The sequence below is a fragment of the Enterobacter sp. PL1 genome (genome assembly GCF_945957325.1).
In the GTDB taxonomy this organism is placed as follows: domain Bacteria; phylum Pseudomonadota; class Gammaproteobacteria; order Enterobacterales; family Enterobacteriaceae; genus Enterobacter; species Enterobacter roggenkampii.
The window spans coordinates 1-56,510 of record NZ_CAMFKT010000008.1 but is presented as its reverse complement, the minus strand read 5'-3'; the positions used below and the strand labels follow the sequence as shown (position 1 = coordinate 56,510).

The following is a 56,510-nucleotide window of genomic DNA, read 5'->3' as shown; positions in this document are numbered from 1 at the left end:
CCCGCGAAATAATGGATAACCGCCTGGCCACGCTGTTAACGCGCGGGGCGTCATTGACCCGCGCGGAGTATCGCGTCCTCGCCCACCTCACGGAGCATCCGCTGCTGGTGGGCAACATCACGGTTCGCGAGCTGGCAAAGGCGACATTCGTTTCTACCGCCACCATCATGCGGCTGTGCCAGAAGCTGGGGTTCAGCGGCTTCAGCGAGTTTATCTGGCACTGCAAGCAGCTGCTCTCCGACACGCCGCATATTGCCGCTCAGGCGCAGTCGCGCCCTGAACTCCCGGTGTTGTTTAACCAGTTTATCGCCAACTATCAGCACACCTTTCAGTGGGTTACCCAGGACAAACGCCAGCAGTTTTCCGACCTGCTGCGCCAGAAAGAGAGCTTCTTTCTCTACGGGGCCGGGTTTTCTTATCTGTTTGCGGAGTACCTGACCAAGAAGCTACAGGTAATGGGCAAAACGGCGTTTATCTCCGGACCGGGCGACAGCCGGAACATTTTTCTCAGCAATGCCGCCCGCTATCAGGTGTTTATTGCCGTCTCGCGCAGCGGCGAAACGGAGCAGGTGCTGGATAAAGCGCGGATAGCCAAAAACGTCGGCATGACGATCGTCGCGTTTACCCGCGCCTCGGCCAACACGCTGGCGGAGATGGCCGACGTGCACTTTGCGCTCTATGACGAAGCGGTGCACTTTGCCGCCGAAGCCGCAGGGGTGACGTCGTTTGAGTCGAATCTGGTGCTGCTGATGGATTTACTGCTGCTGGAAGCAACGGGGTGATATTCACCCCGCTGTCATCAGATAATGCGGTTGGTCTTGAGATCGCGCAGGAAGCCGCCCCAGCGACGCTCGTAGAACGGCGTAATGTGCTCGGTAATAAAGTGGCTGATGCCCTTCTCACCGTTTTTCACCTGGCAGATATCAATTGGTTCATCGCCCGGTAGCGTGTCGGTCGCCACGCTTCCCGCTGCCTGAACGATCTCGTCGAAATCGCCATCGGCTTCAATACCGATCAACAGCACCGGCTTTTCGTCCGCGCGCTCTTTAATGGTGCAGAGAAACGCGCGCCTGACGGGCTTGAGCGTTTTGAACAGCGTCGTCAGGGAATCAATCATCTGCGCGGGCGGCTCGGCCACTTCAGAGAGCAGCAGCGTTTCGCCCCCTTCCAGCACTTCCTGCGTGCTGAGCGGGTTGCCCTCTTCGCCAATCAGGTGGCTGATTTCACGTGGCGTAAACTCTTTCCCGGTCGGCAGCTTCGCGTTCAGGAACAGCGTCTGGCCGAGCGTCATTTCAAACAGGGTACGCACCGGCATCACCACGAACGCCTGTTCATCTTCTACCGCTTTCTGCAACGCTTCCAGCGAGGTGAAGAACGGGATCACCGACGTGCCGTCGTCTTTCTCCCAGTGCAGCAGATCCAGCGCGCTGTCTTCTACGACCTGTTCACCTTCAGCCGCAGTGCCCGGCACCCAGACGGTGGATTCCAGCAGCGTGCGGAAAAAGGCCGGACGGTGGGCGGGCTCGGTCGCCGCCTGCTCCAGCAGGGTTTCTAATTCGTTTTTGGTTTCTGACATAGTTTGGCTACTTCACACTTGCCCGGCGGCGCTACGCTTGCACGGGCCTACGGGTTTTGTAGGCCGGGTAAGCGTAGCGCCACCCGGCAAAAAAGATTACTCAGCCGTCAGCAGGTTCGCCACGGTACGCACGCCCAGACCAGTCGCGCCTGCGGACCACTGCTCAACCGCCGCTTTACGGTACGTCGCGGAGCAGTCGATGTGCAGCCAGCCCTCGTGGTAGTTCTCAACGAAGTGAGACAGGAAGCCTGCCGCCGTGCTTGCACCCGCCGGGTACGCCGCGCTGGCAGTGTTGTTCAGCTCGGCAAAGTTAGACGGCAGCTGGCTGCGGTGGAACTCGGCCAGCGGCAGGCGCCAGAACGGCTCGTTCTCTGCGGCAGCGCTGGCCAGCAGGCGTGCGGCCAGCTTGTCGTCAAAGCTGAACAGCGCGTGGTAGTCGTTACCCAGCGCGGTTTTCGCCGCACCGGTCAGAGTCGCCATGTCGATGATCAGCTCAGGCTTCTGGGCTGATGCGTCGATCAGGCCATCGGCCAGCACCAGACGGCCTTCGGCGTCAGTGTTCATCACCTCAACGTTTTTGCCGTTACGGTAGCGAATGATGTCGCCCAGCTTGAAGGCGTTACCGCTGACCATGTTGTCCGCGCAGCACAGGTACAGCTTCACGCGCTTTTTCAGACCGCGGGTGATGGCAAACGCCAGCGCACCGGTGATGGTGGCCGCGCCGCCCATGTCGGACTTCATGGAGTCCATGAACGCGCTCTGCTTCAGGCTGTAGCCGCCGGTGTCGAAGGTGATGCCTTTACCTACCAGGCAGGCAAAGACAGGGGCGTCTTTATCGCCGGTTGGGTTGTAGTCCAGCGCCAGCAGCACCGGAGGACGCTCGGAGCCGCGGCCCACGGTGTGGATACCCATGTAGTTCTGCTCGCGCAGGTCTTCTCCCTTGGTGATGCGGTAGGACATCTTGTCGCCCGCCACGCCGCACAGGAGATCAACGGCGCGCTGCGCCAGCTGCTCAGGGCCTAACTCTTCCGCCGGGGCGTTGATGGTGTCGCGCACCCAGTCGATAATTTTCAGGCGGCTTTCCAGCTCTTTCTGACCGGCTTCGTCGAGGTTCGCCCACTCAATTTTGCGGGTGCCTTTCGGCCCTTTATAGCCCGCCCAGAACGCCCAGCTGCGGTCGGTGTCCCACCCTTCGCCTTCCAGCGAGACATGCTTAATGCCCAGACCGTCAATTTTACGCGCGGCGCGCTGGATCAGGCCCAAATCATCATTGCCCGTCAGGTGCAGGGTAATACCGTCGTTATTAATGCTGTAGGTGGCTTTCTCGCCCCAGCGCGCGTCGGCAGGCTGATTCGAGAGCGTAATCTTCATCGCTTCGGTCATTTTATTTTTCCTTATTAGCAACTAGCAAACGGGCCGCCTGAAGGCAGCCCGTTTTGTTATTTATTCTGCTTCATCTAACCAGACTAACAGAATCGCCTCCAGAATTTTTTCATTGGATGCGTTTGGATCGTCGTCGAAATCCTCTAAATCGCAGATCCACTGGTGCATGTCGGTGAATCGTACGGTCTTCGGATCGAGATCCGGGTTCGCGTCGTAGAGCGCTTCGCCGATTTCACGGCTGTCTGTCCACTTCAGTCCCATATTAATGCTCGCGTGCGTGGTTGATGGTGTAGCGTGGGAACTCCACGACCAGATCTTCATCGGTCACCGCGGCCTGGCAGCTTAAGCGGCTGTCCGGCTCCAGACCCCATGCTTTATCCAGCATGTCGTCTTCGTCTTCGGTGCTCTCGGCAAGAGAGTCAAAACCTTCACGCACGATGCAGTGGCAGGTGGTGCAGGCACAGGATTTTTCACAGGCGTGTTCCACTTCGATACCTGCACGCAGGGCTACATCGAGAATGGTTTCGCCGGTCTTCGCTTCCAGAACAGCGCCATCCGGACAGAGGTCCGCATGAGGCAAAATTACAATCTTTGGCATATTAAACCTCGTCCACGGACTGGCCTTTCAGCGCGACGCGGACAGATTTGTCCATGCGGCGAGCAGCAAAGTCCTGGGTTTGTTTATCAACGTTTTTAATGGCTTCTTCTATTGCGTCAGCGTCATCGCCTACTGCGACAGCGCTTAAGCGCGCGGCAGCGTCGTCAATCACCTGGCGCTCAGCGGCGCTTAACAGCGCGGCATCGGCAGCGAGCGCGCCGTTCAGGCTCTCCAGCACGCGGGCGGCTTCAACTTTTTGTTCAGCCAGCATACGCGCCTTCACATCCTGCTCGGCGTAGCTCATTGAGTCCTGAATCATGGAGGCGATTTCGCCATCGGTCAGGCCGTAGGACGGCTTCACCTGAATAGACGACTCGACACCGGTCGATTTTTCCATCGCCGTGACGCTCAGCAGGCCGTCGGCATCCACCTGGAAGGTGACGCGAATATGCGCCCCGCCCGCCGGCAGCGCCGGGATTCCGCGCAGCGCAAAGCGCGCCAGAGAACGGCAGTCCTGCACCAGCTCGCGTTCGCCCTGCATCACGTGGATGGACATCGCGGTCTGGCCGTCTTTAAAGGTGGTGAACTCCTGCGCGCGCGCCACCGGAATGGTGGTGTTACGCGGGATCACTTTCTCCACCAGGCCGCCCATGGTTTCTAAACCCAGCGACAGCGGGATGACGTCCAGCAGCAGCATTTCGCTGTCCGGCTTGTTGCCAACCAGAATATCGGCCTGGATCGCGGCGCCCACGGCAACCACTTTGTCCGGGTCGATGGAGGTCAGCGGCGTGCGGCCAAAGAATTCACCCACGCGCTCGCGCACCAGCGGCACGCGGGTCGAACCGCCCACCATGACCACTTCCAGCACTTCGTTGGCCTCAACGCCGGCATCTTTCAATGCGCGACGGCAGGCCAGTAAGGTGCGTTTCACCAGCGGGGCAATCAGTTCGTTAAACTGGTCGCGGGTGATGTCACCCTGCCAGCCCGCAACATTGACGGTGACGCTCTGCGCATCGCTCAGGGCGATTTTAGCGTCGATGGCCGCATCCAGCAGTTCACGCTGTATGCGGGCATCGCTGCGATCGCTGATGCCCGCCTGCTCGCGGATGTAGTCCGCCAGCAGATGGTCGAAGTCATCGCCGCCCAGCGCGGAATCCCCGCCGGTCGCCAGCACTTCAAATACCCCGCGGCTCAGGCGCAGGATAGAGATATCAAATGTCCCGCCGCCGAGATCGTAAACCGCGATCACCCCTTCCTGACCGGAATCGAGGCCGTAGGCAATCGCCGCCGCCGTCGGTTCGTTCAGCAGACGCAGCACGTGCAGGCCCGCCAGACGCGCGGCGTCTTTGGTGCCCTGACGCTGTGCATCATCAAAGTAGGCAGGAACGGTGATCACCACGCCGTCCAGATCGCCGCCGAGCGTGACCGTAGCACGCTCCGCCAGCGCTTTGAGGATGTCAGCAGAAACACGAATCGGGTTCAGCAGACCGGCCGCGGTCGCAATCATCGGCAGGCCGTTTTCACTGGCCTGCAGCTGATACGGCAGATGCGGGTAGCGGGTCTGAATATCGGCCAGCGAGCGGCCCATCATGCGCTTGACGGAGCTGATGGTGTTTGCCGGATCGCGCGCGGCGTTAGCGCGGGCGTCATAGCCGACCGCGTGACCCTGCTGCTGGTAGTGGACCACGGAAGGCAGCAGATGGCGGCCCTGCTCGTCAGCCAGCGTTTCCGCCTGGCCGCTGCGCACGGTCGCCACGAGGGAATTGGTGGTACCCAGATCAATACCCACCGCCAGACGACGCTGGTGCGGTGCGGCACTTAAGCCAGGCTCACTAATTTGTAATAAGGCCATAATTGCTTCCGAAATTAAAAATCGAGCAGCTTTTCTTCGAGTTGTTCAGCACTGCTTCGCAGTTTATCGAGAAAACGGAGTTTGCGCACAGTATCTGCCGCCACGTCCCAGGTCTCGTTGTTCAGTTGCTCCACCATCTGCTGATGGCGGGTATCGAACATGCCCTTCACGCGCGTGATGAAGCTTTCCAGACGCGCTTCGTCTTTGGCCTGTTCAATCTCATCCAGCTCTTCGCGCAGCTCCAGCTGCTCCATCAGAAACGCCGTGTCGCGCACGGTGTGCTGTTCGCTCGCCAGATCAAAACCGTGGAGCGAGAGCAGATACTCAGCGCGCGCCAGCGGATGGCGCAACGTCTGCCAGGCCTGGTTGATCGTCGCGGATTGCGACACCGCAGCCAGCTGCTCTGCCTGAGTACCGCTCGCGAATTTGTCCGGATGGTACTGACGCTGCAGATCCTGAAAACGGATCGTCAGCGCCTGGAGATCGATCGGGTATTGCGCGGGTAGTCCGAAGAGAGTGAAGTAATCCATAACAATCTCAGGGGTAGCCTGTTAGAACAAACCCCACGCGTAGCGGGTAACGCCACGGTGGGGTTTCGGATGACGCGCGGTTAAACGTGGAAGCTTTCGCCGCAACCACACTCGTCTTTGACGTTCGGGTTCGTAAATTTGAACCCTTCGTTCAGGCCTTCTTTGACGAAGTCCAGCTGAGTGCCGTTGAGGAATTGCAGGCTTTTGCCATCGACCACCACCTTCACGCCCTTGTCTTCAAACACGATGTCGTCAGACGCCGGCTCGTCAACAAACTCCAGTACGTAAGCCATACCAGAACAGCCGGAGGTACGTACGCCCAGTCGCAGGCCAAAGCCTTTACCACGGTTCGCCAGAAAAGAGCTTACTCGCGCGGCAGCGCTGTCGCTAAGGGTAATCGACATACTCAAACCTCAATTATTTTGCTTCACGTTTGCTTTTGTAATCCGCAATGGCGGCTTTGATCGCGTCTTCTGCCAGAATTGAGCAGTGAATTTTCACCGGTGGCAGTTCGAGTTCTTCAGCAATATCCGTGTTCTTGATTGCCTGTGCTTCGTCCAGAGACTTGCCCTTCACCCATTCGGTGACGAGGGAGCTGGACGCGATAGCAGAACCGCAGCCGTAGGTCTTGAAGCGCGCGTCTTCAATGATACCTTCATTGTTGACTTTAATCTGCAACTTCATCACGTCGCCACACGCTGGCGCACCGACCATGCCGCTACCAACAGATTCGTCGCTGTTGTCAAAAGAGCCAACGTTGCGCGGGTTTTCGTAATGATCGATGACTTTTTCGCTGTATGCCATGATTGAATTCTCCTTATGTACCGATTAGTGATGTGACCATTCAATGCTGTTCAGATCCACGCCCTGTTTGAACATTTCCCACAGTGGAGAAAGGTCGCGCAGACGGCCAATGGAGTTGCGAACCAGCTTGATGGTGTAGTCAATCTCTTCTTCGGTAGTGAAACGACCTAAAGAGAAACGGATAGAGCTGTGTGCCAGCTCGTCAGTCATACCCAGCGCGCGCAGCACGTAGGATGGCTCAAGGCTTGCAGACGTACAGGCAGAACCGGAAGAAACCGCCAGGTCTTTCAGCGCCATTATCAACGACTCGCCTTCAACATAGTTGAAGCTGACGTTGAGGATGTTCGGTGCGCCCTGCTCGAGATCGCCGTTCAGATACACTTCTTCCATATCTTTCACGCCGTCCCACAGACGGTTACGCAGCGTGCGCAGGCGTGCCATCTCGGTTTCCATCTCTTCTTTTGCAATGCGGTAGGCTTCGCCCATGCCCACGATCTGGTGAACAGGCAGCGTACCGGAACGCATGCCGCGCTCGTGACCACCGCCGTGCATCTGTGCTTCGATGCGGATACGCGGTTTACGACGAACGTACAGCGCGCCGATGCCTTTCGGGCCATAGATTTTGTGGCCGGAGAAGGACATCAGGTCAACTTTCAGCTGGCTCAGGTCGATAGGCAGTTTGCCCACGCTCTGGGTCGCGTCCACGTGGTAGATGATACCGCGCGCGCGGCACATTTCGCCGATGGTCGCGATGTCTTGTACCACGCCGATTTCGTTGTTGACGTGCATGATGGAGACCAGAATGGTGTCATCACGCATGGCCGCTTCGAGCTCTTTCAGATCGATGATGCCGTTGCTCTGTGGCGCCAGATAGGTGACTTCGTACCCTTCACGCTCCAGCTGGCGGCAGGTGTCCAGCACGGCTTTGTGTTCGGTTTTGCTGGTGATGATGTGCTTGCCTTTTTTCTGATAAAAGTTGGCTGCACCTTTAATCGCCAGGTTGTCGGATTCGGTCGCACCGGAGGTGAAAACAATCTCACGCGGGTCGGCACCCACCAGGTCAGCAATCTGATTACGGGCGATATCAACCGCCTCTTCAGCATGCCAGCCAAAACGGTGTGAACGGGAAGCTGGGTTACCAAAGTTTCCGTCCAGGGTCAGACACTGCATCATTTTCTCGGCAACACGCGGGTCCACCGGCGTGGTTGCGGAGTAATCGAGATAAATCGGTAATTTCATTGCTCTTTAAACTCCGTACATCGCTTCAATGCAAGGAATCAGGCAACCGGCTGGATGTACGACCGAGTACACGGGGCGAGTCTACGCCCCGGCCTGATTCTGAAATACTTATCGTTTTATTACGCGCGTAATTTGACGTCGATAGCGTCCTGCGCGCGGGTGCTGCGTTGGGAATCATGGCTGTGCTGACGCCCCGAAACATCCAGAACTTCCTGGTTATTCACCAGCTCACCGAGGGTGATGTTGTTCAGGAAGCCGGTCAGACGGTCGCTCAGATCGCGCCACAGCGCGTGGGTCAGGCATTTATCGCCGCCCTGGCAGCCGCCTTTACCCTGGCAACGGGTCGCGTCAACGGATTCGTCAACGGCGCTGATCACTTCGCCAACTGCAATACTGCCCGCGTCTTTACCCAGCAGATAACCGCCGCCTGGGCCACGAACGCTGGAAACCAGTCCATTTTTACGCAGTCTGGAGAACAGCTGTTCCAGATAAGAGAGGGAGATCCCTTGTCGTTCAGAAATATCAGCCAACGGAACCGGGCCCGCTTCGGAGTTGAGCGCAACGTCCAGCATCGCGGTCACGGCATAACGCCCTTTAGATGTCAGTCTCATGTCTTACTTAACCTCAAACTCGCCCCTGCCCGGGGTTTTTTATTGTAAAATGGGGTATTGCATAGCAGGGCCAAGTCTGACATTCCTGACTAAAATGGTCAACTATTTACTTGACTGTTTTAGTCAGGTATTTAACCTTCTGTGCCGTTTTTTGTCGGGTGGCGCTTCGCGTACCCGACCTGCGGTTTTGTAGGCCGGATAAGCGAAGCGCCACCCGGCGAACAGACGACACTACTCTTTATTTTTCTGCTCAATCGACGCCAGGATCCCGCGCAGGATGTTCAGCTCCTGGCTTTCCGGACGCGCGCGGGTGAACAGACGGCGCAGCTTGTTCATCACCTGACCCGGGTGGCCTTCGCGGATAAAGCCGGTCGAGAGCAGCGTCTGCTCCAGGTGACCGTAGAAACGCTCAAGGTCGTCCACCAGCGGGTAAGCCGTCTCTTCTTTAGGCTCAACCTCTTTTTCCTGCGTTGCCAGCCACGCCATACGCACTTCATAGGCGATAACCTGCACCGCCATCGCCAGGTTCAGCGAGCTGTACTCCGGGTTTGCCGCAATCGCCACGTGATAATGACACTTCTGCAACTCGTCGTTGGTCAGGCCAACGCGCTCGCGGCCGAACACCAGCGCAACCGGTGCTTGTTCAGCCTCAGAGACACTTTTCAGGCCGCATTCACGCGGATCGAGCATTGGCCACGGCAGCGTGCGCGAACGCGCGCTGGTACCGACAACGAGGCTGCAGCCAGCCAGCGCTTCGTCAAGGGTATCGACGATCTGGGCGTTGCCGATCACGTCGCTGGCTCCGGCCGCCAGGGCGATGGCCTGCGAGTCTGGCTTCACCAGCGGGTTAACCAGCCACAGGTTCGTTAAGCCCATGGTTTTCATAGCGCGGGCAACGGAGCCCATGTTGCCGGTGTGCGATGTTTCGACCAGCACGATTCGAATGTTTTGCAGCATAATTTTTAATGTCTGGATTCAGTGTCTGAAGAATATTCGGGCATATTATCATAAACGGGAGACATAATCCGATCCCGCTGCTATACTCTGCGCCGATTTTCCTGTTCTTTAACATCCAGTGAGAGAGACCGATGCATCCGATGCTGACCATCGCCGTGCGCGCAGCGCGCAAGGCGGGTAATGTAATTGCCAAACACTACGAAACGCCAGACTCCGTAGAAACCAGCCAGAAAGGCAGCAATGATTTCGTGACGAACGTCGATAAAGCCGCAGAAGCGATTATTATCGAAACGATCCGCAAATCTTACCCACAGCACACCATCATCACCGAAGAAAGCGGTGAACATGAAGGTACCGATCAGGATGTTCAATGGGTTATCGATCCACTGGATGGCACCACCAACTTCGTCAAACGCCTGCCACACTTCTCTGTGTCTATCGCAGTACGCATTAAAGGCCGTACTGAAGTCGCCGTTGTGTACGATCCAATGCGTAACGAACTGTTCACCGCGACCCGCGGTCAGGGCGCGCAGCTGAACGGCTACCGTCTGCGCTGCAGCAACGCACGCGATCTGGACGGCACCATCCTGGCGACCGGTTTCCCGTTCAAGGCGAAACAGCACGCGACCACCTATATGAATATCCTCGGCAAACTGTTCACCGAATGCGCGGACTTCCGTCGCACCGGTTCTGCTGCGCTGGATCTGGCCTACGTTGCCACCGGCCGCGTTGACGGTTACTTCGAACTCTCACTGAAGCCATGGGATTTTGCAGCGGGCGAGCTGATCGCGCGTGAAGCAGGCGCCATTGTGTGTGACTTCACCGGCGGCCATAACTATATGTCTACCGGCAACATTGTTGCGGGTAACCCACGCGTTGTTAAAGCCATGCTGGCCAACATGCGTGATGAACTGAGCGATGCGCTGAAGCGTTAATCCAGTTTGTTAAGCCCGGTGGCGCTACGCTTACCGGGCCTACAAAATCCCTCAGTACGCTAGAAAGGCCGCAATCCCCTTCCCACCGGCACCGCGCTCATCCACATCGTCACCGCCGCCACCAGCAGAATCACTCCCCCCGCCAGCGCAAGCGTTGTCCACCCTATCTGTCGCCACAGCACCGGCGTTTTACTGCCGCTGAGTTTGACCGCCAGCTGACGGAAGCTGTGAACCAGCAGCGCTAAAGACGAAATGGTGAGAGAGGTTCCTGCCGCCATCGCCAGCGCCGAGAGCATTCCCCAGCCAAAGACACCTATTATCTTACTGAACAGCAGCACCATAATGGCACCCGAGCACGGGCGCATCCCCATCGAGAGAATAATCATCAGCCGGGCGCGCCAGTCGTCGCCGTTCTGTAATTGTTCCTGCGTGGGCAGATGCTGATGACCGCAGCCGCAGTATTCATCATGAACGTGGTGCGGCGTAAAGGATTTGAACGTGGGCTTTTTCAGCAGCGCGCGCAGTTTTTTCAGCGCCCGCCAGCAGAGGATCAGCCCCAGCACGCCCACCAGCGCATAGCTGCCCTTCTCCAGCCAGAAGCTGCTCATGTGCAGCTTGCGCGCCGGAAGCTGTAACAGCGAAAGCACCACCACGACCAGCGCAATCGCCACGCCGCCCTGAAGCAGCGAAGAGGCCAGCGTCAGGCCGATGCTCGATTTCAGCTTAGACGGATGGGTGGCAAGCCAGGTGGTGATGACGATTTTGCCGTGCCCCGGCCCCAGCGCGTGCAGAACGCCATAGACAAAACTGAACGCCAGCAGCGAGCCGCCCGCTTTGGCCGGGTTCTCGGCCACCGCCTTCAGCAGTCCGCTCATCTGCTGGTTGACCTCACGCTGCCAGATAATGCTTTTCATCATCACCTGCGGCCAGGCCTGCCACAGCCACAGCGCCCCGCAAACCGCGAACAGCAAAAAGAGCGCCAGCGGCCAGAGGTGTAGCCAGCGGCGAGACTTCCGAACTGGAGAGGAGATCACTGACATTGTAACGTCACCTCCTGCGCGAACTGTTTACCCAGCTCCATGTCCTCAGGCGGGGCATCTTCTTTATCCAGCGAGATCGCAAAGTTCAGCGTCTCTTCGCTGGGTTTCGGGGTGTGTACGCCAATTTTGCAGCTTTTTTGCAGCGCGTCCGGCAGCCGTACGTCGCTGTCTTTGTCATAGCGCATGTCGACATAGTAGGTAGGGTCAAAAGTGGAAAAGCGGTACGTTTGCCCCGCCAGCGGCTGAGGATGCGCCAGCGGAAGCACGAACGTCAGCACCGCCTGATGCCCGTCACGCGTCATCCCGTATTCCGTTGGACGGTTCTGAAATTTGACCTTTTGTCCGTTATGCCAGAATTCGGTGAAGTAGTGCTGGCCGAGCACGTTGGCCATTACTTCCGCCGCCAGTTTTTTCCAGATGTCGTCGCCGGGCTTCGCGTTTCCCGCATCATAGAGCAGGTCAGCCGAGGTGATTTCATCCATCGTCCAGCGCATTTTCAGGCCGCTCAGCTGCGTGCCGTCGGTGACCAGCTCGGTCTGGAGGCCAATAAAACTGTGAGGGTGGGCGCTGGCGGTGAAGGTGATAACCGCCAAAAATAACGCCATCGCACTTTGTTTAACTGTTTGCATCAATTCCTCACGTCAAAAATTCTGTGATGTTCCCCTGCAATCCTGAGTGAAAGGCCTGCCGGCGCGCTTTTCAGCGCTCATCCTTTAGCTATTCTTATCAAACATTCACACTGGATACCCGACAGATGATGACGACGCTTGAAATTCCATCTGTGCTTTCCAGTTCGCAGCGCCGCTGCCAGGTGCTTTTGATGCTTTACCTGCCCGATGCTGCCGTCACCGCACAGAGCATAATCGCTGCCAACGGCGTGGACGACGCGATGGCACGGCAAGATATAGCCGAGACGCGCGATGAAATCCAGCGCTATCACCGGCTGGATATCGTCACGCACCACGACGGCTGCTACCGGATTGAAGGCACAGCCCTGAATCAGCGTTTATGCCTGCTGCACTGGCTGCGTCGGGCGCTGCGGCTTTGTCCGCAGTTTGTCTCGCACCAGTTTACCCCCGCATTAAAAACCGCGCTTAAACAACTCGGCATCGCGCGCCCGCTTTACGACGATGCGAACCTGCGGGCGCTGATCGGCTTCTGCTCTCGCAAGCTGCAGCGCCAGTTTGAATGCCGCGATGTGCAGTTTTTACAGCTCTATCTGCAATATTGTCTTATTCAGCACCAGCTCGGGAATACGCCGCAGTTTTCGCATGCCCAGCGCAGCTGGACTCAGTCGCGGGGAGAGTATTTTACGGCGCAGGAGATTGTCCGCCACTGGAAGCGGCGCGTGCCGCAGGGCGCGCACGTGGATGAACAGCTGTTTCTGGCGCTGCTGTTTATGATGCTCCGCACGCCCGATCCGGTGCTCGATAAGCACCAGCAGGATCAGCGTCTACGCCGGGCCATCGTGCGCATGGTGGCCCGTTTTCGCTCGCAGACCGGAATGAACTTCAGCGATGAGCAGGGGCTGACCGATCAGCTGTATATCCATCTGGCTCAGGCGCTGGACCGTTCGCTGTTTGAGATCGGCATCGACAACAGCCTGCCGGAGGAGATCCATCGCCTTTATCCCCGGCTGTTACGTACCACGAAAGAGGCGCTGTTTGAGCTGGAGGCGGAATTCGGGCTGCGTTTTTCCGACGAAGAGATGAGCCTGGTGGCGGTAATTTTCGGTGCCTGGCTGATGCAGGAGACCGATCTGCATGAAAAACAGGTGATCCTGCTGACGGGAGACGATAAAGCCAGTGAGGAAAAGATCGAACAGCAGCTTCGCGAGCTGACGCTGCTGCCGCTCAACATTCGCTACCTGACGCTGCAGGCTTTTCAGAAAGAGGGAGCGCCGCGCGAAGCCGCGCTGGTAATCACCCCCTACCCTACGGCCCTGCCGCTGTTCTCGCCGCCGCTGATCCATGCCGTTGAGACACTGAACGCGCAGCAGCAAGAACATATTCGCGCCATGCTGGAATCATAGCGACGCGCGGGCGGCCACTTTAGGTCGAACAACAATGGCGGGCAAGGCGACGAGCGCCATCACCCAGAAGACGCCGTGCCCCAGGTGCTGGTAAAGGAACCCCGCAAACACCGTCATGATCGCAATACTGCCCCCCATTGCCACTGCCGAATAGACGGCCTGCAGGCGAATCACGTCCCCGCCCTCGCGCGCTGCAATATAGCGCATGGCCGCCAGATGGCACACGGTAAAGGTGCCGCAGTGAAGAATTTGCGCCACAATCAGCCACGGCAGATCGGTCGTCCAGCCCATAATCCCCCAGCGCGCCACGCCGCACACGGCGGAAAGCAGCAGCAGGTCACGCGCGCCAAAGCGACGGAACAGTTTTTTGCTCAGGGCAAAGATAATGACTTCGGCCACCACGCCCAGCGACCACAGATAGCCCACGGCGGAAGCGGAATATCCTGCGCCTTGCCAGTAGATGGCGCTGAAACCATAGTACGCCGCATGTGCCCCCTGAAGGAGGCATACGCACGCCAGAAAACGCCAGCTCTGTGCGACCAGGCTCCGCCAGGCGGGCCAGCCTGCGCTCTCCTGATGGCGGCTTTCCCCCTGCGGCATCACCGACGGTCGCAGCAACATACCCAGCAGCATCGAGGCAATACCGATGCTCAGCAGGGCAAGAATGGCGCGGTAATCGTAAAGGCTGACCAGTTTGCCCACCAGCGCCGAGCCAATCACAAAGGCGATAGAGCCCCACAGGCGCACGCGACCGTAGTCCATGGTGATCTGTTTCTGCCAGGTGTTCGCCAGGGCATCCGTCAGCGGCACCAGCGGTGAGAAGAACAGGTTAAAGCCGACCATCACCACCATCAGCCAGGCAAACTGGTGGCTGACCCAGAAGCAGGCCACAAAGACCAGGGTCAGCAGAGCCAGAATGCGTACGGCCTTGATCAGTAAGGAGGGATCGCTGACGCGCGGGGCGATCAGCAGGCTGCCGAGGAAACGCGCCACCAGCCCGGCCCCCAGCAGGACGCCGATGGTCTCAGGCGTCAGGCCGATACCCTTAAGCCAGACGCTCCAGAAAGGCAGAAAAATGCCGTAGCTAAAGAAATAGGTGAAATAACTGAGCGCCAGCCAGCGCGTGGAATGCAAGACCATGAATCCCTCCCGAAATCGAGGCCATAGTCTGGCGAGAATATAAAAATTAAGCAAGTAGATAGCCTGCTATAAATTAACGAAAAATTAACATCTTGTGCAGTCGTCTGGCTTATGGCAGGGAATGAAAATGTGTATTACGTTTAAATTACTCCACTTGCAGAGGTATTTCTGCCATGAACTCACTACGTTATCTCGATTTTGGTCAGTCGCGTCATCTGCTGCTGCTCATTGGCCGCATCGCGCTTGTCGTGCTGTTTATTATCTTTGGTTACCCGAAACTGACGGGGTTTAGCGGTACCGTACAGTATATGACCTCGCTGGGTACGCCGATGCCCATGCTGGCGGCCATTATTGCGGTGGTGATGGAAGTGCCTGCTGCGATCCTGATCGTACTGGGCTTTTTCACCCGCCCTCTCGCGGTACTGTTTGTGTTCTACACCCTCGGAACGGCGGTGATTGGGCATCACTACTGGGATATGACCGGTGATGCAGTCGTACCGAATATGATTAACTTCTACAAAAACGTCAGTATTGCTGGCGCCTTTATTTTGCTGGCGATTGTCGGACCTGGCGCCATCTCCCTGGACCGGCGTTAAGCCATAAAAAAAGGCCGCATGCGCGGCCTTTTTTATTTCTGCAAAGCAGAGGAATTATGCGTAGACCGGGAAGCGTGCGCAGATATCCAGAACTTTACCTTTAACGCGCTCGATAACCGCTTCGTCATTGATGTTGTCCAGAACGTCACACATCCAGCCCGCCAGCTCTTTCACTTCCGCTTCTTTAAATCCGCGGCGAGTCACGGCCGGAGAACCGATACGGATGCCGGACGTCACAAACGGGCTCTTCGGATCGTTTGGCACGCTGTTTTTGTTCACGGTGATGTTGGCGCGGCCCAGGGCAGCGTCAGCTTCTTTACCGGTCAGGTTCTTATCAACCAGATCCAGCAGGAACAGGTGGTTTTCAGTCCCGCCGGATACCACTTTGTAGCCACGGTTCAGGAACACTTCCACCATCGCTTTGGCGTTCTTAGCAACCTGCTGCTGGTAAACCTTGAACTCTGGCTCCATCGCTTCTTTCAGCGCGACCGCTTTTGCCGCGATAACGTGCATCAGCGGGCCGCCCTGCGCGCTTGGGAACACCGCGGAGTTCAGTTTTTTATACAGCTCTTCGTCACCGCCCTTCGCCAGGATCAGGCCACCGCGTGGACCCGCCAGGGTTTTGTGGGTGGTGGTGGTCACAACGTGAGCGTGTGGAACCGGGTTCGGGTAAACGCCTGCGGCAATCAGACCCGCAACGTGCGCCATGTCGACGAACAGGTACGCGCCGATGCTGTCTGCGATTTCGCGCATTTTTGCCCAGTCAACGATACCAGAGTAAGCAGAGAAGCCACCGATGATCATCTTCGGCTTGTGCTCTTTAGCCTGCTTCGCCATGTCTTCGTAGTCAATTTTACCGGACTCATCAATACCGTAAGGGATGATGTTGTACAGTTTGCCGGAGAAGTTAACCGGGGAGCCGTGAGTCAGGTGGCCGCCCTGCGCCAGGTTCATACCCAGAACGGTATCGCCCGGCTGCAGCAGCGCGGTGTAGACCGCGAAGTTAGCCTGGGAGCCAGAGTGCGGCTGGACGTTTGCATAGTCAGCGCCAAAAAGTTCTTTCGCACGATCGATAGCCAGCTGCTCAACGATATCAACGTACTCGCAACCGCCGTAATAGCGTTTGCCCGGGTAACCTTCAGCGTATTTGTTGGTCAGCTGAGAACCCTGCGCCTGCATCACGCGCGGGCTGGTGTAGTTTTCGGAGGCGATCAGTTCGATGTGCTCTTCCTGACGTACTTTTTCCTGCTCCATAGCCTGCCACAGTTCGGCATCATAATCGGCAATGTTCATTTCACGCTTTAACATCCGCATCTCCTGACTCAGCTAACAAGTAAATTTTGGCCTGAAAAGGCAGTCCTGTTGGACGACGGGCAACAGTATAACTGATTAGTTCTGTGATAACAGGTCTTGACAAACGATTTTACGCAAACGTTTTCCTACCCGCCACGCAAGGGTTTGAGGAATAAAGCGCTCGCCCTTTCCAGCGGATTTCTTTTCAGGTTTGTGATGCATATTTTTCATCTTGCAAAGAACCATTTACAACGCAGGGGTATTTTTTATAAGATGCATCTAAAATACATCATTAAAATGACATCAGAAGGACGCGCTCATGCTCGACGCTCAAACCATCGCTACCGTAAAAGCCACTATTCCCCTGCTGGTGGAAACCGGCCCTAAACTCACCGCCCATTTCTACGATCGCATGTTCACGCACAACCCGGAGCTCAAAGAGATTTTCAACATGAGCAACCAGCGTAACGGCGATCAGCGTGAAGCGCTGTTCAACGCCATCGCGGCTTACGCCAGCAATATTGAAAACCTGGCTGCGCTGCTGCCCGCGGTGGAAAAAATCGCGCAGAAACATACCAGCTTCCAGATCCAACCCGAGCAGTACAACATCGTCGGCACTCACCTGCTGGCGACGCTGGACGAAATGTTCAGCCCAGGTCAGGAGGTGCTGGACGCGTGGGGTAAAGCCTACGGGGTGCTGGCAAACGTGTTTATCAACCGTGAAGCACAGATTTACAGCGAAAACGCCAGCAAGAACGGCGGCTGGGAAGGCACCCGCGCGTTCCGCATCGTTGAGAAAACCCCGCGCAGCGCGTTAATCACCAGCTTCGAGTTTGAGCCGGTGGACGGTAAACCGGTGGCCGATTACCAGCCAGGACAGTATCTGGGCGTGTGGCTGAAGCCTGAAGGTTTCCCGCATCAGGAGATCCGCCAGTATTCTCTTACCCGCAAGCCAAACGGCAAAGCCTACCGCATTGCGGTGAAGCGTGAGGACGGCGGTCAGGTTTCCAGCTGGCTGCACAACGAAGCTAACGTGGGCGACGTGGTCCATCTGGCCGCGCCAGCGGGCGACTTCTTCATGGCCGTTGAAGCGAATACCCCGGTGACGCTGATCTCTGCGGGCGTCGGCCAGACGCCAATGCTGGCGATGCTCGATACGCTGGCAAAATCACACCACGGTGCGCAGGTTAACTGGTTCCATGCCGCCGAAAACGGCGACGTGCACGCCTTTGCGGATGAGGTGAAAACGCTCGGAGCCTCCCTGCCGCGTTTCACCGCGCATACCTGGTATCGTCTGCCGACGGAAGCAGACCGCGTAGCCGCACGGTTTGACAGCGAAGGTCTGATGAATTTAAGCCAGATGGAAGGGGCGTTTAGCGCGCCGGACATGCAGTTCTACGTCTGCGGGCCGGTGGCGTTTATGCAGTATGCCGCGAAGCAGCTGGTGGGGCTGGGTGTGAACAAAGACAGCATTCATTACGAGTGCTTCGGCCCGCATAAGGTGCTGTAATCGCCCGGCGGCGCTTCGCTTGCGCGGGCCTACGAAGAGTTTTGTAGGCCGGGTAAGCGCAGCGCCACCCGGCAAGAACGTTAAATCGCCGCGTCGTCTTCTTCGCCGGTACGGATACGAATCACGCGCGCCACGTCAAAGACGAAGATTTTACCGTCTCCGATTTTGCCGGTCTGCGCCGTGCGGATAATGGTGTCCACACAGGTGTCGACGATATCGTCGCTGACCACGATTTCAATTTTCACTTTCGGCAGAAAGTCCACCATGTACTCTGCGCCACGGTAAAGCTCGGTGTGACCTTTCTGACGACCAAAACCTTTCACTTCCGTCACGGTCATCCCGGTGATGCCGACTTCCGCCAGCGCTTCACGCACATCATCCAGTTTGAAAGGTTTAATAATCGCATCAATCTTTTTCATGGTGGGTCCTTAAACTCTTGCCTGTAAGCTGCCTCGTAATCGATTGCTCACAGTACCATATTCAGGCAAATTTTGCGGTACTACTCTTTAAAATCGTTTGCTTCGAGCTCGTGGCGCGAGAGCAGCTTATAAAACTCGGTGCGGTTGCGTCCGGCCATGCGCGCCGCGTGGGTCACGTTGCCTTTGGTGATCTGCAATAGCTTGCGCAGATAGTTCAGCTCGAACTGATTCCGCGCTTCGGCAAACGTCGGCAGCGCCGTGTTTTCCCCTTCCAGCGCCTGCTCCACCAGCGCGTCGCTGATGACCGGTGAGGAGGTCAGCGCCACGCACTGCTCAATCACGTTGACCAGTTGTCGGACGTTACCCGGCCAGCTTGCGGCCATCAGCCGCTTCATCGCATCGGTGGAAAACGCGCGCACGAACGGTTTATGGCGATCGGCCGCCTGGCGTAAAAGATGGTTCGCCAGCAGCGGGATGTCTTCCGCACGTTCGGCCAGCGCCGGGATCTTCAGGTTGACCACGTTCAGGCGGTAGTAGAGATCTTCGCGGAACTCGTTGCGGGCCATCACTTTTGGCAGATCGCGGTGGGTAGCGGAGATAATTCGCACGTTAATATCGATATCGCGGTTGCTGCCCAGCGGGCGCACTTTGCGCTCCTGCAGCACGCGCAGCAGCTTGACCTGCAGCGGCGCGGGCATGTCGCCAATTTCGTCCAGGAACAGCGTGCCGCCTTCCGCCGCCTGGAATAGCCCTTCACGGCTGCTTACCGCACCGGTGAATGCGCCGCGGGCATGACCAAACAGTTCGGATTCAAGCAGCTGCTCCGGGAGCGCGCCGCAGTTAATCGCAATAAAGGCGTTCTTGCTGCGCGGGCTGGCGTTATGAATTGCCTGCGCGAGGATCTCTTTCCCGGTTCCGCTCTGGCCGTTGATGAGCACGCTGACGTCCGACTGCGCCACCATCCTCGCCTGTTCCAGCAGACGCAGCATCACGGGGCTGCGCGTGACGATAGATTCCCGCCAGGCTTCATCCCCCGCCGGAGCGGCATGTTCCAGCGCGCTGTCGATAGCCTTATACAGTGCGTCTTTGTCCACCGGCTTGGTCAGGAAGCTGAACACCCCCTGCTGCGTCGCGGCAACCGCATCCGGGATCGACCCGTGCGCGGTCAGGATAATCACGGGCATACCCGGCTGCTGCTTCTGGATCTCCGCGAACAGCTGCAGGCCGTCCATTTCATCCATCCGCAGGTCGCTTATCACCAGATCGATTTTCTCGCGGCTGAGAATTTTCAGCCCCTCCAGCCCGCTTTCCGCGGTCACGACGCTATAGCCTTCACTCACCAGACGCATTCCCAGCAGCTTTAACAGCCCGGGATCGTCATCCACCAGTAAGAGATGGGCTGGTTTACGGCTCGTCATGCTTCACATCCTCTTGTTTCGGCGTATCGCTGTCCGGCGCAGCGGATGAACTCCCCGGCTGATATTTACGCGACGAGAGCTGTCTTTCGATATCGGTCAGGTTCTCCAGCTTGCGCGTCGTGGTATCCAGCTGGGTACGTAAATGTTGCTGCTGTTGACGCAGCGTATCCAGCTCGCTGTCGGTTGACTGTTGCAGCTTGCTGTAGCGGGAGCGCTCTTCAGAAAGCTGAAGCTGTAGCGTCTGTCCCTCGCGCCAGAGCTGGTATACCGGGCGGATCTGTACCGGAAGATTGACGACAAAGGTGTCCAGCCGGGTCACGTTGGCGCGGCGTTCGACGGGGGTGATTTTCGCATCTGCGAGTAAAATCCCACGCTTGAAGGCGTCCTGCCAGGTGTCATCATCCAGCATCGCCGCTTTCGCGCGGGCGTCGACCGGCGCCAGACGCTGCGAGCAATCTATCCCGCGCAGCCAGAACAGCGGGTTAGTTTCGACGTCATGGCCTGAGAGGTTCCAGATGTCGTCACAGCGGGTTGAGAGGAAATCAGCCAGCTGGTTATCGGGCCATTTATCTTCTTGTTTATCGCTAATCGCACTTTGCGGCACATGGGAAACACACCCTGCCAGAAATAAACAGGGCAGGCTCAGGCGAAGCGTGCTGCGGGAAAACACCGCGCGTACGGCGCGGGAAAAGACGTGTGACATACTCACCAGACATAGATTCATTTTATTGATTTTTCCGGCTCAGGGGCAGTTCAATACGGAAGCAAACATCCGAACGTTCGTCCGTGGCGATGTTAAGCTCACCCTGCATGCGTCGTATGCAGTCCCGGGCGATGCTTAAGCCCAGACCACTGCCTTTCACCGCACCTTTCCGCTGATGACTCCCCTGGAAAAAGGGCTCGAAGATCATGGTTTTTTCGTCATCGGGGATCGGGGTGCCGGTGTTAGCGACGTCTATAAACACCCGGGAACCCTTCGTATAGCTTCGGATATAAATGTTACCGGATTCAGTACCATAGTGCACCGCATTGGAATAAAGATTATCCAGCACGCTCATTAGCAGCATGGGTTCAGCAAGACAGGTCGGCGCATTCAGCTCTACACCGGTATGCATCATTTTAGCTCTTGCTGGCAGGCTATGGGCGGAGATCACCATATCCACCAGCGGTTCAATGTCGACGTTTTCCAGTACGACCGCTCCGTCAGCCAGCTTGCGGTTGTAATCCAGCAGCTGCTCAATCAGCTTCTGCAGATTGCGGCTGCTGTTATCCAGGATCTCGACAATTTCTTTCTGTTCGGGCGTAAGCGGCCCAGCCACTTCGTCCGCCAGCAGCTCCGTCCCTTCGCGCATGCTGGCCAGCGGCGTTTTAAGCTCATGGGAGATATGGCGCAGGAACTGATGACGCTGTGATTCAAGCCACGCCAGGCGCTCGGACAGCCAGATGATACGCTGACCGACGGAACGCAATTCGCGGGGACCTTTAAAAGCGACCGTATCCCCGAGCGATTTCCCCTCCCCCAGGCGGTTGATCATCCGCTGGATACCCTTCACCGGGCCGATGATCATGCGGGTAAAGAGCAGCACCAGCCCGAGGCTCACAAGGAACAGCACCAGCGCCTGCCAGCCGAAGAACTGGCCGCGCTCGGCAATCTCCTGCTGAAGCTGCTGGCCACGAGAGAAAATTACCGTGCGGGTTGACTGCACCATCTCGGTATTGGCGTTGGCGAAGGCTTCCAGGCGCGCGGCGGCGGCGGCATCGGGTCCACTGTTGTGGCACTGCAGCTGCGCAAGATCGTTCAGATCCTGACGTAACGCCTGATACAGTTTGTCGTCAGGCAGTACCCCCGCGTGAGCGTCCAGCATTTCGCTGTAGCGCTTGCGCTGGCTCTGATAAACCTTTTCCAGCGTGCGATCGTCAAGCACGCAGTACTGACGATAGCTACGCTCCATCTCAAGCGCGGCGTTGGTCATGGCTTCACTGCGTCTTGCGTCAATAAGCGTCGTGCGGTTCGTCAGTGCCGCCTGGGCACTCAACGCGTTCAGGCTTTGCCAGGCCTGCCAGGCAAGGATCAGCAACGGCAGCAGGATCAGCAGAAAGGCCATCATGACGAGCTGTCGCAGGGAACGGGGAAAAACGGGCCAGCGTTTCAACGCATTACTCTCTTAATGGGGATATACGCAGAGCGTAACTGAGTCTGCCCTTTAGATACAACAAAGCCGGGTAAAAACCCGACTTTGTCATTGAATGAGGCGGTGCCTAACTCGACGTTTCGCCCTGGCCTGATAAAGCATCGCTATGATCAGTAGTTGGACGGCAGGCACCTTTTTGTGCGTCATTCGAAGTTTATGTAGCACGTCCCGAAGGGGCTGACATAAGAAGGTGAATGAGCCACTGGTTAATATTATGCAACACCCATGCCAAAATGCAAAACAAAATATTAACACATTGAAATGTATGCTTTTTATTCGCTTAACCCGTTCATTATCGGTTGAATGATTTCCAGGCTAAGTGTCGCTGTTCAGCAACACCTTAACGGGAATCTTTTCTGCCACATATAAATCAATAGGTTAAATGTCTCCTTTTGGAGACACCCAAACCAGAGGGTTGTCGCGATTTTGCGACAGAGACAAAAAAGCCCGGTGGCGCTCGCGCCTACCGGGCCTACAGTCAGGATGCTGAAACTTAACCCAGCTGTTTACGGGCGTTGCGGAAGATGCGCATCCACGGGCTGTCCTCGCCCCAGTTTTCCGGGTGCCAGGAGTTGCTCACGGTGCGGAACACGCGTTCCGGATGCGGCATCATGATGGTTGCACGACCGCTTTCGCTGGTTACCGCGGTAATACCGTTCACCGAACCGTTCGGGTTAGCCGGATAGGTTTCTGTCACCTTGCCGAAGTTATCGACAAAGCGCAGCGCCACCAGACCTTTGCTCTCCAGCTGAGCCAGATGCGCAGCATCACGCACCTCTACCTGACCTTCACCGTGGGAAACGGCGATTGGCATCTGTGAACCGACCATACCCTGCAGCAGCAGAGACGGGCTCTGGGTCACTTCCACCAGGCTGAAGCGTGCTTCGAAGCGGTCAGACTGGTTACGCACAAAGCGCGGCCAGGCTTCGCTGCCCGGGATCAGCTCGCGCAGGTTAGACATCATCTGGCAGCCGTTACACACGCCCAGCGCCAGCGTCTGCGGACGGTGGAAGAAGGTTTCGAACTCGTCGCGCACGCGGCTGTTGAACAGAATGGACTTCGCCCAGCCTTCGCCCGCGCCCAGCACGTCGCCGTATGAGAAGCCACCGCACGCCACCAGCGCCTGGAAATCTTCCAGACCGGTACGTCCGGCCAGCAGATCGCTCATGTGGACGTCGATAGCGTCAAAGCCCGCGCGGTGGAAGGCAGCCGCCATCTCAACGTGGGAGTTAACGCCCTGCTCGCGCAGCACGGCCACTTTCGGACGCGCACCGGTCGCAATGTACGGCGCAGCGATGTCTTCGTTGATGTCGAAGGAGAGCTTCACGTTCAGGCCTGGATCCTGGTCATTGGCCTTCGCGTTGTGCTCCTGATCGGCACATTCCGGGTTATCACGCAGGCGCTGCATCTGCCAGGTGGTTTCCGCCCACCACATGCGCAGCGTGGTGCGGCTTTCGCTGAACACGGCGTGACCGTCAGCTTCAATGACGAAGCGGTCGCCCTGAACGGCTTTACCCAGATAGTGTACGCAGTCAGCCAGGCCATGCTGCGCCAGAATCGCTTCAACCGCATCGCGATCCGCCGCACGCACCTGAATCACGGCGCCCAGCTCTTCGTTGAACAGCGCCGCCAGACGGTCTTCGCCAAGCGTCGCAATGTTCGCTTCCACGCCACAGTGGCCGGTGAAGGCCATCTCTGCCAGGGTCACCAGCAGGCCGCCGTCGGAACGGTCGTGGTAGGCCAGCAGCTTACGCTGCGCCACCAGCGCCTGAATCGCGTCGTAGAAGCCTTTCAGCTGCGCCACGTCGCGCACGTCGGCTGGCTTATCGCCGAGCTGACGGTAAACCTGCGCCAGCGCGGTGGCGCCCAGCGCGTTGTGGCCTTTACCCAGGTCTATCAGCAGCAGGGCGTTATCTTCGGTCACCAGCTGCGGCGTAACGGTGTGACGCACGTCTTCCACGCGGGCAAACGCGGTGATCACCAGCGACAGCGGAGAGGTCATCTCGCGCTGCTCGTTACCTTCCTGCCAGCGGGTTTTCATCGACATAGAGTCTTTGCCCACCGGAATGGTCAGGCCGAGGGCAGGACACAGCTCCTCGCCCACCGCCTTCACGGCTTCATACAGGCCCGCGTCTTCGCCTGGGTGACCGGCAGCGGCCATCCAGTTGGCGGAGAGCTTAATACGTTTGATGTCGCCAATCTGCGTCGCGGCGATGTTGGTCAGCGCTTCACCGACGGCCAGACGGGCAGAGGCCGCGAAGTCCAGCAGCGCGACCGGGGTGCGCTCACCCAGCGCCATCGCTTCGCCGTAGTAGCTGTCGAGGCTCGCGGTGGTCACGGCGCAGTTCGCCACCGGGATCTGCCACGGGCCGACCATCTGGTCACGGGATACCATACCGGTCACGGTACGGTCGCCGATGGTCACCAGGAAGGTTTTCTCAGCAACAGCTGGCAGGTGCAGCACGCGATTAACGGCTTCAGCTACGGTAATGCCCTGGCGATCCAGCGCTTTGCCCGCCGCTTTACGGGTCTGCACGTCGCGGGTCATCTTCGGCGTTTTTCCGAGCAGGACGTCGAGCGGCAGATCGATCGGCTGGTTGTCGAAATGGGTGTCGCTCAGAGTCAGGTGCTGCTCTTCGGTCGCTTCACCGATGACGGCATACGGCGCGCGCTCGCGGCGGCACAGCTCGTCAAACAGCGGCAGCTGATCCGCCGCAACGGCCAGCACGTAGCGCTCCTGGGATTCGTTACACCAGATCTCCAGCGGGCTCATGCCAGGCTCATCGCTCAGGATGTCGCGCAGATTGAAACGGCCACCGCGGCCGCCGTCGCTCACCAGTTCCGGCATGGCGTTGGACAGACCGCCCGCGCCCACGTCGTGGATAAAGAGGATCGGGTTAGCATCGCCCAGCTGCCAGCAGCGGTCGATCACTTCCTGGCAGCGACGCTCCATCTCCGGGTTGTCACGCTGCACGGACGCGAAGTCGAGATCCGCATCAGACTGGCCTGAGGCCATCGAAGAGGCCGCACCGCCGCCCAGACCGATGTTCATCGCCGGGCCGCCGAGCACGATCAGCTTCGCGCCGACGACGATCTCGCCTTTCTGCACGTGATCGGCACGGATGTTGCCGATCCCGCCCGCCAGCATGATCGGTTTGTGGTAGCCGCGCAGCTCTTCGCCGTTGTGGCTGTCCACTTTCTCTTCATAGGTACGGAAGTAACCGTTCAGCGCCGGACGACCAAATTCGTTGTTAAACGCCGCGCCGCCCAGCGGGCCTTCGGTCATGATATCCAGCGCGGTCACAATGCGCTCTGGCTTGCCGAAATCTTCTTCCCACGGCTGTTCAAAGCCCGGGATACGCAGGTTGGAGACGGAGAAACCGACCAGACCCGCTTTGGGTTTTGCACCACGACCGGTCGCCCCTTCGTCACGGATTTCACCGCCGGAGCCGGTCGCCGCACCCGGCCACGGGGAGATCGCCGTCGGGTGGTTGTGGGTTTCAACCTTCATCAGGATATGCGCGGGCTCCTGATGGAAGTCATAGCGCCCTGCTTCGCGATCGGCGAAGAAGCGGCCCACCTCGGAACCTTCCATCACCGCGGCGTTGTCTTTATAGGCAGACAGCACGTGGTCAGGCGTTTGTTCCATGGTGTTTTTGATCATTTTGAACAGCGACTTTGGCTGCTGTTCGCCGTCAATAATCCAGTCGGCATTGAAAATCTTGTGGCGGCAGTGCTCCGAGTTCGCCTGCGCGAACATGTAGAGTTCAATGTCGTTCGGGTTGCGGTTGAGCTTAACGAACGCATCCTGCAGGTAGTCGATTTCGTCTTCTGCCAGCGCCAGGCCGAGACGCAGGTTGGCGTCAATCAGCGCCTGACGGCCCTGTCCCAGCAGGTCCACGCTCTGTACCGGCGCAGGCTGATGGTGGGAGAAAAGCTTCTGCGCGTCATCAAGAGAGGCAAATACGCTCTCCATCATGCGGTCGTGCAGTTCAGCCGCAACCGCCTGCCACTGCGCGTCGCTCAGGGTAGAGGCTTCCACGTAGTACGCCACGCCGCGCTCCAGACGGTTAATCTGGCTCAGGCCACAGTTGTGGGCGATGTCGGTGGCTTTGGAAGACCAGGGGGAGATGGTGCCCGGACGCGGCGTCGCAAGGATCAGTTTGCCGGTTGGCGTATGGCTGCTGAGGCTTGGGCCATACTTGAGCAGGCGTTCCAGCTGTACGCGCTCCTCTGCATTCAGGGGGGCATTCAGGTCAGCAAAATGGACATACTCAGCGTAAATATTGCTTACCGGAAGGTCGGCCGCCTGAAAACGTGCCAGCAGTTTGGTAATACGGAAGGCAGACAGTGCAGGCGAACCACGCAGAATTTCCATCATAAGTCTCTCGTCTTCGAAGCGCCGGGGCGCTTACAGTGTGCGCAAGGGGGGAAAACGGGCGTCATTATAGAGAATCCTGAGCGCCGACGAAACCGTTTGCGTCGAAATAAAATTGACGAAGAGATTTAACAATAGATGTGACCTGTCTCTCTAATTGGTTGCCAAGTGGCGCAAGTTTACGCAAAATGCCGCTCATTCAATGGCAAACCTTATTGTTAACATGGCTACAGCAGACTGAGGCAACCGGCGTCGCAGAGAATTAACTAATTGAAAAAATTAAAGATTAATTATCTGCTCATCGGCATTGTAACGTTGCTGCTGGCAGTGGCCCTCTGGCCTTCCATCCCCTGGATCGGCAAAGCCGAAAACCGTATCGCCGCCATTCAGGAGCGGGGGGAATTGCGCGTCAGTACCCTCAACTCTCCGCTGATTTACAGCGACATCAACGGCAAAATCATTGGATTGGATTATGAACTGGCACAGCAGTTCGCCGATTACCTTGGCGTGAAGCTAAAAATCACCGTCCGCCAGAATATCAACCAGCTGTTTGACGACCTCGATAACGACGATGCCGATATGCTGGCCGCCGGGCTGGTGTATAACAGCGAGCGCAGCAAAAACTACCAGCCAGGCCCGACCTACTACTCCGTTTCGCAGCAGCTGGTTTACCGCGTCGGGAGCCTGCGCCCGCGCTCGCTGGCCTCGATTAACGATCGGCAGCTGACGATTGCCCCCGGTCACGTGGTGATTGACGATCTGCGTGAGCTCAAGGAGAAGAAATATCCGGACCTGAGCTGGACGGTGGATGCGAAACTCGGCACGACGGAGCTGCTGGAGCAGGTAAAAGATCAGAAAGTCCCCTACACCATCGCCGATTCGGTCGCGATCAGCCTGTTCCAGCGGGTGCATCCAGAAATCGCCGTGGCGCTGGACGTCACCGACGAGCAGCCTGTGACCTGGTTTACTCAGCTCGATGACGATCAGACCCTCTCTGCCGCGATGCTCGATTTCTTCAACACCATGAATGAAGACGGTACGCTGGCGCGCCTGGAGGAGAAGTACCTCGGGCATGGTGATGACTTTGACTACGTTGACACCCGCAGCTTCCTGCGTGCGGTAGACAGCGTCCTGCCGGACCTGCAGCCGCTGTTCGAAAAATACGCCCAGGAAATTGACTGGAAACTGCTGGCGGCTATTTCTTATCAGGAATCCCACTGGGATACCCAGGCCACGTCTCCGACTGGCGTACGTGGTTTGATGATGTTAACCAAAAATACCGCGCTGAGCCTGGGCGTCAATGACCGTACCGATGCGGAACAGAGCATCAGCGGCGGCGCGCGCTACCTGCAGGATATGATGGCAAAAGTCCCGGAAACGGTGCCGGAAGAGGAGCGGATCTGGTTCGCGCTGGCGGCCTACAATATGGGCTATGCGCATATGCTGGATGCGCGAGCGCTGACGGCCAAAACGAAAGGCAACCCGGACAGCTGGTCAGACGTAAAGCAGCGCCTGCCGCTGCTGAGCCAGAAGCCATGGTATAACAAGCTGACGTACGGCTACGCGCGCGGGCATGAAGCCTACGCCTACGTGGAAAATATCCGTAAATATCAGATCAGCCTGGTCGGGTATCTGCTGGAGAAAGAGAAAGAGGCGACAGAGGCCAAACGGCTGGCCCAAAGCTACCCTGTCGTGGCGCCGGACGAGCTTAACCGTCCGTCGGCTTCAATTCTGCCTTTTGCTGCTTTTTCTGCTGACGGCGCATTCGAAAGAAATCGCTTAATAGCCCCGAACACTCTGGTGCAAGCACCCCGCCGATAGTCTTTACCTGGTGGTTCATCCCCGGGTGACCCAGCACGTCCATCAGGGAACCGGCCGCGCCGGTTTTTTCATCCCGCGCACCGAAGACCAGAGTCCCGATCCGGCTGTGCACCATCGCCCCGGAGCACATTACGCACGGCTCCAGCGTCACATACAGCGTGGTATCAAGCAGGCGATAGTTTTGCAGCACCAGACCGCCCTGACGAAGCGCCATGATTTCGGCGTGCGCCGTCGGATCGTGGCGGCCAATGGGACGGTTCCACCCTTCACCAATCACCTGGTTATTGTGGACCAGCACGGCGCCCACGGGCACTTCGCCCTCGTCCCAGGCACGCTGAGCGAGCGTTAGCGCGTGGCGCATCCAGTATTCATGCGAGAATTCAGGGTTGGACAACGGTTGATACTCCAGTCGAAAAGCGGGCGGCATTATACACACCCCTTATGGATAAGACTATTCGAGTTGCTGAAGTTCACCTGATGGCGTGACGCGCCAGCGGTGCTGGCAAAAATAGAGCAGCGGGTTGTCCTGCTTGCTGTCGCTGTAGCCGCTGTACAGGCGCAGTGGCGTGCCGATACGTTTTTCCAGCTGGACCACTTTTTCATGCCCCAGGCAGCGCATCGTCAGCACCCAACCGCCGTAGCCGCGGGCAATTTGCGTGGCGATAAGATTCACGCGCGGTAGCCAGGGGGTATCAAAGTAGACCTGCTCCACCAGCGTCTGCGGGGAGCCGGTAATCAGCCAGATGTCGGCATCGTTCGCGTCGAGATAGCCGTTCAGGCGCGCCTGCACCACCGGGAATGCGGCAACGTGGCCGCGGAACCACTGCGCAAAATCCTGCTCGAGTTGTTTGAGGCGCGCTTCGCTGTGCCCAAACGTACATCCCCACAGCAGCAGGCTCATCGGCCATCGCGCCGCACGGCCTTTCACCAGCAGCGCGATCCCGATAACCGGTAAGAGCGGTAGCACGAGCAGCGCATTCAGAGGCTGACGCCGCAGCAGGTAACGCATAAACGTACCAAACATATCCTGCTGATGCAGCGTGCCATCCAGGTCGAAAAAGACAACGCGACGCCCGTGATTTGCCAAACCTTACTCCTCTGGGTCGTTGAAACCTAATAGCCAGGTAAACAGGAACCCGGCGATCACAGCTACTAAATAGCCTAACAGATAGAGCACCACTTTTCCGGTCACGATGGTTAATGCCAGCGGTAACCCCGAGAGACCAAAGGTGATGACGGTGGCAACTTTCCAGTAGCTGATCAGCGCCCCGCCTACCGCGCCGCCCAGACAGGCCGCGAGGAACGGTTTACCCAGCGGCAGCGTAACACCGAAAATCAGCGGCTCGCCAATGCCGAGCAGTCCGACCGGGAGTGCGCCTTTAATCATTTTTTTCAGACGCGCGTTGCGGGTTTTCATCAGTACCGCAATTGCCGCGCCGACCTGCCCTACACCCGCCATCGACAGGATAGGCAGCAGCGCGTTATAGCCGTGCGCATGCACCAGCTCGACGTGGATTGGAACCAGCCCCTGATGCAGGCCGGTCAGCACCAGCGGCAGAAAAGTACCCGACAGCACCGCGCCCACTAACAGGCCGCCGCGGTCAATCGCCAGCGACGCACCGTGGGCAATCGCCTCAGAGATCCACCCGCCTAACGGCTGGAGGGCCACAATCGCTACGCTACCGGTAATCAGCGTGGTCAGCAGCGGGTAGAGGATAAGCTCGATGGAGCCTGGCAGAACCGCGCGCAGCCGTTTCTCGATCCAGCACATCAGGATGACCACCAGCAGCACCGCGATCACCCCGCCGCGGCCCGGCTGAAGCGCCTCACCAAACAGCGTAATCTGCGCCAGCTGCGGGCTGGACAAGATGCCCGCCATCACCCCGCCCATCGCCAGCGATCCGCCAAACACCTTCGCGGTATTCACCCCGACCAGAATGTTCATGATGGCGAACACCGCGCTGCCGAAGATCCCGAGAATCCCCAGCAGGTTTGGATACTGCGTGGCGAAATCCCCCACAATATCCGGCCGCTTGAGGATATTGATGATCCCGGTGATCAGGCCTGAGGCAATAAACGCCGGGATCAGCGGAATAAAGACGTTTGCCAGCTGTCGCAGCGCGTCGCTCATCGGGGCTTTGTATTTCGCCTTTGCCTGGGCTTTGGTGCGCTCAGCATCGTCAATCGATACGCTCGCACTCACGCCCATCAGCGCGCGCATGGCATCGACAACCTGCGCCGCTTTCCCTGGGCCGACGATCAGCTGGTGCTGCTGCCCCTGTTTCACGTAGCCGCTGACGCCGGAAAGCTGCTTCAGACGCGGCACGTCAAGCTGGTCGTCGTCATGCACCTCGACGCGCACGCGCGTCATGCAGTTTTCGAGACGCTGAATATTTTGTTCCCCACCAATCCCCTGCAGGATACCGCTGGCGAGCGCTGCTGTTTTGTCCATACACGCCTCTGTTAGTGTTCTAATGCCGCCCGTAAGAAACCGTTATGCGCATCGAGTTTGGCTCTTGCGGCCGCCGCATCCAGCCCGCTTAAGATCATCAAAATGGCCGGTTTAACATCGTGATCGGTCTGTTTGAGTACCGCTTCCGCCTCTTCGCGGCCTGCGCCCGTCGCCTCCATCACCATGCGGCAGGCTCTGTCCACCAGCTTGACGTTGGTGGCCTGCATATCCACCATCAGGTTCTGATACACCTTGCCGAACTTCACCATCGCGCCGGTGGAGATCATATTGAGCACCAGCTTTTGCGCGGTCCCGGATTTCAGGCGCGTGGAGCCGGTGAGCGCTTCCGGCCCGACAACTGGCGAGATAGCAATTGTGGCCACCTGCGCAATCGGTGAGCCAGGGTTGCAGGAGATGGCGACCGTCGTGCAGCCGGTCTGGTTGGCGTATTCCAGCCCGCCAATCACGTACGGCGTACGCCCGGATGCCGCCAGCCCGACCACCAGATCCTTCGCGGTCAGATTAAGATCCTTCAGGTCATCCTCGCCCAGCTGTTTGTTGTCTTCCGCCCCTTCAACGGCTTTCAGCAGCGCACCGGGGCCACCGGCGATCAGCCCAACTACCAGACCATGCGGGACCCCAAAGGTTGGCGGACATTCTGACGCGTCCAGGACCCCTAAACGCCCGCTGGTCCCCGCCCCCATGTAAATAATGCGTCCACCGGCCTTGAGGGCTTCCGCAGCCGCATCGACCGCTTTCGCCACCTCGGGTAATGTCTCTTTCACTGCCTGCGCGACCAGCGTATCCTGTTGATTAAAGCGGTTAACCAGCTCCAGGGTGGAGAGCGCATCCAGATCCATGGTTTGCGGGTTACGTGTTTCAGAAACAAGTGAGCCAAGATTCATTTTTGTACCTCAAGAATTTTTAATTCATAATAATCACACTATAATGGAATATAAAATTCATTCAGGCGAGCAAAATCCGTATTTGCGCAGATAATCACATTTTCGCCAGGAGACCGTATGAACTGTTTAATTCGCATTCGCCAGCGCTACGCAGGCTTTGCCCAAAGCGACAAGAAGCTGGCGGATTTTCTGCTTTCTCAACCCGACCACGCGCGCCATCTCAGCTCGCAGCAGCTGGCGAGTGAAGCCGGGGTGAGCCAGTCCAGCGTGGTGAAATTTGCGCAGAAGATTGGCTTTAAGGGATTCCCCGCCCTCAAGCTGGCGATCAGTGAAGCGCTGGTCAGTAACCCTAACCCGCAGTCCATGCCGGTGCATAATCAGATCCGCGGAGACGATCCGATGCGGCTGGTCGGCGAAAAGTTGATCAAAGAGAACGTGGCGGCCATGCATGCGACGCTCGATGTAAATACGGAAGAGAAGCTGCTGGAGAGCGTGGCGATGCTGCGCGGCGCGCGGCGGATCGTTCTGACCGGCATCGGCGCGTCCGGACTTGTGGCGCGTAACTTTGGCTGGAAGCTGACAAAAATTGGCCTTAACGCCATCGTCGAGCAGGATATGCACGCCCTGCTGGCGACCGTACAGGCGATGGATCCTGACGATCTGCTGCTGGCGATCTCCTATTCCGGCGAGCGCCGTGAGATCAACATGGCCACCGACGAAGTCCTGCGCGTCGGCGGTAAAATTCTGGCGATCACCGGTTTTACGCCGAATGCCCTGCAGCAGCGGGCCACGCGCTGTTTATATACCATTGCCGAGGAACAGGCCACGCGCAGCGCGGCTATCTCGTCCACCAGCGCACAAATGATGCTGACGGACCTGCTGTTTATGGCGCTGGTGCAGCAGGATCTGGAGCGTGCGCCCGAGCGCATTCGCCACAGCGAAGAACTGGTAAAGAAACTGGTTTGACGCGTATAATGCCCGCCCAGTTTGTGTTGTTTCTGAGAATTTCCTGATGGCGCTGTTAATTACCAAAAAATGCATTAATTGCGATATGTGCGAGCCCGAATGCCCGAACCAGGCCATTTCGATGGGCGACAGCATTTATGAGATTAACAGCGACCGCTGCACCGAATGCATCGGCCACTATGAGACGCCGACCTGTCAGAAAGTGTGCCCGATCCCCAATACCATCCTGAAGGATCCGGCACACGTCGAGAGCGAAGAGCAGCTGTGGGATAAGTTTGTCCTGATGCACCACGCGGACAAACTTTAACTTTCGATGATCACCGTAGCGCTGGCATAGTGACGCTCATCCGCGATCGTCACGTGCATGTGATTCACGCCCAGCTTCTCGGCCAGCTTTTGCGCCTCGCCCCATAAGCGCAGGCTTGGCTTACCCAGCTCATCGTTAAACACTTCAAACTGGTTGAACGCCAGACCGTTACGAATGCCGGTCCCGAAGGCTTTGGCGGCCGCCTCTTTTACCGCAAAACGCTTCGCCAGAAAACGCACCGGCTGCTGATGCGCTTCCCAGATGGCCCATTCGTTATCGCTCAGCACGCGCCTTGCGAGGCGATCGCCGCTGCGGGCGATCACCGCTTCAATACGGGCTATTTCCACGATATCGGTGCCTAAGCCCAGAATGGCCATTACTGACGCGCTTCCAGCATCAGGCGTTTCATCTCGGCGACCGCCTCTTTCAGGCCGCTCATCACCGCGCGGCCAATGATCGCGTGACCGATGTTCAGCTCGTGCATTTCCGGGATGGCGGCAATGGCCTTCACGTTATGGTAGGTCAGGCCGTGACCGGCATTGACCTTCAGACCCAGGCTCGCCGCGTAGGTGGCCGCCTTAGCAATACGCTCCAGCTCTTTCGCCTGCTCGGCATCGTTTTTGGCATCGGCATAGCAGCCGGTGTGAATTTCGATATACGGCGCGCCCACGTCGGCTGCCGCTTTAATCTGGGTGAAGTCGGCGTCAATAAACAGCGAAACCAGGATACCGGCATCAGCCAGGCGCTTGCAGGCATCGCGCATTTTGTCGAGCTGGCCGGCCACGTCCAGACCGCCTTCGGTCGTGACTTCCTGGCGTTTTTCCGGCACCAGGCAGCAGAAGTGCGGCTGGGTCTCACAGGCAATCGCCAGCATCTCTTCGGTGACCGCCATCTCCAGATTCATACGGGTGTCCAGCGTCTGACGCAGAATGCGAACGTCGCGGTCAGTGATGTGGCGACGGTCTTCACGCAGGTGAACGGTAATGCCGTCGGCGCCAGCCTGTTCAGCGATAAACGCCGCCTGAACCGGATCGGGATACGCCGTGCCGCGCGCATTACGCAGCGTGGCGATATGATCGATGTTGACGCCTAACAGTAATTCAGCCATGACAATCCTCGGTTTTCTTTTCGATTCTGTGGTCTAACGTTTCGGCACAAACTGCCTGAATAATTCGCGGCTCTTTAAGGGCTTGCCGCCAAGATACGGCTTGAGGGCAATCCGGGTAAAGCGTTTTGCTGCGCGCAGGGTATCCTGATCGGGAAACTCTCGCTCATAAAGCGCCCGGAGCTGACGCCCGGTAAAGGTGCTGTTGTCGATCACGACGCTGGCAATGAAGCCTTTTTCTTCGCGGTAGCGGTAGGTCATGGTGTCTTCCACTTCGTCACCGCTGCCCGCACAGTGCAGAAAATCGACCCCGTACCCAAGATGGCCCAGCAGCGCCAGTTCAAAACGCCGCAGCGCAGGCTCGGGCGTGCCGGTTGCGCCAGCCAGCGCCTGGATACAGTGCAGATAATCAAAGAAAAGTTCAGAGAAGCGCGTCTCATGTTCAAGAACGCGTGAGATGAGTTCATTGACATACAGGCCGCTGTAGAGCGTGATGCCCGAGAGAGGAAGCGCCAGGGAGACGGCTTCGGCGCTGCGCAGGGTTTTAACTTCCCCTCGTCCACCAAAGCGGACCAGCAGTGGCGTGAAAGGCTGTAGGGCACCTTTCAGATTAGAACGTTTGGAACGTGCGCCTTTTGCAACAAGGCGCACGCGGCCAGACTCTTCCGTGAAGACGTCCAGCATCAGGCTGGTTTCGCTCCAGGGACGACTATGCAGGACAAAGGCGCGCTGCCATCCATCCATATGCTCGTCGTCTTGAGTTACTGGTCTTCGCCGTAACCGAGGCTGCGCAGAGCACGCTCATCATCGGCCCAGCCAGATTTCACTTTCACCCACAGTTCGAGGTGAACCGGCGCTTCGAACATCTCCTGCATGTCCTTTCGGGCTTCGATGCCGATGGTTTTGATCTTGGCGCCTTTATTGCCGATCACCATCTTCTTCTGCCCTTCACGCTCAACGAGGATCAGGCCGTTGATGTCGTAGCCGCCACGCTCGTTGCTCTGGAAACGCTCGATCTCCACCGTCACAGAGTACGGCAGTTCAGCGCCAAGGAAACGCATCAGCTTTTCACGGATGATTTCAGACGCCATAAAGCGCTGAGAGCGATCGGTGATGTACTCTTCCGGGAAGTGATGAATCGCTTCCGGCAGATGTTTGCGCACGATGCCCGCGATAGTATCCACGTTCAGACCCGTCTCCGCAGACAGCGGAACGATGTCGAGGAAGTTCATCTGGCTACCGAGCCACTGCAGATGCGGCAGCAGATCGGCTTTTTCCTGCACGTTGTCCACTTTGTTGACGGCGAGGATGACCGGCGTTTTGCCGTCACGCAGCTTGTTCAGCACCATCTCGTCGTCCGGCGTCCAGCGGGTGCCTTCCACAACGAAAATCACCAGCTCCACGTCGCCAATCGAGCTGCTCGCCGCCTTGTTCATCAGACGGTTGATGGCACGCTTCTCTTCCATGTGCAGGCCCGGTGTATCGACGTAGATCGCCTGATACGCGCCTTCAGTATGGATACCGACAATGCGGTGACGCGTGGTCTGCGCCTTACGCGAGGTGATAGAAATCTTCTGCCCAAGCAGATTATTCAGCAGAGTAGATTTGCCGACGTTCGGACGTCCGACGATGGCAATAAATCCGCAATAGGTCTTTTCTTCGCTCATTCCAGCTCCAGCATTTTTAACGCCTGTTCGGCGGCAGCCTGTTCAGCCTTACGACGGCTTGAACCTGTGCCCACCACCGGTTCACTCAGGCCACTGACCTGGCAATGGATGGTAAATTCCTGATCGTGCGCTTCGCCACGAACCTGCACCACCAGATAAGATGGCAGCGGCAGATGACGGCCCTGCAAATATTCCTGCAGACGCGTTTTGGGATCTTTTTGTTTATCGCCCGGGCTGATTTCGTCCAGACGGGTCTGATACCAGTTCAGGATCAGCTTTTCGACGGTCTGGATATCGCTGTCCAGGAACACACCACCAATTAATGCTTCGACCGTATCGGCAAGAATAGATTCACGACGGAAGCCGCCGCTTTTCAGTTCACCCGGCCCAAGACGCAGACATTCGCCCAGCTCAAATTCGCGCGCGATTTCCGCAAGGGTATTACCCCGAACCAGCGTGGCACGCATGCGGCTCATATCACCTTCATCCACGCGCGGGAAACGATGATAAAGCGCATTCGCAATCACGAAACTTAAAATAGAGTCGCCTAAAAACTCGAGACGCTCATTATGTTTGCTGCTGGCACTGCGGTGGGTTAATGCCTGTTGCAACAACTCCTGATGATGAAAAGTGTAGCCCAGCTTCCGTTGAAGCCGATTAATTACGATGGGGTTCATGCGATACCAATAAATGAATGCGTCAAAAATGCAGCACACGAAACCGACCTGAGAAAACCAACGCGGTTTCGTGTGCCGTGGCACCCTTGCAGGGCCAACCTTAAACTTCGGGGGAATATTCTATACACAACGACAGGGGATGTCGTTAGTTCGAAGAGATTTATCGGTGAAATAATTCGTGTAGCCGCGTTAATTCGCGGCTACACGTTCATTTAGTGAGAATTAATGGATTCCGCCAATACGATTCAGGCGTACGCCGGTCGGCCATTCGCCTTCCTGCTTCTCAAAACTCATCCAGATTGCGGTCGCTTTACCCACCAGATTCGCTTCCGGCACAAAGCCCCAGTAACGGCTGTCCGCAGAATTATCGCGGTTGTCACCCATCATGAAGTAATGGCCTGGCGGTACAATCCAGCTTGCCAGCTGCTGGCCCGGCTGACGATAGTACATACCCACTTGATCCTGCGCGATTGGCACGGTGAGGATACGGTGCGTCACGTCACCCAGCGTCTCTTTGCGCTCAACCAGACGAATACCGTTATCTTTGGTTTCGCCTTTCGGTACCTGGAAGAATCCGCTACTCGCTTCGCCGCCGTTGTGACGGGCAAAGGTCTGCACAAAATCACTTGGCTCAACGTTCGAGTAAGTGATTGGCAGCGCGTTTTCACATGCAGTACCGGAGCTGCAGCCTGGCTGAACGGTGACTTCTTTCGCAACCGGATCGTAAGTCACTTTGTCACCCGGCAGACCTACCGCGCGCTTGATGTAGTCCAGGCGCGGATCTTCCGGATATTTGAACACCACGATGTCGCCACGTTTCGGATGACCGGTCTCGATCAGCGTTTTCTGGTAGATCGGATCTTTAATGCCGTAGGCAAACTTCTCTACCAGAATAAAATCACCAATCAGCAGCGTTGGCATCATTGAACCTGATGGGATCTGGAACGGTTCGTAAATAAACGAACGTACCACCAGCACAATCGCCAGCACCGGAAACACCGAGGCGCCCGTTTCCAGCCAGCCCGGTTTCGGACCGACTTTCTTCAGGGTTTTCGCGTCAATACCATCGCCAGTGGCTGCCTGTGCGGCAGCCTGACGTTCACGACGTTTTGGGGCGAAGATAAACTTATCCAGACACCACAGCAGACCTGTCACCAGGGTAGCAATGACCAGGATCAGGGCAAACATGTTCGCCATGCCAACTCCTTAGGGTTATTTGCCGTCTTTACCAACATGAAGGATGGCAAGGAATGCTTCCTGCGGCAGCTCGACGTTACCGACCTGCTTCATACGCTTCTTACCTTCTTTCTGCTTCTGTAGCAGCTTTTTCTTACGGCTGACGTCACCGCCATAGCACTTCGCCAGAACGTTTTTACGCAGCTGTTTCACGGTAGAACGCGCGATAATGTGGTTGCCAATGGCCGCCTGAATCGCGATATCGAACTGCTGACGCGGGATCAGATCTTTCATCTTCTCAACCAGCTCGCGGCCACGGTATGGCGCATTGTCGTTGTGGGTGATCAGCGCCAGCGCATCCACACGCTCGCCGTTGATCAGCACGTCCACACGCACCATGTTGGAGGCCTGGAAGCGTTTGAAGTTGTAATCCAGTGACGCATAGCCACGGGAGGTGGACTTCAGACGGTCGAAGAAGTCGAGTACCACTTCCGCCATCGGGATTTCGTAGGTCAGTGCGACCTGGTTACCGTGGTAAACCATATTGGTCTGCACGCCGCGCTTCTCAATACACAGCGTAATGACGTTACCGAGGAATTCCTGCGGCAGCAGCATGTGACATTCGGCAATAGGCTCACGCAGCTCGTGAATATTGTTCAGCGGCGGCAGCTTGGACGGGCTGTCGACGTAGATCACTTCTTTCGAGGTGGTTTCAACTTCATACACTACCGTCGGCGCGGTGGTGATGAGGTCCAGATCGTATTCACGCTCCAGACGTTCCTGAATGATCTCCATGTGCAGCAGGCCGAGGAAGCCGCAGCGGAAGCCGAAGCCCAGCGCCGTTGAGCTTTCTGGCTCGTAGAACAGGGAGGCATCGTTCAGGCTCAGCTTGCCAAGCGCATCACGGAAGTTTTCGTAGTCGTCAGAGCTGACCGGGAACAGGCCCGCGTAAACCTGCGGTTTCACCTTTTTAAAGCCTGGCAGCGCTTTTTCTGCCGGGTTACGCGCACCTGTCAGGGTATCGCCCACCGGCGCACCGAGGATGTCTTTGATGGCGCACACCAGCCAGCCTACCTCGCCGCATGTCAGCTCGGTACGGTCAACCTGTTTTGGCGTGAAGATACCCAGACGGTCGGCGTTATAGACCTGTCCGGTACTCATAACCTTGATTTTGTCGCCTTTGCGCATGGTGCCGTTTTTAATACGCACCAGGGAGACAACGCCCAGATAGTTATCGAACCAGGAGTCAATAATCAGCGCCTGCAGCGGGGCATCCGGATCGCCTTCCGGGGCCGGAATATCACGTACCAGACGTTCCAGAACGTCGGTCACGCCGACGCCGGTTTTCGCAGAGCAGCGCACGGCATCGGTCGCGTCAATACCGACAATATCTTCAATCTCTTCCGCGACGCGCTCAGGATCGGCGGCTGGCAGGTCAATCTTGTTCAGAACCGGCACAACTTCGAGATCCATTTCCATCGCGGTGTAGCAGTTTGCCAGGGTCTGGGCTTCTACGCCCTGCCCGGCATCGACTACCAGCAGCGCGCCTTCACAGGCCGCGAGCGAGCGTGAAACCTCATAGGAGAAGTCAACGTGGCCTGGGGTGTCGATAAAGTTCAGCTGATAGGTTTCGCCATCAGCCGCCTTGTAATCCAGCGTGACGCTCTGCGCCTTGATGGTGATGCCGCGTTCGCGTTCCAGGTCCATGGAGTCCAGAACCTGGGCTTCCATTTCACGATCAGACAGGCCACCGCAAATCTGGATAATACGGTCAGACAGCGTCGACTTACCGTGGTCAATGTGAGCAATGATCGAAAAGTTACGTATGTTCTTCATATAGTTAAATAATTATGCCTTACGAATTCCTGGAGGCCGCTGTTCTTAGCCTGACGTTTTTCAGTGCGAAAACGCAGCATTCTACACTACATCTCCGCTACCTGGAAATGGACTTAGCGCCAGGTATAGCGTGAAGAAAGGACGTTTTCTGTTTTAAGACGTAAAAATGACAAAGCCCGATGAATCACCGGGCCTCAGAAGAGAGCGTCTCAACGCGAAGCTGGTCTGGCGCCAGCCCAACGCTGAGAATGACAGGCTGCCACTCCTCGCGCGCGGCAAGCGTCGGGGAGAGGCCTTTGGCAAGCCAGAACCCCCCCAGACCACCTAATGCCGCACCGCACATGGCGGCACCGTCGGTGCCAAACAGCATCTGGAAAACGCCGCCCATGATAAACAGCCCGAGCAGCGGAGAGAGATAGACCAGCATAGCGGAACTGAGCAGGCTGCCTTCCGCGATGCCGAGTTCAACTTTCTGCCCGGCCATCAGCGGCTGTTCGCTCGGCACAGAAATCGTGTGCGAGGTTTGCGGCCCGAGTTTATTCAGCACGCGGCTGCCGCAACCGGCTCGGGATGCGCAGCTATTGCATGAGGCTTTTACATCGCAACTCACCAGCGCAATGCCGTTTTGCCACGAGACTACCGTCGCCCATTCTTTGATCATTGTGCGGCCCTGAATTTAATGCTGTCGGAGATGCGCTTCGCCGTTTGCGGAGGAAGTTCCCCCACAATGGTGATCTCTGCATTATCGCGTACCGTTGTGCTCACCGTACGGCGCCCGGTACGCAGAATTTGTTCAGTGCTGTTTGCCGTTGCGCGATTGATATTCACCGAGAAGCTGAACAAACCATCGGAATAGAGGCGTGATTCCACCGGCGTTTCAATCGTTGGCAGCTGGCGACGGCTGCTGGACACTTCGCTAAATCCTTGCGGGATCCAGGCAGGTACCCAGTTGAAATTAACGGAATCGCCTGCCGGAACGGAAAGCAGCGGCGGTAGGCTGGCCTTAGCCAGATTCTGCATGCTGTTGCCAACCTGGTTGTTCACGCTAAAGGAGATAACGCGGAACTGTTCCAGCGTTTCACCGTCACGGTCAAGCAGGTCTACACGCATGGGGAGTTTGGTTTCCGCGTCAATCCAGACAATATAGCTGTAGCGCGTTCCATCCCGGGCGACAACGCGGATCACCTCACACAGTCTGTCCGCAATACGTGTACGCCCTACCGAAATAAAATCGTAGTAAGGGGCAAGCCGTTTGAAGTCGGTGTAAATGAGTGACGGCAGAGAATCAACGATATAGTCGCCATTGAGCGTGAAAGGCTCCAGGCCGGGTTCGAAATAGCTGATTTCGTTACCACGCTGGACAACTTCCCGACGCGGGCCATCCATCTGTAAAAGCTGGGCGAGCGGCTGATTATCAAGACGGGCATGGCGATAGCGTAACGACTCGACGCCCTGCTTATTGATGCTGATAAATGCCAACTCGTAATTGAGTGACTGGCTGGCCAGATTCATTTGCTGCAACAACGCCCCGGATGATACATCAGCCGAGGCGTTGGCAGAGAAGAACAGGCTACCCGCCATCAGAGACATGGCGAACCAAAGTTGCTTCATTACTGCGATTGCGTTCCTAAAGTTTGGTTTCCGGGCACCTGCACAGCAGCTTGCTGTGTCTGCGCCTGCTCAAACTGAAGCTGTTCAGAGTGCAGACGACGCTGCAACTCGTAATCCTGCAACATCGCATTAATGCGACGGCGCTGCTCCTGAACCTGCTGTTGCTGGCCGCCGCTGGCGGAAGCATCAGCCGGTACGCCCAGGCTTACCGGGCTGGCTTTGCCCATCATCGGCAGTGTGTTAAACACTGGCGCTTCTGGCTGCTGATTAGTTTCAGACTGAGTATTATAGTGCTGGACGCCAACGATAACTGCAAGCGATACGCATGCAGCCACACCCATTTGGGTAAGCTGGCTGGCCCACGGACGCACCTTTTGCCAGAATGGCATTTTCTGCCACTGGTGAGGTGCGGGTTGAGCTTCAGGAATCAGCGGAGTGGTCTGATGAACAGGCTCATTCTCAATCGCCGCCATGACGCGGGCTGAGATATCGAAATGGAGAACCTCGCCGGTGTCACCGCGAAGGGTGTCACGGATGAGATGGTAACTCTCCCAGGTCTCTTGCATTTCGGGAGAATGAGACAGCTCGTTGAGCAGCTCACTATCCACCGTTTCACCATCCATTAAAGCGGAAAGTTTTTCTTTCTGCATGCCTAATACCTTTTCCAGTATCCCGCTATCGTCAACGCCTGATAAGCGGTTGAACTTTATTATCAATAGCTTCTCGCGCACGGAAAATTCGTGAACGTACCGTGCCGACCGGACAATCCATGATAGCGGCTATCTCTTCATAGCTCAGACCATCCAACTCCCGTAACGTAATTGCCATGCGTAAATCTTCCGGGAGCGACTCGATCGTGCGAAAAACGATTTGTCTCAGTTCTTCTGACAACATTAAGTTCTCAGGGTTCGAAATTTCTTTCAATGCGCCGCCACTTTCGAAGTTTTCGGCGTCGATTGCGTCCACATCACTAGAAGGCGGACGACGGCCCTGAGCGACCAGATAATTCTTTGCCGTATTGACCGCAATACGGTACAGCCAGGTATAAAAAGCACTATCTCCCCGGAACGAATCCAGCGCGCGATAGGCCTTAATAAAAGACTCTTGCACCACATCAGGCACATCGCCTGACGGTACATAGCGGGAAACCAGGCTCGCCACCTTATGCTGGTAGCGCACCACCAGTAAGTTAAAGGCTTTCTGATCTCCCTTCTGGACCCGTTCAACCAGGACCTGGTCCGTTAACTGCTCGCTCATCCGAGGTAATGTCTCCCCAAACCTAAATTCCACGCGTTATCGAAACGCCACTCTAAAAATACCGCACTTTGAGCAAGCACCGAATTAGAGTGTCTGATCTTCAATAAGTTCCGTAACGCCTTTGTTTTTGTTCATCGCGCCGCAGACTGTTCATTTTCTCTCATTATAAGTCTGTTCACGATACGCACCACTTTCTGACAAGAAACATCTTTTTCCCGCCAGAAGAGTAACGCAACCCAGTCTTTATTTCATCACAAAATCTGACGCTAACGATCTGCTTCGCAAAATAATTTCACTCATTTACCCTCCGTTTACCTCCGCTTACGCGTTTAGCCATTGCAACTCCCGTTAAAAAAAACGTGCGATAAATCGCATTCAGGTGCTATTCTGAGCCAACACTGTTTAGTAAATTAAACAACAATCATGAACACAACACCTGAACTCCATTGTGATGTACTGATCATCGGCAGCGGCGCTGCCGGTCTCTCTCTGGCGCTACGCCTGGCCGAGCATCAAAACGTTATCGTTCTGAGTAAAGGGCCGATAAGCGAGGGTTCCACGTTTTATGCCCAGGGCGGGATTGCCGCCGTGTTTGATGAGACAGACAGCATTGCCTCCCACGTCGACGATACGCTGATTGCCGGGGCCGGGATCGTGGATGCGCACGCCGCAGAGTTTGTCGCCAGCAATGCCCGCCATTGCGTGCAGTGGCTCATCGACCAGGGCGTCTTATTCGATACGCAGGTTCAACCCAACGGTGAAGAGAGCTACCACCTGACGCGCGAAGGCGGTCATAGCCACCGCCGCATCCTGCACGCAGCGGATGCCACCGGAAAAGAAGTGGAGACCACGCTGGTCGGCAAGGCGCTGAGCCATCCTAATATTCGGGTGCTTGAACGAAGCAATGCCGTTGATCTGATTATCTCCGACAAGATTGGCCTGCCGGGCACGCGTCGCGTGGTGGGCGCCTGGGTGTGGAACCGCAATAAAGAGAAGGTGGAAACCTGCCAGGCGAAGGCTGTGGTGCTGGCTACGGGCGGCGCCTCTAAAGTGTATCAGTACACCACGAACCCGGACATTGCCTCCGGAGACGGTATCGCGATGGCCTGGCGCGCCGGCTGCCGGGTGGCGAACCTTGAGTTCAATCAGTTTCACCCAACCGCCCTGTTCCATCCTCAGGCGCGCAACTTCCTGCTGACGGAAGCCCTGCGCGGCGAAGGCGCCTATCTGAAACGCCCTGACGGCACCCGCTTTATGCCGGACTTTGACGCCCGTGGCGAACTGGCCCCGCGCGATATCGTTGCCCGCGCCATCGACCATGAAATGAAGCGTCTTGGCGTGGACTGCATGTATCTTGATATCAGCCACAAGCCAGCAGAGTTTATTCGTCAGCACTTCCCGATGATTTACGAAAAACTGCTCAACCTTGGCATCGATTTAACCCGCGATCCGGTACCCATTGTGCCAGCCGCCCACTACACCTGCGGTGGGGTGATGGTTGACGATCATGGGCGTACCGATGTGGATGGTCTTTATGCTATTGGTGAGGTCAGCTATACCGGCCTTCACGGCGCGAACCGTATGGCCTCTAACTCACTGCTGGAGTGCCTGGTCTACGGCTGGTCTGCCGCAGAAGACATCACGAAACGCATGCCCTACGCCCGCGAAACAGAGCGCCTGCCTGCCTGGGATGAAAGCCGCGTGGAAAATCCGGACGAGCTGGTCGTGATCCAGCATAACTGGCATGAGCTACGGCTGTTCATGTGGGATTACGTCGGGATTGTGCGCACCACGAAACGTCTTGAACGCGCGTTGCGCCGCATCACGATGCTGCAGCAGGAAATTGACGAGTATTATGCCAATTTTCGCGTATCGAATAATCTGCTGGAGCTGCGCAACCTGGTGCAGGTTGCCGAGCTAATCGTTCGCTGCGCGATGATGCGTAAAGAGAGCCGCGGGTTGCACTATACCCTGGACTACCCGGATCAGCTTGCTGAATCCGGCCCGTCGATCCTCGCCCCGCAGCTTTACATAAACAGATAGAACGCCTGGGTCAGGGCAGTGTAATCTTCGGAATAACGCTGGTCTGGCCCACGGATCACCATTCGATCGTTAAAGCATTCCCCCTCTTTCGGCGAGAGCGCCAGCAGCACGCGGTGCGGCAGTCGGCCTTCGGTATCCGAAATGTCGGTACGCAGACGCAACGTCCAACCGATCTCCTGCGCGATACCGATGAACGTGTTGCCCGTACTCTCAGGCAGGACCACGCAGAAAAAACCCTCTTCGGAGATAAGCTCGGCCGCGCTGGTGAGCAGCGCTTTATGATCGAGGGAACGGGTATAACGCGCCTGTTCGCGCTCGGGTGTCCCGCACTCAACGCCGGGCTCGTAGTAGGGAGGGTTGCTGACGATTAAATCGTAACGCGCGGTTTGTTCAGGCGCCCAGGCGAGCACATCCGCACATTCCACTTTCATGCGGGCTGCCCAGGGCGATTCGGCCATATTGTCACTCGCCTGCTCTGCCGCCTGCGCGTCCAGTTCGACGGCATCAATGGTGACATGCTCGTCCGTGCGCTGCGCCAGCATCAATGCCACCAGCCCGCTGCCGGTACCGATATCAAGAATACGCTTAACCCCTGCGACAGGCGCCCACGCTCCCAGTAAAATACCGTCTGTACCGACCTTCATGGCACAGCGATCGTGAGCGACAAAAAATTGTTTAAACGTAAAACCATCGCGGCGCAGTTGCGCTTTGAGTTGAGACATGTCGGGGCAACCTTCTAAGTGAAACTGGAGTAGCATAGGGGAAAGCGAAGTGGCCGAAAAGCGATATCCATACAAACAGATGAAGATTACAGCCGTAACGTCTATAATCAGCGCCCCACACAGAGGTAGAACATGACTGTAACGACTTTTTCCGAACTTGAACTCGATGAAAGCCTGCTCAATGCACTTGAGAGCAAAGGCTTCACACGCCCGACCGCCATTCAGGCAGCGGCCATTCCGCCTGCGCTTGAGGGCCGCGATGTGCTCGGTTCTGCGCCAACCGGTACGGGGAAGACTGCAGCCTATTTGCTGCCTGTGTTGCAGCATCTGCTCGACTTCCCACGCAAAAAATCTGGCCCGCCGCGTATTTTAATCCTGACGCCGACGCGCGAACTGGCCATGCAGGTGGCCGATCACGCGCGTGAACTCGCGGCAAATACTCATCTGGATATCGCCACCATCACCGGCGGCGTTGCGTACATGAACCACGCCGAAGTGTTCAGCGAAAACCAGGACATCGTCGTTGCGACGACGGGCCGCCTGCTGCAGTACATTAAAGAAGAGAACTTCGACTGCCGCGCGGTTGAAACGCTGATCCTCGATGAAGCCGACCGCATGCTGGACATGGGCTTCGCACAGGATATCGAGCACATTGCAGGGGAAACGCGCTGGCGTAACCAGACGATGCTGTTCTCTGCCACCCTCGAAGGGGAAGCGATCAAAGACTTCGCAGAGCGTCTGCTGGAAGATCCGGTGGAAGTCTCGGCGACGCCGTCCACCCGAGAGCGTAAGAAGATCCACCAGTGGTACTACCGCGCGGACAACCTTGAGCACAAGGTCGAATTGCTGAAACACCTGCTGAAGCAGGAAGATGCGCTGCGCACAATCGTATTTGTGCGTAAGCGCGAGCGCGTGCACGAGCTGGCTGAGATGCTGCGTAACGCCGGGATCAACAACTGCTATCTTGAAGGCGAGATGGCGCAGATCAAGCGTACCGAAGGCATTAAGCGCCTGACCGACGGTCGCGTTAACGTGCTGGTTGCCACAGACGTTGCCGCTCGCGGGATCGACATTCCAGACGTCAGCCACGTCATTAACTTCGATATGCCGCGCAGCGGCGATACCTATCTACACCGTATTGGCCGTACCGGCCGCGCGGGCCGCAAAGGTATTGCGATTTCACTGGTCGAAGCGCATGACTACCTGCTGCTGCAGAAAATTGGCCGCTATGTTGACGAGCCGCTGAAAGCGCGGGTTATTGATGGCTTGCGCCCAACCACACGTGCGCCGAGTGAAAAAATGACGGGTAAACCGTCCAAGAAAGCGCTTGCGAAACGTGCTGAGAGAAAAGAGAAAGAAAAAGAGAAACCGCGCGTGAAGCAGCGTCACCGCGATACCAAAAATATTGGTAAACGCCGTAAGCCAAGCTCTGCCGCATCAGAGACAAAAACGGAAGAGTAAAAAAAAGCCGGGGACAATCCCCGGCTTTTTTATTCACCCCCGTAGCTGAAGCCTTACAGGCTTTCAGTAAAGGTACGCGCGATAACGTCGCGCTGCTGTTCTGGGGTCAGAGAGTTGAAGCGTACCGCATAGCCGGACACGCGAATGGTCAGCTGCGGGTATTTTTCTGGGTGCTCAACCGCGTCCATCAGCGTTTCGCGGCGCAGTACGTTTACGTTCAGGTGCTGACCACCTTCCACGCGCACTTCCGGTTTCACTTCCATTGGAATTTCACGGTACTCGATTTCGCCCAGTTTGCTCACCGGCACGATTTCATCTTCAGCAAAACCCGCTTTCGCGACGACACAGCGCGCTTCGTTTTTCTCGCTGTCCAGCAGCCAGAAAGAGTTGAGCAGATCGTCATTTGCAGCTTTAGTAATCTGGATACCTGTAATCATGTGTTGCCTCCCTAGGCTACATTAACTGATGTCGGCCTCTCGCGGCCAATTGGTAAAACCATTGTTTCTTGTGTGTATATATATCATTCACACCTCGGTGATTTATTGATTTAAATCAACAAAAACACCAACCACATAAAGAGTGTGGTTTGAATTTATTGCTTTAGATCAATTTTATAACCTTACCAATTCAATTTATCCTGCACATTTTCAACATAAATTTAGCCACTTAGCGCACATTTCGGCGTGGAATTTTGCTCACCGGGCTTTAGCAGGTAAGCTAGTCAGAGATTGAGATTCGCAGGAGAGCGAGATGACGACACCTTTAACCTGGCATGACGTGCTGGCAGAAGAAAAGCAGCAGCCCTATTTTATCAATACGCTCAACACCGTTGCGGCTGAGCGTCAGTCCGGACAGACGATTTACCCACCGCAGAAAGATGTGTTCAACGCCTTTCGCTACACCGAACTGAGCGATGTGAAAGTGGTCATTCTGGGCCAGGATCCCTATCACGGTCCGGGCCAGGCGCATGGGCTGGCATTTTCCGTACGTCCGGGCGTGGCGATCCCCCCTTCTCTGCTCAATATGTATAAAGAGCTTGAAGGAACCGTGCCCGGGTTTACCCGACCAAACCACGGCTACCTGGAAAGCTGGGCGCGCCAGGGCGTGCTGTTATTGAACACGGTACTCACCGTGCGGGCCGGCCAGGCGCACTCGCATGCCAGCCTGGGCTGGGAGACGTTCACCGATAAAGTCATCAGCCTGATCAACGAACACCGTGAAGGGGTCGTGTTTTTACTCTGGGGATCGCATGCGCAGAAGAAAGGGGCGATTATTGACCGCCAGCGTCATCACGTGTTGAAAGCGCCGCACCCGTCACCGCTGTCTGCACATCGCGGTTTCTTCGGCAGTAATCATTTTGTTCTGGCGAACGAATGGCTGGAAAAACGTGGCGAAACGCCAATTGACTGGATGCCTGTGTTACCGGCAGAGAGCGAGTAGTATTTGAATGTGCCGGGTCAGGCCCGGCACATGAAGAGGCTTATGCCTTATTCTGACGCCACCATTCGGCCAGCAGTACGCCGGTTGCAACGGATACGTTCAGACTTTCCACATTGCCTGTCCCATCGATTGAGACGCTCAGATCCGCACTGGAGAGCGCCGCATCAGACAGACCATCGCGTTCCTGACCCAGCACCAGCACCATCTTGCGTGGCAGCGTCGCTTTAAACAGCGGCGTACCGGCATGGCTCGAGGTAGTCACGATGGAATAACCCGCTTTACGGAACTGCTCAAGGGCATCCAGCACGCTATCGCCGGTGATCGGCTGTACGTGCTCGGCTCCGCCTTCCGCAGTACGGATCGCAGCGCCGGATTCCAGCAGCGCGGCATCCTGCAGCAGTACGCCTTTCACGCCAAAGTGCGCGCAGCTACGCATGATTGCGCCCAGGTTATGCGGGTTGCCCACATCTTCCAGCGCCAGCACGCAGTCATCGGCATCCGCCTGACTGACCCACTGCTGAACGGTGGTGCCGTTACGTTTTTTGATCAGGAAGCAGACGCCGCCGTGGTGTTCGGTACCGGATGCTTTGGTCAGCTCGGCATCATCAACCACGTGGTAGGCTTTGCGGTTTGCCGCCATCCAGCGCAGCGCTTCTTTAAAGCGCGGGGTTACGCTCTGGATGAACCAGGCGCGGACGATACATTCAGGACGGCTCTGGAACAGCGCCTGGCAGGCGTTCTCGCCATACACGCGGGTCTCTTCCGCACGCTGACGGCGCAGCACTTCCGGGTCGATAAAGCTTTTACCACTGATACCGCCGTGATCGGCCTTTTCTGGCGTTTCGTCGCCAGGGGCACGAGAAACGGTGCGCCACGGGGAGGCGTTATCACGTGAGAAGTCATCCCGCGGACGGTCATCGCGTTTGCGATCGTCACGCTTGCGGTCATCACGTTTGCGGTCATCACCGCGGTTGTTTCTGTCATCGCGGGCGGGGCGACGGCCACCGTCTGCACGAGAAGACGCCGGACGCCCGCCACCTTTTCCGGTACGCGGATTTTGGGTGCGTTTATCAGAGTCATCATCACTGCGGACATACATCACTTTGACCTTGCCGCTTTTGTTTTTCATTTCGTCGTTCATGCTTTTCTCCACCAGCGCTGCGCGAAGCGCGCAGATTACCCGATGTGCCAGCGCATAGCCATAATTTCGTACAAAAGCCTGTGACTATTGTTCTCATTGAATAAAACGCATTGTTGTTTCAAACAGGCTCATTGATAATATGTAACATATTAGAAACATTATCGGCGTCTTGCCGCTGTCCCACGGCTCTATCAGAGGTTAGTTATGAATACCGTATGTGCCAACTGTCAGGCTCTTAACCGCATTCCGGACGATCGGATTGAAGATGGTGCGAAATGCGGACGTTGTGGCCATGAATTGTTTGATGGCGATGTCATTAACGCGACGGGTGCTACGCTGGACAAACTCCTCAAGGACGATCTGCCTGTCGTAGTGGATTTCTGGGCGCCCTGGTGTGGCCCATGCCGAAGCTTCGCGCCGATCTTCGAAGACGTGGCCGAAGAACGCAGCGGGAAAATACGTTTCGTTAAGGTCAATACTGAAGCTGAACCTGAACTGAGCGCCCGTTTTCGCATTCGCAGCATCCCGACGATTATGATTTTCAAAAAGGGTGAAGTGGTCGACATGCTCAACGGTGCGGTGCCTAAAGCCCCGTTTGATAGCTGGCTTAACGAATCACTGTAACATTCACGGGGCACATCTTGTGCCCCGTTCCCGCCTCTGCGAAAATAGGGTTTTTCCTGCATTTCGCCCATGACTGATAACGCTGTTCTTCAATTACGCGCCGAACGCCTTGCGCGCGCCACCCGTCCGTTCCTCGCGCGCGGAAACCGTATTCGCCGCTGTCAGCGCTGCCTGCTGCCGCTGAAGGTTTGCCTGTGCGAGACGCTGGCTCCGAGTACGGCCCAGAGCCGCTTTTGTCTGGTCATGTTTGATACCGAGCCGATGAAGCCCAGCAATACCGGTCGCCTGATTGCCGATATTCTGCCGGATACCGCGGCATTTCAGTGGTCCCGTACTGAGCCCCCTCAGGCCCTGCTCGACTTAGTGGCAAGCCCGGACTATCAGCCGATGGTCGTTTTCCCTGCGTCATATGCAGGTGTCGATCGCCAGGTGCTTTCGACGCCGCCATCCGGTAAACCGCCGTTGTTTATTATGCTGGACGGCACCTGGACCGAAGCGCGAAAAATGTTTCGTAAAAGCCCTTATCTCGACGCACTGCCGGTGATTTCTGTCGATCTGTCCCGCGTCTCCGCCTACCGTCTGCGTGAAGCGCATGCTGACGGGCAATACTGCACTGCCGAAGTGGCCATTGCGCTTCTGGATCTGGCGGGTGATACCGCTGCGGCTGGCGCCCTGGGCAACCATTTCTCCTGTTTCCGGGAACGCTATCTGGCAGGAAAAACCGTTCATAAGGGCAGCGTCACAGCAGCCGAGACGGAAAGCGTTTAAAATCATCAGGTCGCTTGCATTCACAGGAGGCCTGCATGAGCCAGCGAGGGTTAGAAGCGCTACTTCGTCCTAAATCCATTGCCGTCATCGGCGCATCAATGAAACCGGATCGTGCTGGCTATCTGATGATGCGCAACCTGCTGGCCGGAGGATTTAATGGCCCCGTCATGCCCGTCACGCCCGCGTATAAGGCGGTTCAGGGAGTGCTTGCATGGCCTGATGTACAGAGCCTGCCTTTCGTACCGGATCTGGCCGTACTGTGTACAAACGCGAAACGGAATCCGGAGCTGCTGGAATCGCTCGGCAAGAAAGGCTGTAAAACCTGCATTATTCTCTCGTCTCCGCCTGAACAGAAAGCCGAGCTTCTGGCCTGCGCCAGCCGCTATCAAATGCGCATTCTGGGACCAAACAGTCTCGGCCTGCTCGCCCCCTGGCAGGGCTTAAATGCCAGCTTCTCTCCGGTTCCGATCCGCAAAGGCAAGCTCGCGTTTATCTCGCAGTCGGCTGCGGTATCGAACACCATCCTCGACTGGGCGCAGCAGCGTGAAATGGGATTCTCCTACTTCATTGCTCTCGGCGACAGTCTGGATATCGACGTTGATGAGCTGCTGGATTTTCTGGCGCGCGACGGTAAAACCAGTGCGATTCTGCTTTATCTTGAGCACCTCAGCGACGCGCGTCGTTTTGTCTCGGCGTCGCGAAGCGCGTCGCGCAATAAGCCGATCCTGGTAATCAAAAGCGGGCGCAGCCCAGCGGCTCAGCGTCTGCTGCAGTCGCATTCCGGCATGGATCCCGCCTGGGACGCCGCTATTCAGCGCGCGGGTTTGCTGCGGGTACAGGATACGCACGAGCTTTTTTCCGCCGTTGAAACGTTAAGCCATATGCGCCCGTTGCGCGGCGAGAAGTTAATGATTGTCAGTAACGGCGCCGCTCCTGCCGCACTCGCGCTGGATGAGCTGTGGCGGCGCTTCGGCAAGCTGGCCACGCTGAGTGAAGAGACGCTGCAGCGCCTGAAAGATGCGCTTCCGACCAGCGTGACGCCCGGCAATCCGCTTGATTTACGCGATGATGCCAGCAGCGAGCGCTATATCAAGGCCATTTCCATTTTGCTGGATAGCCAGGATTTCGACGCGCTGATGATTATCCACTCCCCTAGCGCGGTCGCGCCGGGCAGCGAAAGCGCGCGCGCGCTCATTGAGGCCGTGCGCAACCATCCGCGAGGCAAATATGTCACCCTGCTCACCAACTGGTGCGGTGAGTTTTCTTCGCAGGAGGCGCGACGCCTGTTCAGCGAAGCCGGACTGCCAACCTACCGCACGCCGGAAGGCACCATAACCGCGTTTATGCATATGGTGGAATATCGCCGCAACCAGAAACAGCTCCGCGAGACGCCGGCGTTGCCCGGGAATTTGACGGCCAATACCGTTGACGTTCACCGGCTGTTGCAGCAGGCGATTGAAGAAGGCGCGACGTCGCTGGATACGCATGAGGTCCAGCCCATTCTGGGCAGCTACGGGATGCAGACCCTGCCGACCTGGATCGCCAGCGACAGCGCTGAGGCCGTGCATATTGCCGAGCAGATTGGCTATCCGGTTGCCCTGAAGCTGCGTTCGCCGGATATTCCGCATAAGTCTGACGTTCAGGGGGTGATGCTCTACCTGCGGACGGCGGCAGAGGTGCAGCAGGCAGCCGATGCCATCTTCGATCGGGTCAAAATGGCCTGGCCGCAGGCAAGGATCCACGGCTTGCTGGTGCAAAGCATGGCTAACCGCGCAGGCGCTCAGGAGTTACGCGTGGTGGTCGAACACGATCCCGTCTTCGGCCCGCTCATCATGCTGGGTGAAGGCGGCGTGGAGTGGCGCCCGGAGGAGCAGGCCGTGGTGGCGTTACCGCCGCTGAACATGAACCTGGCGCGTTATCTGATCATCCAGGCGATTAAAAGCAAAAAGATCCGCGGCCGGAGCGCGCTACGTCCGCTTGATATTGCCGGGCTAAGTCAGTTCCTGGTACAGGTCTCTAACCTGATTGTGGATTGTGCCGAGATCCAGCGGCTGGACATTCATCCGCTGCTCGCCTCCGGCAATGAGTTTACGGCGCTGGACGTGACCCTGGATATCGCGCCATTCGAAGGAGACAGCGAGAGCCGTCTGGCGATCCGCCCGTACCCTCTGCAGCTGGAGGAGTGGGTTGAGATGAAAAATGGGGAACGCGCCCTGTTCCGCCCTATTCTGCCGGAAGATGAGCCCCAGCTGCGGGCCTTTATCTCTCAGGTCACGAAAGAGGATCTTTATTATCGCTATTTTAGCGAAATCAACGAATTTACCCACGATGATTTAGCCAATATGACCCAGATCGACTACGATCGAGAAATGGCGTTTGTTGCCGTTCGTCGCGCCGATGAGGGTGATGAGATCCTCGGCGTCACGCGTGCGATTTCTGACCCGGATAACGTCGATGCGGAGTTTGCCGTGCTGGTACGCTCCGATCTTAAAGGTCTGGGCCTGGGAAGACGACTGCTGGAAAAACTCATCAGTTATACGCGAGATCACGGATTGTTACGCCTTAATGGCATTACTATGCCTAACAATCGCGGTATGGTGACCCTGGCGCGAAAACTTGGGTTTGACGTTGATATTCAGCTGGACGAAGGTATTGTTGCCTTATCCCTCAGTCTGACATCAGCAGACAAACGCGAGTAAGCTACTGGAAATGTTACCCACTTTGGACGGGACTGGTGGTATCATTGTCCGCTTATGTTGTTTGCATAGTACAGACAACCCTTCAATGAACAGAGAAGAAACGCACTGTGATGTTGTCAAAATTTAAGCGTAATAAACATCAACAACACCTTGCTCAACTACCGAAGATTTCTCAGTCAGTTGATGATGTAGAGTTCTTTTACGCTCCCGCTCATTTTCGGGAGACGCTTCTGGAAAAGATTGCCAGCGCCACGCGACGCATTTGCATTGTGGCACTGTATCTTGAACAGGATGAAGGCGGGCGCGCGATCCTGAACGCGCTCTATGAAGCCAAACGTCAGCGTCCGGAACTGGATGTTCGCGTGCTGGTAGACTGGCATCGTGCCCAGCGTGGCCGTATTGGCGCTGCAGCATCAAACACCAATGCTGACTGGTATTGCCGCACGGCGCAGGAAAATCCTGGCGTTGACGTGCCTGTTTATGGCGTCCCGGTGAATACCCGTGAAGCGCTCGGCGTTCTTCATTTCAAGGGGTTCATCATTGATGACAGCGTGCTTTACAGCGGCGCCAGCCTTAATGATGTCTACCTTCATCAGCTCGATAAATATCGCTATGACCGCTACCATCTGATCCGTAATCCGCAGATGGCCGATATCATGTTCAACTGGGTTGATAAGAATCTGGTTCATGGCCGTGGCGTTAATCGTCTTGACGATCCCGAGCGCCCGAAAAGCCCGGAGATCAAAAACGATGTTCGCGCCTTCCGCCAGGAGCTGCGCGATGCGGTCTATCATTTCCAGGGCGATGCGAACAACGAAGAGTTATCCGTTACCCCGCTGGTAGGGCTCGGCAAATCAAGCCTGCTGAACAAAACGATCTTCCATCTGATGCCGTGTGCGGAGCAGAAACTGACTATCTGCACGCCATACTTCAACCTTCCTGCCGTGCTGGTGCGTAATATCATTCAGCTGCTGCGCGAGGGTAAAAAAGTGGAAATCATCGTGGGTGATAAAACGGCAAATGACTTCTTCATTCCCGAAGATCAGCCGTTCAAAATCATTGGTGCGCTGCCTTATCTCTATGAGATTAACCTGCGTCGTTTCCTGAGCCGCTTACAGTATTACGTCAACACTGACCAGCTGGTTGTGCGTCTCTGGAAAGATGAAGACAATAGTTACCATCTCAAAGGCATGTGGGTCGACGATGAGTGGATGCTGCTGACAGGTAACAACCTGAACCCGCGCGCATGGCGACTGGATCTGGAAAACGCTATCCTGATTCATGACCCGCAGCATGAGTTAGCCGCCCAACGTGAACGCGAGCTGGAGCTGATTCGCACCCATACGACCGTCGTGAATCACTACCGCGAACTGCAGAGCATTGCCGATTATCCGGTAAAAGTTCGCAAGCTTATTCGCCGCTTACGTCGTATCCGTATCGACCGACTTATCAGCCGTATTCTGTAATATCCAGGCCCTGTCACCCGCAGGGCTTTTTTATGGAGCCCGTTGATGCGTATTCCTCTGGTACTGAGTGTGCTCTTCCTGAGTGGCTGTAGCCATATGGCTAACGATAGCTGGTCCGGACAGGACAAAGCACAGCATTTCCTCGCTTCCGCGATGTTGTCCGCAGCCGGTAATGAATATGCCCAGCACCAGGGATACAGCCGGGATCGTAGCGCGGCGATCGGGTTAATGTTCTCAGTAGGTCTTGGGGCATCAAAAGAACTGTGGGATAGCCGCCCCGCAGGGAGCGGCTGGAGCTGGAAAGATTTCGCCTGGGATGTCGCCGGCGCAACGACCGGCTATGCCGTATGGCAGATGGCGCGCTATTAAAGTCGAATGCCTTTCCCTTTGCGATGCAGCATCAGGGAGACAACAAACGCCAGTGCCCCCATTCCCGTTACGTACCAGAAGAATGTCGTTTCGCTTCCCCATGATTTAAGCGACAGCGCGACGTACTCCGCCGATCCGCCAAACACCGCGTTGGCTACCGCATAAGAGAGCCCCACCCCTAACGCACGGACCTGCGCCGGGAACATCTCGGCTTTCAGTATCCCGCTGATGGAGGTATAGAAACTGACAATCACCATCGCCACCATCACCAGCGCAAAGGCGGCATACGGTGAAGAGACATGCTGAAGCGCTGTCAGAATGGGAACGGTACATAATGCCGATAATCCGCCAAAAATGAGCATTGAGGTACGTCGGCCAATTTTGTCCGAGAGAGCACCGACGATCGGCTGTATGAGCATAAAAACAAACAGCGCCGCGGTCATGACCACACTGGCGACGTTTGCGTGCATGCCGGTGGTATTCACCAGGTACTTTTGCATATAGGTGGTGAAAGTATAAAAACTGAGAGAGCCGCCCGCAGTGAAGCCAAGAACCATGAGGAAAGCTTTGCGGTTACGCCATAACCCTTTGAATGTTCCCGCCTCCTTCAGCATCCGGACCTCTTTCTGAGAGGTTTCATCTAACTGACGGCGTAGCCAAAGTGCGACAATCGCCAGCACTGCCCCCATTGCGAAAGGAATTCGCCATCCCCAGGCATGAAGTTGTTCGTCCGTCAAAATCTGCTGCAGGATCACCACCACAAGAATGGCCAGCAGTTGACCGCCAATCAGCGTGACGTACTGGAATGAGGCGTAAAAACCTTTACGGCCTTCCAGGGCAATTTCGCTCATGTAGGTCGCACTGGTACCGTATTCACCGCCCACCGATAATCCCTGAAATAAGCGGGCCAGCAAAAGTAGCGCCGGTGCCCAGGTGCCAATCGATTCATATCCCGGTAAGCAGGCGATCACCAGCGAGCCAAAGCACATCATACACACCGAGATCAGCATCGAGGCCTTACGCCCTCGACGATCCGCAATACGGCCGAACAGCCAGCCCCCGATGGGTCGCATTAAAAACCCTGCGGCAAAAACCCCAGCCGTTTGTAGCAGCTGTGTAGTGGTGTTGCCGGATGGGAAGAAAATATGTGCGAAGTAGAGTGAACAGAATGAGTAGACGTAAAAGTCGAACCATTCAACCAGATTCCCTGAAGAGGCGCTGATGATTGCCCATACCCTTCTTCGGGTATCACTGTGAGCCAGCGTCCCGTGTGATGTCATGCTTTCTGTCATTGTGATTATGCTCCTGCCATAAACTGCGGCGTATTGAGCCAGAAGGCTCAATAACCTCGTAAATGAAATGTTATAATTTTGTTATAAATAACATTGCGACAGGGATCACACATTCCATTAGCAGGATAAGGGATTAAGAGAAAGGCCAGGGTGGAGATAAAAGCAAAAAACCCCGCACCTTTCGGTACGGGGTTCTTCTTGT

At 56.7% G+C, this 56,510-nt stretch carries 57 protein-coding genes (1 of these 57 running past the window's edge); 17 read left to right on the top strand and 40 right to left on the bottom strand.

The annotated features are described in order from the left end of the window. On the top strand, nt 1–12 hold the 3' end of the coding sequence (sseA, locus tag N6P30_RS09375) for a 3-mercaptopyruvate sulfurtransferase (protein WP_023294317.1). Its footprint begins 834 nt before the window's first position; 12 of the gene's 846 nt are visible here — the last part of the coding sequence; the start codon falls outside the window, past its left edge; the stop codon is at nt 10–12. Beyond that, nucleotides 12–782 carry a MurR/RpiR family transcriptional regulator gene (locus N6P30_RS09370; RefSeq protein ID WP_008502150.1) on the top strand — a complete coding sequence of 257 codons (771 nt, stop codon included), beginning with the start codon at nt 12–14 and terminating at the stop codon, nt 780–782. Before sseA ends, N6P30_RS09370 begins: the two co-directional genes overlap by 1 nt. 17 nt (nt 783–799) lie before the next feature. Here N6P30_RS09370 and sseB read toward each other — a convergent pair whose 3' ends face one another. The 11 genes from sseB to trmJ form a co-directional block, all read right to left on the bottom strand. Further along, entirely contained in the window at nt 800–1,576 is a 777-nt protein-coding gene (sseB, locus tag N6P30_RS09365; RefSeq protein ID WP_023294318.1) for an enhanced serine sensitivity protein SseB, read from the bottom strand. Nucleotides 1,577–1,672: 96 nt separating this feature from the next. Then, on the bottom strand, nt 1,673–2,959 hold the full coding sequence (gene pepB, locus N6P30_RS09360; protein WP_021241865.1) for an aminopeptidase PepB: 1,287 nt from the start codon (nt 2,957–2,959) through the stop codon (nt 1,673–1,675). A gap of 60 nt (nt 2,960–3,019) precedes the next feature. Next, entirely contained in the window at nt 3,020–3,220 is a 201-nt protein-coding gene (gene iscX / locus N6P30_RS09355) for a Fe-S cluster assembly protein IscX (protein ID WP_003860650.1), read from the bottom strand. Between the two features lies 1 nt (nt 3,221). Then, nucleotides 3,222–3,557 (bottom strand): ISC system 2Fe-2S type ferredoxin, encoded by a 336-nt coding sequence (gene fdx, locus N6P30_RS09350; protein WP_003860652.1) that lies wholly within the window; start codon nt 3,555–3,557, stop codon nt 3,222–3,224. Between the two features lies 1 nt (nt 3,558). Continuing rightward, nucleotides 3,559–5,409: a Fe-S protein assembly chaperone HscA gene (gene hscA / locus N6P30_RS09345; protein ID WP_023294319.1), complete on the bottom strand. Its 1,851-nt coding sequence runs from the start codon at nt 5,407–5,409 to the stop codon at nt 3,559–3,561. Between the two features lie 14 nt (nt 5,410–5,423). Further along, nucleotides 5,424–5,939: a co-chaperone HscB gene (hscB, locus tag N6P30_RS09340; RefSeq protein ID WP_008502155.1), complete on the bottom strand. Its 516-nt coding sequence runs from the start codon at nt 5,937–5,939 to the stop codon at nt 5,424–5,426. Nucleotides 5,940–6,019: 80 nt separating this feature from the next. Next, nucleotides 6,020–6,343: an iron-sulfur cluster assembly protein IscA gene (gene iscA / locus N6P30_RS09335; RefSeq protein WP_008502156.1), complete on the bottom strand. Its 324-nt coding sequence runs from the start codon at nt 6,341–6,343 to the stop codon at nt 6,020–6,022. 13 nt (nt 6,344–6,356) lie between these two features. Beyond that, nucleotides 6,357–6,743: a Fe-S cluster assembly scaffold IscU gene (gene iscU, locus N6P30_RS09330; protein WP_003860661.1), complete on the bottom strand. Its 387-nt coding sequence runs from the start codon at nt 6,741–6,743 to the stop codon at nt 6,357–6,359. 24 nt (nt 6,744–6,767) lie between these two features. Continuing rightward, nucleotides 6,768–7,982, bottom strand: a complete 1,215-nt coding sequence (iscS, locus tag N6P30_RS09325; RefSeq protein ID WP_008502157.1) for a cysteine desulfurase — start codon at nt 7,980–7,982, stop codon at nt 6,768–6,770. A 119-nt stretch (nt 7,983–8,101) separates the two neighbouring features. Beyond that, nucleotides 8,102–8,593 carry a Fe-S cluster assembly transcriptional regulator IscR gene (gene iscR, locus N6P30_RS09320; protein ID WP_008502158.1) on the bottom strand — a complete coding sequence of 164 codons (492 nt, stop codon included), beginning with the start codon at nt 8,591–8,593 and terminating at the stop codon, nt 8,102–8,104. Nucleotides 8,594–8,824: 231 nt separating this feature from the next. Next, nucleotides 8,825–9,550 (bottom strand): tRNA (cytosine(32)/uridine(32)-2'-O)-methyltransferase TrmJ, encoded by a 726-nt coding sequence (gene trmJ, locus N6P30_RS09315; RefSeq protein WP_008502159.1) that lies wholly within the window; start codon nt 9,548–9,550, stop codon nt 8,825–8,827. 131 nt (nt 9,551–9,681) lie between these two features. Between trmJ and suhB the strand changes: the two genes are divergently transcribed. Further along, nucleotides 9,682–10,485: an inositol-1-monophosphatase gene (gene suhB / locus N6P30_RS09310; RefSeq protein ID WP_003860668.1), complete on the top strand. Its 804-nt coding sequence runs from the start codon at nt 9,682–9,684 to the stop codon at nt 10,483–10,485. A gap of 59 nt (nt 10,486–10,544) precedes the next feature. Here suhB and N6P30_RS09305 read toward each other — a convergent pair whose 3' ends face one another. Next, nucleotides 10,545–11,525: a nickel/cobalt transporter gene (locus N6P30_RS09305; RefSeq protein ID WP_023294321.1), complete on the bottom strand. Its 981-nt coding sequence runs from the start codon at nt 11,523–11,525 to the stop codon at nt 10,545–10,547. Next, nucleotides 11,516–12,154 (bottom strand): DUF1007 family protein, encoded by a 639-nt coding sequence (locus tag N6P30_RS09300; protein WP_023294322.1) that lies wholly within the window; start codon nt 12,152–12,154, stop codon nt 11,516–11,518. Before N6P30_RS09300 ends, N6P30_RS09305 begins: the two co-directional genes overlap by 10 nt. Nucleotides 12,155–12,279: 125 nt before the next feature. Between N6P30_RS09300 and csiE the strand changes: the two genes are divergently transcribed. Further along, nucleotides 12,280–13,557, top strand: a complete 1,278-nt coding sequence (csiE, locus tag N6P30_RS09295; RefSeq protein ID WP_023294323.1) for a stationary phase inducible protein CsiE — start codon at nt 12,280–12,282, stop codon at nt 13,555–13,557. Here csiE and N6P30_RS09290 read toward each other — a convergent pair. Further along, entirely contained in the window at nt 13,552–14,697 is a 1,146-nt protein-coding gene (locus tag N6P30_RS09290; protein ID WP_008502163.1) for a 3-phenylpropionate MFS transporter, read from the bottom strand. The two genes, csiE and N6P30_RS09290, sit on opposite strands and share 6 nt — an antisense overlap. A 173-nt stretch (nt 14,698–14,870) precedes the next feature. Between N6P30_RS09290 and N6P30_RS09285 the strand changes: the two genes are divergently transcribed. Beyond that, complete coding sequence (locus tag N6P30_RS09285) at nt 14,871–15,293, top strand: DoxX family protein (RefSeq protein ID WP_008502164.1); 423 nt, start codon at nt 14,871–14,873, stop codon at nt 15,291–15,293. Nucleotides 15,294–15,347: 54 nt separating this feature from the next. Here N6P30_RS09285 and glyA read toward each other — a convergent pair whose 3' ends face one another. Then, a complete protein-coding gene (gene glyA, locus N6P30_RS09280; protein WP_008502165.1) occupies nt 15,348–16,601 on the bottom strand; it encodes a serine hydroxymethyltransferase in 1,254 nt (417 codons plus the stop codon). Nucleotides 16,602–16,905: 304 nt separating this feature from the next. Here glyA and hmpA point away from each other — a divergent pair, with 304 nt between their 5' ends. After that, complete coding sequence (hmpA, locus tag N6P30_RS09275) at nt 16,906–18,096, top strand: NO-inducible flavohemoprotein (protein ID WP_058673583.1); 1,191 nt, start codon at nt 16,906–16,908, stop codon at nt 18,094–18,096. Nucleotides 18,097–18,176: 80 nt separating this feature from the next. On the opposite strand, the gene glnB is transcribed toward hmpA, so the two are convergent. From glnB to purL, 5 genes are all read right to left on the bottom strand, one after another. Next, the gene (glnB, locus tag N6P30_RS09270) at nt 18,177–18,515 is read right to left on the bottom strand and encodes a nitrogen regulatory protein P-II (RefSeq protein WP_003860685.1); all 339 of its coding nucleotides are present in this window, start codon (nt 18,513–18,515) and stop codon (nt 18,177–18,179) included. 80 nt (nt 18,516–18,595) lie between these two features. Then, nucleotides 18,596–19,933 carry a two-component system response regulator GlrR gene (glrR, locus tag N6P30_RS09265; RefSeq protein WP_021241871.1) on the bottom strand — a complete coding sequence of 446 codons (1,338 nt, stop codon included), beginning with the start codon at nt 19,931–19,933 and terminating at the stop codon, nt 18,596–18,598. Then, complete coding sequence (gene qseG, locus N6P30_RS09260) at nt 19,920–20,657, bottom strand: two-component system QseEF-associated lipoprotein QseG (RefSeq protein ID WP_023294325.1); 738 nt, start codon at nt 20,655–20,657, stop codon at nt 19,920–19,922. Before qseG ends, glrR begins: the two co-directional genes overlap by 14 nt. A gap of 1 nt (nt 20,658) precedes the next feature. Beyond that, a complete protein-coding gene (qseE, locus tag N6P30_RS09255; RefSeq protein ID WP_021241873.1) occupies nt 20,659–22,086 on the bottom strand; it encodes a two component system sensor histidine kinase QseE/GlrK in 1,428 nt (475 codons plus the stop codon). Nucleotides 22,087–22,618: 532 nt separating this feature from the next. Continuing rightward, a complete protein-coding gene (gene purL / locus N6P30_RS09250) occupies nt 22,619–26,506 on the bottom strand; it encodes a phosphoribosylformylglycinamidine synthase (protein WP_023294327.1) in 3,888 nt (1,295 codons plus the stop codon). A 267-nt stretch (nt 26,507–26,773) separates the two neighbouring features. Between purL and mltF the strand changes: the two genes are divergently transcribed. Next, nucleotides 26,774–28,324, top strand: a complete 1,551-nt coding sequence (gene mltF / locus N6P30_RS09245; protein WP_021241875.1) for a membrane-bound lytic murein transglycosylase MltF — start codon at nt 26,774–26,776, stop codon at nt 28,322–28,324. Here mltF and tadA read toward each other — a convergent pair. From tadA to murQ, 4 genes are read right to left on the bottom strand one after another with little or no spacing between them, the layout of a single operon-like run. After that, a complete protein-coding gene (gene tadA / locus N6P30_RS09240; RefSeq protein ID WP_008502172.1) occupies nt 28,212–28,751 on the bottom strand; it encodes a tRNA adenosine(34) deaminase TadA in 540 nt (179 codons plus the stop codon). The genes mltF and tadA overlap by 113 nt on opposite strands. Nucleotides 28,752–28,775: 24 nt before the next feature. After that, nucleotides 28,776–29,411 carry a phosphatidylglycerophosphatase C gene (yfhb, locus tag N6P30_RS09235; protein ID WP_023294328.1) on the bottom strand — a complete coding sequence of 212 codons (636 nt, stop codon included), beginning with the start codon at nt 29,409–29,411 and terminating at the stop codon, nt 28,776–28,778. A gap of 3 nt (nt 29,412–29,414) precedes the next feature. Continuing rightward, the gene (locus tag N6P30_RS09230; RefSeq protein ID WP_260629940.1) at nt 29,415–30,776 is read right to left on the bottom strand and encodes a PTS transporter subunit EIIC; all 1,362 of its coding nucleotides are present in this window, start codon (nt 30,774–30,776) and stop codon (nt 29,415–29,417) included. Between the two features lie 11 nt (nt 30,777–30,787). After that, on the bottom strand, nt 30,788–31,681 hold the full coding sequence (gene murQ, locus N6P30_RS09225; protein ID WP_008502175.1) for an N-acetylmuramic acid 6-phosphate etherase: 894 nt from the start codon (nt 31,679–31,681) through the stop codon (nt 30,788–30,790). 117 nt (nt 31,682–31,798) lie between these two features. On the opposite strand from murQ, the gene N6P30_RS09220 reads away from it, so the two are divergent. After that, nucleotides 31,799–32,647, top strand: a complete 849-nt coding sequence (locus tag N6P30_RS09220) for a MurR/RpiR family transcriptional regulator (RefSeq protein WP_023294330.1) — start codon at nt 31,799–31,801, stop codon at nt 32,645–32,647. A gap of 46 nt (nt 32,648–32,693) precedes the next feature. Then, entirely contained in the window at nt 32,694–32,954 is a 261-nt protein-coding gene (locus N6P30_RS09215) for a YfhL family 4Fe-4S dicluster ferredoxin (RefSeq protein ID WP_008502177.1), read from the top strand. On the opposite strand, the gene acpS is transcribed toward N6P30_RS09215, so the two are convergent. The 12 genes from acpS to rseD form a co-directional block, all read right to left on the bottom strand. Beyond that, nucleotides 32,951–33,331 carry a holo-ACP synthase gene (acpS, locus tag N6P30_RS09210; RefSeq protein ID WP_023294331.1) on the bottom strand — a complete coding sequence of 127 codons (381 nt, stop codon included), beginning with the start codon at nt 33,329–33,331 and terminating at the stop codon, nt 32,951–32,953. The two genes, N6P30_RS09215 and acpS, sit on opposite strands and share 4 nt — an antisense overlap. After that, the gene (gene pdxJ / locus N6P30_RS09205; protein WP_008502179.1) at nt 33,331–34,062 is read right to left on the bottom strand and encodes a pyridoxine 5'-phosphate synthase; all 732 of its coding nucleotides are present in this window, start codon (nt 34,060–34,062) and stop codon (nt 33,331–33,333) included. Before pdxJ ends, acpS begins: the two co-directional genes overlap by 1 nt. A gap of 33 nt (nt 34,063–34,095) precedes the next feature. Next, nucleotides 34,096–34,803 (bottom strand): DNA repair protein RecO, encoded by a 708-nt coding sequence (gene recO / locus N6P30_RS09200; RefSeq protein WP_008502180.1) that lies wholly within the window; start codon nt 34,801–34,803, stop codon nt 34,096–34,098. Between the two features lie 17 nt (nt 34,804–34,820). Next, nucleotides 34,821–35,726, bottom strand: coding sequence for a GTPase Era (era, locus tag N6P30_RS09195; protein ID WP_008502181.1), 906 nt, complete (start codon nt 35,724–35,726; stop codon nt 34,821–34,823). Beyond that, entirely contained in the window at nt 35,723–36,403 is a 681-nt protein-coding gene (gene rnc, locus N6P30_RS09190) for a ribonuclease III (protein ID WP_003860711.1), read from the bottom strand. The genes era and rnc overlap by 4 nt, the downstream gene beginning before the upstream one ends. Before the next feature lie 222 nt (nt 36,404–36,625). After that, entirely contained in the window at nt 36,626–37,600 is a 975-nt protein-coding gene (gene lepB, locus N6P30_RS09185) for a signal peptidase I (protein WP_008502182.1), read from the bottom strand. A 15-nt stretch (nt 37,601–37,615) separates the two neighbouring features. Continuing rightward, the gene (lepA, locus tag N6P30_RS09180) at nt 37,616–39,415 is read right to left on the bottom strand and encodes a translation elongation factor 4 (RefSeq protein WP_008502183.1); all 1,800 of its coding nucleotides are present in this window, start codon (nt 39,413–39,415) and stop codon (nt 37,616–37,618) included. Nucleotides 39,416–39,599: 184 nt separating this feature from the next. Continuing rightward, nucleotides 39,600–40,076 carry a SoxR-reducing system protein RseC gene (rseC, locus tag N6P30_RS09175; RefSeq protein WP_008502184.1) on the bottom strand — a complete coding sequence of 159 codons (477 nt, stop codon included), beginning with the start codon at nt 40,074–40,076 and terminating at the stop codon, nt 39,600–39,602. Beyond that, nucleotides 40,073–41,026, bottom strand: coding sequence for a sigma-E factor regulatory protein RseB (rseB, locus tag N6P30_RS09170; protein WP_008502185.1), 954 nt, complete (start codon nt 41,024–41,026; stop codon nt 40,073–40,075). Before rseB ends, rseC begins: the two co-directional genes overlap by 4 nt. Further along, a complete protein-coding gene (rseA, locus tag N6P30_RS09165) occupies nt 41,026–41,676 on the bottom strand; it encodes an anti-sigma-E factor RseA (RefSeq protein ID WP_008502186.1) in 651 nt (216 codons plus the stop codon). The genes rseB and rseA overlap by 1 nt, the downstream gene beginning before the upstream one ends. Before the next feature lie 31 nt (nt 41,677–41,707). Beyond that, nucleotides 41,708–42,283: an RNA polymerase sigma factor RpoE gene (gene rpoE, locus N6P30_RS09160; protein WP_006176728.1), complete on the bottom strand. Its 576-nt coding sequence runs from the start codon at nt 42,281–42,283 to the stop codon at nt 41,708–41,710. Continuing rightward, nucleotides 42,280–42,363, bottom strand: coding sequence for a rpoE leader peptide RseD (rseD, locus tag N6P30_RS24660; protein WP_223605340.1), 84 nt, complete (start codon nt 42,361–42,363; stop codon nt 42,280–42,282). The genes rpoE and rseD overlap by 4 nt, the downstream gene beginning before the upstream one ends. Nucleotides 42,364–42,706: 343 nt before the next feature. On the opposite strand from rseD, the gene nadB reads away from it, so the two are divergent. Then, on the top strand, nt 42,707–44,326 hold the full coding sequence (nadB, locus tag N6P30_RS09150) for an L-aspartate oxidase (RefSeq protein WP_023294332.1): 1,620 nt from the start codon (nt 42,707–42,709) through the stop codon (nt 44,324–44,326). Here nadB and trmN read toward each other — a convergent pair. Then, nucleotides 44,311–45,048, bottom strand: a complete 738-nt coding sequence (gene trmN / locus N6P30_RS09145; protein ID WP_021241883.1) for a tRNA(1)(Val) (adenine(37)-N(6))-methyltransferase TrmN — start codon at nt 45,046–45,048, stop codon at nt 44,311–44,313. The genes nadB and trmN overlap by 16 nt on opposite strands. 132 nt (nt 45,049–45,180) lie before the next feature. Between trmN and srmB the strand changes: the two genes are divergently transcribed. Next, nucleotides 45,181–46,509 (top strand): ATP-dependent RNA helicase SrmB, encoded by a 1,329-nt coding sequence (gene srmB, locus N6P30_RS09140; RefSeq protein ID WP_008502189.1) that lies wholly within the window; start codon nt 45,181–45,183, stop codon nt 46,507–46,509. A 53-nt stretch (nt 46,510–46,562) separates the two neighbouring features. On the opposite strand, the gene grcA is transcribed toward srmB, so the two are convergent. Then, nucleotides 46,563–46,946 (bottom strand): autonomous glycyl radical cofactor GrcA, encoded by a 384-nt coding sequence (grcA, locus tag N6P30_RS09135; RefSeq protein ID WP_008502190.1) that lies wholly within the window; start codon nt 46,944–46,946, stop codon nt 46,563–46,565. A 313-nt stretch (nt 46,947–47,259) separates the two neighbouring features. Between grcA and ung the strand changes: the two genes are divergently transcribed. Further along, the gene (gene ung, locus N6P30_RS09130; protein ID WP_023294333.1) at nt 47,260–47,949 is read left to right on the top strand and encodes a uracil-DNA glycosylase; all 690 of its coding nucleotides are present in this window, start codon (nt 47,260–47,262) and stop codon (nt 47,947–47,949) included. Nucleotides 47,950–47,989: 40 nt separating this feature from the next. Here the strand turns inward: ung and N6P30_RS09125 are convergent, their stop codons facing one another. After that, complete coding sequence (locus tag N6P30_RS09125) at nt 47,990–49,090, bottom strand: tRNA/rRNA methyltransferase (protein ID WP_023294334.1); 1,101 nt, start codon at nt 49,088–49,090, stop codon at nt 47,990–47,992. Between the two features lie 204 nt (nt 49,091–49,294). Between N6P30_RS09125 and trxC the strand changes: the two genes are divergently transcribed. The 5 genes from trxC (at nt 49,295) to N6P30_RS09095 (ending at nt 55,016) form a co-directional block, all read left to right on the top strand. Further along, nucleotides 49,295–49,714 (top strand): thioredoxin TrxC, encoded by a 420-nt coding sequence (gene trxC, locus N6P30_RS09120; RefSeq protein ID WP_021241886.1) that lies wholly within the window; start codon nt 49,295–49,297, stop codon nt 49,712–49,714. Nucleotides 49,715–49,783: 69 nt separating this feature from the next. Next, complete coding sequence (gene tapT, locus N6P30_RS09115; protein WP_023294335.1) at nt 49,784–50,482, top strand: tRNA-uridine aminocarboxypropyltransferase; 699 nt, start codon at nt 49,784–49,786, stop codon at nt 50,480–50,482. A gap of 35 nt (nt 50,483–50,517) precedes the next feature. Continuing rightward, nucleotides 50,518–53,181, top strand: a complete 2,664-nt coding sequence (locus tag N6P30_RS09110; protein WP_023294336.1) for a bifunctional acetate--CoA ligase family protein/GNAT family N-acetyltransferase — start codon at nt 50,518–50,520, stop codon at nt 53,179–53,181. 110 nt (nt 53,182–53,291) lie between these two features. Then, entirely contained in the window at nt 53,292–54,647 is a 1,356-nt protein-coding gene (gene pssA / locus N6P30_RS09100; RefSeq protein ID WP_023294337.1) for a CDP-diacylglycerol--serine O-phosphatidyltransferase, read from the top strand. A gap of 45 nt (nt 54,648–54,692) precedes the next feature. Beyond that, nucleotides 54,693–55,016 (top strand): YfiM family lipoprotein, encoded by a 324-nt coding sequence (locus N6P30_RS09095; RefSeq protein ID WP_008502197.1) that lies wholly within the window; start codon nt 54,693–54,695, stop codon nt 55,014–55,016. Here N6P30_RS09095 and N6P30_RS09090 read toward each other — a convergent pair. Next, the gene (locus tag N6P30_RS09090; RefSeq protein WP_008502198.1) at nt 55,013–56,308 is read right to left on the bottom strand and encodes an MFS transporter; all 1,296 of its coding nucleotides are present in this window, start codon (nt 56,306–56,308) and stop codon (nt 55,013–55,015) included. The two genes, N6P30_RS09095 and N6P30_RS09090, sit on opposite strands and share 4 nt — an antisense overlap. Between the last annotated feature and the right edge of the window lie 202 nt (nt 56,309–56,510).

Bases quoted from the DNA above. Each gene is read 5' to 3' on its own strand.
- rnc (WP_003860711.1), bottom strand. From the start codon at position 36,403: ATGAACCCCATCGTAATTAATCGGCTTCAACGGAAGCTGGGCTACACT.
- murQ (WP_008502175.1), bottom strand. From the start codon at position 31,681: ATGAATCTTGGCTCACTTGTTTCTGAAACACGTAACCCGCAAACCATG.
- N6P30_RS09215 (WP_008502177.1), top strand. From the start codon at position 32,694: ATGGCGCTGTTAATTACCAAAAAATGCATTAATTGCGATATGTGCGAG.
- iscX (WP_003860650.1), bottom strand. From the start codon at position 3,220: ATGGGACTGAAGTGGACAGACAGCCGTGAAATCGGCGAAGCGCTCTAC.
- glrR (WP_021241871.1), bottom strand. From the start codon at position 19,933: ATGACGAGCCGTAAACCAGCCCATCTCTTACTGGTGGATGACGATCCC.
- nadB (WP_023294332.1), top strand. From the start codon at position 42,707: ATGAACACAACACCTGAACTCCATTGTGATGTACTGATCATCGGCAGC.
- rpoE (WP_006176728.1), bottom strand. From the start codon at position 42,283: ATGAGCGAGCAGTTAACGGACCAGGTCCTGGTTGAACGGGTCCAGAAG.
- trxC (WP_021241886.1), top strand. From the start codon at position 49,295: ATGAATACCGTATGTGCCAACTGTCAGGCTCTTAACCGCATTCCGGAC.
- N6P30_RS09300 (WP_023294322.1), bottom strand. From the start codon at position 12,154: ATGCAAACAGTTAAACAAAGTGCGATGGCGTTATTTTTGGCGGTTATC.
- suhB (WP_003860668.1), top strand. From the start codon at position 9,682: ATGCATCCGATGCTGACCATCGCCGTGCGCGCAGCGCGCAAGGCGGGT.
- trmJ (WP_008502159.1), bottom strand. From the start codon at position 9,550: ATGCTGCAAAACATTCGAATCGTGCTGGTCGAAACATCGCACACCGGC.
- sseB (WP_023294318.1), bottom strand. From the start codon at position 1,576: ATGTCAGAAACCAAAAACGAATTAGAAACCCTGCTGGAGCAGGCGGCG.
- tadA (WP_008502172.1), bottom strand. From the start codon at position 28,751: ATGCCGCCCGCTTTTCGACTGGAGTATCAACCGTTGTCCAACCCTGAA.
- hscB (WP_008502155.1), bottom strand. From the start codon at position 5,939: ATGGATTACTTCACTCTCTTCGGACTACCCGCGCAATACCCGATCGAT.
- N6P30_RS09370 (WP_008502150.1), top strand. From the start codon at position 12: ATGGATAACCGCCTGGCCACGCTGTTAACGCGCGGGGCGTCATTGACC.
- ung (WP_023294333.1), top strand. From the start codon at position 47,260: ATGACGACACCTTTAACCTGGCATGACGTGCTGGCAGAAGAAAAGCAG.
- pdxJ (WP_008502179.1), bottom strand. From the start codon at position 34,062: ATGGCTGAATTACTGTTAGGCGTCAACATCGATCATATCGCCACGCTG.
- recO (WP_008502180.1), bottom strand. From the start codon at position 34,803: ATGGATGGATGGCAGCGCGCCTTTGTCCTGCATAGTCGTCCCTGGAGC.
- N6P30_RS09095 (WP_008502197.1), top strand. From the start codon at position 54,693: ATGCGTATTCCTCTGGTACTGAGTGTGCTCTTCCTGAGTGGCTGTAGC.
- fdx (WP_003860652.1), bottom strand. From the start codon at position 3,557: ATGCCAAAGATTGTAATTTTGCCTCATGCGGACCTCTGTCCGGATGGC.
- csiE (WP_023294323.1), top strand. From the start codon at position 12,280: ATGATGACGACGCTTGAAATTCCATCTGTGCTTTCCAGTTCGCAGCGC.
- N6P30_RS09305 (WP_023294321.1), bottom strand. From the start codon at position 11,525: ATGTCAGTGATCTCCTCTCCAGTTCGGAAGTCTCGCCGCTGGCTACAC.
- N6P30_RS09220 (WP_023294330.1), top strand. From the start codon at position 31,799: ATGAACTGTTTAATTCGCATTCGCCAGCGCTACGCAGGCTTTGCCCAA.
- trmN (WP_021241883.1), bottom strand. From the start codon at position 45,048: ATGTCTCAACTCAAAGCGCAACTGCGCCGCGATGGTTTTACGTTTAAA.
- glyA (WP_008502165.1), bottom strand. From the start codon at position 16,601: ATGTTAAAGCGTGAAATGAACATTGCCGATTATGATGCCGAACTGTGG.
- N6P30_RS09090 (WP_008502198.1), bottom strand. From the start codon at position 56,308: ATGACAGAAAGCATGACATCACACGGGACGCTGGCTCACAGTGATACC.
- iscA (WP_008502156.1), bottom strand. From the start codon at position 6,343: ATGTCGATTACCCTTAGCGACAGCGCTGCCGCGCGAGTAAGCTCTTTT.
- hmpA (WP_058673583.1), top strand. From the start codon at position 16,906: ATGCTCGACGCTCAAACCATCGCTACCGTAAAAGCCACTATTCCCCTG.
- qseG (WP_023294325.1), bottom strand. From the start codon at position 20,657: ATGAATCTATGTCTGGTGAGTATGTCACACGTCTTTTCCCGCGCCGTA.
- glnB (WP_003860685.1), bottom strand. From the start codon at position 18,515: ATGAAAAAGATTGATGCGATTATTAAACCTTTCAAACTGGATGATGTG.
- grcA (WP_008502190.1), bottom strand. From the start codon at position 46,946: ATGATTACAGGTATCCAGATTACTAAAGCTGCAAATGACGATCTGCTC.
- iscU (WP_003860661.1), bottom strand. From the start codon at position 6,743: ATGGCATACAGCGAAAAAGTCATCGATCATTACGAAAACCCGCGCAAC.
- N6P30_RS09230 (WP_260629940.1), bottom strand. From the start codon at position 30,776: ATGGACAAAACAGCAGCGCTCGCCAGCGGTATCCTGCAGGGGATTGGT.
- pepB (WP_021241865.1), bottom strand. From the start codon at position 2,959: ATGACCGAAGCGATGAAGATTACGCTCTCGAATCAGCCTGCCGACGCG.
- hscA (WP_023294319.1), bottom strand. From the start codon at position 5,409: ATGGCCTTATTACAAATTAGTGAGCCTGGCTTAAGTGCCGCACCGCAC.
- N6P30_RS09125 (WP_023294334.1), bottom strand. From the start codon at position 49,090: ATGAACGACGAAATGAAAAACAAAAGCGGCAAGGTCAAAGTGATGTAT.
- purL (WP_023294327.1), bottom strand. From the start codon at position 26,506: ATGATGGAAATTCTGCGTGGTTCGCCTGCACTGTCTGCCTTCCGTATT.
- rseA (WP_008502186.1), bottom strand. From the start codon at position 41,676: ATGCAGAAAGAAAAACTTTCCGCTTTAATGGATGGTGAAACGGTGGAT.
- iscR (WP_008502158.1), bottom strand. From the start codon at position 8,593: ATGAGACTGACATCTAAAGGGCGTTATGCCGTGACCGCGATGCTGGAC.
- tapT (WP_023294335.1), top strand. From the start codon at position 49,784: ATGACTGATAACGCTGTTCTTCAATTACGCGCCGAACGCCTTGCGCGC.
- pssA (WP_023294337.1), top strand. From the start codon at position 53,292: ATGTTGTCAAAATTTAAGCGTAATAAACATCAACAACACCTTGCTCAA.
- srmB (WP_008502189.1), top strand. From the start codon at position 45,181: ATGACTGTAACGACTTTTTCCGAACTTGAACTCGATGAAAGCCTGCTC.
- rseB (WP_008502185.1), bottom strand. From the start codon at position 41,026: ATGAAGCAACTTTGGTTCGCCATGTCTCTGATGGCGGGTAGCCTGTTC.
- iscS (WP_008502157.1), bottom strand. From the start codon at position 7,982: ATGAAATTACCGATTTATCTCGATTACTCCGCAACCACGCCGGTGGAC.
- N6P30_RS09285 (WP_008502164.1), top strand. From the start codon at position 14,871: ATGAACTCACTACGTTATCTCGATTTTGGTCAGTCGCGTCATCTGCTG.
- N6P30_RS09290 (WP_008502163.1), bottom strand. From the start codon at position 14,697: ATGGTCTTGCATTCCACGCGCTGGCTGGCGCTCAGTTATTTCACCTAT.
- rseC (WP_008502184.1), bottom strand. From the start codon at position 40,076: ATGATCAAAGAATGGGCGACGGTAGTCTCGTGGCAAAACGGCATTGCG.
- lepB (WP_008502182.1), bottom strand. From the start codon at position 37,600: ATGGCGAACATGTTTGCCCTGATCCTGGTCATTGCTACCCTGGTGACA.
- lepA (WP_008502183.1), bottom strand. From the start codon at position 39,415: ATGAAGAACATACGTAACTTTTCGATCATTGCTCACATTGACCACGGT.
- era (WP_008502181.1), bottom strand. From the start codon at position 35,726: ATGAGCGAAGAAAAGACCTATTGCGGATTTATTGCCATCGTCGGACGT.
- N6P30_RS09110 (WP_023294336.1), top strand. From the start codon at position 50,518: ATGAGCCAGCGAGGGTTAGAAGCGCTACTTCGTCCTAAATCCATTGCC.
- acpS (WP_023294331.1), bottom strand. From the start codon at position 33,331: ATGGCCATTCTGGGCTTAGGCACCGATATCGTGGAAATAGCCCGTATT.